The sequence below is a fragment of the Salinibacter altiplanensis genome, assembly GCF_002894645.1.
Taxonomy (GTDB): domain Bacteria; phylum Bacteroidota; class Rhodothermia; order Rhodothermales; family Salinibacteraceae; genus Salinibacter; species Salinibacter altiplanensis.
In genome coordinates this window covers 55,342-113,012 of sequence record NZ_NCQY01000004.1, presented here as the reverse complement: position 1 = coordinate 113,012, position 57,671 = coordinate 55,342, and the positions used below count along the sequence as shown (strand labels likewise).

General features: G+C 65.3%; 43 protein-coding genes, 4 tRNA genes and 1 pseudogene (2 of these 48 only partly in view). 22 read left to right on the top strand and 26 right to left on the bottom strand.

What is annotated here, in order from left to right; genetic code table 11:
* Window positions 1–774, bottom strand: partial view of a phosphoenolpyruvate carboxykinase (ATP) gene (gene pckA, locus B7R93_RS02960; RefSeq protein ID WP_103019356.1) — the beginning only. 834 nt of this gene lie to the left of the window's left edge; 774 of the gene's 1,608 nt are visible here — the first part of the coding sequence; the start codon lies at window positions 772–774; its stop codon lies beyond the left edge, outside the window.
* Between the two features lie 256 nt (window positions 775–1,030).
* Here pckA and B7R93_RS02955 point away from each other — a divergent pair, with 256 nt between their 5' ends.
* From B7R93_RS02955 to B7R93_RS02945, 3 genes are all read left to right on the top strand, one after another.
* The gene (locus tag B7R93_RS02955) at window positions 1,031–1,894 is read left to right on the top strand and encodes a UbiA prenyltransferase family protein (protein WP_103019355.1); all 864 of its coding nucleotides are present in this window, start codon (window positions 1,031–1,033) and stop codon (window positions 1,892–1,894) included.
* Between the two features lie 120 nt (window positions 1,895–2,014).
* A complete protein-coding gene (locus B7R93_RS02950) occupies window positions 2,015–3,577 on the top strand; it encodes an asparagine--tRNA ligase (RefSeq protein WP_198598562.1) in 1,563 nt (520 codons plus the stop codon).
* A 126-nt stretch (window positions 3,578–3,703) separates the two neighbouring features.
* A complete protein-coding gene (locus B7R93_RS02945; RefSeq protein ID WP_103019354.1) occupies window positions 3,704–4,435 on the top strand; it encodes an SIMPL domain-containing protein in 732 nt (243 codons plus the stop codon).
* Between the two features lie 10 nt (window positions 4,436–4,445).
* Here B7R93_RS02945 and B7R93_RS15650 read toward each other — a convergent pair.
* Window positions 4,446–4,805: pseudogene (locus B7R93_RS15650) on the bottom strand (DUF779 domain-containing protein).
* A gap of 373 nt (window positions 4,806–5,178) precedes the next feature.
* Window positions 5,179–6,012 carry an alpha/beta hydrolase gene (locus B7R93_RS02935; RefSeq protein ID WP_103019353.1) on the bottom strand — a complete coding sequence of 278 codons (834 nt, stop codon included), beginning with the start codon at window positions 6,010–6,012 and terminating at the stop codon, window positions 5,179–5,181.
* A gap of 648 nt (window positions 6,013–6,660) precedes the next feature.
* On the opposite strand from B7R93_RS02935, the gene secD reads away from it, so the two are divergent.
* From secD to B7R93_RS02915, 4 genes are all read left to right on the top strand, one after another.
* Window positions 6,661–8,625: a protein translocase subunit SecD gene (gene secD, locus B7R93_RS02930; RefSeq protein ID WP_103019352.1), complete on the top strand. Its 1,965-nt coding sequence runs from the start codon at window positions 6,661–6,663 to the stop codon at window positions 8,623–8,625.
* Window positions 8,626–8,685: 60 nt separating this feature from the next.
* The gene (secF, locus tag B7R93_RS02925) at window positions 8,686–9,597 is read left to right on the top strand and encodes a protein translocase subunit SecF (RefSeq protein WP_103019351.1); all 912 of its coding nucleotides are present in this window, start codon (window positions 8,686–8,688) and stop codon (window positions 9,595–9,597) included.
* Window positions 9,598–9,654: 57 nt separating this feature from the next.
* The gene (locus B7R93_RS02920; RefSeq protein WP_103019350.1) at window positions 9,655–10,974 is read left to right on the top strand and encodes an adenylosuccinate synthase; all 1,320 of its coding nucleotides are present in this window, start codon (window positions 9,655–9,657) and stop codon (window positions 10,972–10,974) included.
* A gap of 96 nt (window positions 10,975–11,070) precedes the next feature.
* Entirely contained in the window at window positions 11,071–12,474 is a 1,404-nt protein-coding gene (locus B7R93_RS02915; protein WP_103019349.1) for a sensor histidine kinase, read from the top strand.
* 3 nt (window positions 12,475–12,477) lie between these two features.
* Here the strand turns inward: B7R93_RS02915 and B7R93_RS02910 are convergent, their stop codons facing one another.
* The gene (locus tag B7R93_RS02910) at window positions 12,478–13,779 is read right to left on the bottom strand and encodes a hypothetical protein (protein ID WP_103019348.1); all 1,302 of its coding nucleotides are present in this window, start codon (window positions 13,777–13,779) and stop codon (window positions 12,478–12,480) included.
* A gap of 44 nt (window positions 13,780–13,823) precedes the next feature.
* On the bottom strand, window positions 13,824–14,678 hold the full coding sequence (locus B7R93_RS02905; protein ID WP_103019347.1) for an SAM hydrolase/SAM-dependent halogenase family protein: 855 nt from the start codon (window positions 14,676–14,678) through the stop codon (window positions 13,824–13,826).
* A 204-nt stretch (window positions 14,679–14,882) separates the two neighbouring features.
* Between B7R93_RS02905 and B7R93_RS02900 the strand changes: the two genes are divergently transcribed.
* Both B7R93_RS02900 and B7R93_RS02895 read left to right on the top strand, forming a co-directional pair.
* Window positions 14,883–15,521: a GbsR/MarR family transcriptional regulator gene (locus tag B7R93_RS02900; RefSeq protein ID WP_103019346.1), complete on the top strand. Its 639-nt coding sequence runs from the start codon at window positions 14,883–14,885 to the stop codon at window positions 15,519–15,521.
* A gap of 21 nt (window positions 15,522–15,542) precedes the next feature.
* Window positions 15,543–15,911 (top strand): YraN family protein, encoded by a 369-nt coding sequence (locus B7R93_RS02895; protein WP_103019345.1) that lies wholly within the window; start codon window positions 15,543–15,545, stop codon window positions 15,909–15,911.
* Window positions 15,912–15,924: 13 nt separating this feature from the next.
* Here the strand turns inward: B7R93_RS02895 and B7R93_RS15645 are convergent, their stop codons facing one another.
* The 4 genes from B7R93_RS15645 to B7R93_RS02885 all read right to left on the bottom strand — a co-directional run bounded on the left by B7R93_RS15645 (window position 15,925) and on the right by B7R93_RS02885 (window position 18,756).
* Entirely contained in the window at window positions 15,925–16,146 is a 222-nt protein-coding gene (locus B7R93_RS15645; protein WP_232797945.1) for a hypothetical protein, read from the bottom strand.
* 54 nt (window positions 16,147–16,200) lie between these two features.
* Window positions 16,201–16,509: a carboxypeptidase-like regulatory domain-containing protein gene (locus B7R93_RS15640; protein WP_232797944.1), complete on the bottom strand. Its 309-nt coding sequence runs from the start codon at window positions 16,507–16,509 to the stop codon at window positions 16,201–16,203.
* A complete protein-coding gene (locus B7R93_RS15995; RefSeq protein WP_262507545.1) occupies window positions 16,506–16,628 on the bottom strand; it encodes a hypothetical protein in 123 nt (40 codons plus the stop codon). The genes B7R93_RS15640 and B7R93_RS15995 overlap by 4 nt, the downstream gene beginning before the upstream one ends.
* 148 nt (window positions 16,629–16,776) lie before the next feature.
* Window positions 16,777–18,756, bottom strand: coding sequence for an AMP-binding protein (locus B7R93_RS02885; RefSeq protein WP_103019344.1), 1,980 nt, complete (start codon window positions 18,754–18,756; stop codon window positions 16,777–16,779).
* A gap of 292 nt (window positions 18,757–19,048) precedes the next feature.
* Here B7R93_RS02885 and ftsH point away from each other — a divergent pair, with 292 nt between their 5' ends.
* Entirely contained in the window at window positions 19,049–21,094 is a 2,046-nt protein-coding gene (gene ftsH, locus B7R93_RS02880; RefSeq protein ID WP_103019343.1) for an ATP-dependent zinc metalloprotease FtsH, read from the top strand.
* A gap of 54 nt (window positions 21,095–21,148) precedes the next feature.
* The gene (gene msrB, locus B7R93_RS02875) at window positions 21,149–21,550 is read left to right on the top strand and encodes a peptide-methionine (R)-S-oxide reductase MsrB (RefSeq protein WP_103019342.1); all 402 of its coding nucleotides are present in this window, start codon (window positions 21,149–21,151) and stop codon (window positions 21,548–21,550) included.
* Window positions 21,551–21,594: 44 nt separating this feature from the next.
* Here msrB and B7R93_RS02870 read toward each other — a convergent pair whose 3' ends face one another.
* Window positions 21,595–22,647, bottom strand: coding sequence for a sodium:calcium antiporter (locus B7R93_RS02870; RefSeq protein WP_103019341.1), 1,053 nt, complete (start codon window positions 22,645–22,647; stop codon window positions 21,595–21,597).
* Between the two features lie 244 nt (window positions 22,648–22,891).
* On the opposite strand from B7R93_RS02870, the gene B7R93_RS02865 reads away from it, so the two are divergent.
* From B7R93_RS02865 to B7R93_RS02850, 4 genes are all read left to right on the top strand, one after another.
* Window positions 22,892–22,974 (top strand) — tRNA-Tyr (locus tag B7R93_RS02865).
* Between the two features lie 80 nt (window positions 22,975–23,054).
* Window positions 23,055–23,126 (top strand) — tRNA-Gly (locus tag B7R93_RS02860).
* An 18-nt stretch (window positions 23,127–23,144) separates the two neighbouring features.
* Window positions 23,145–23,216 (top strand) — tRNA-Thr (locus tag B7R93_RS02855).
* A gap of 119 nt (window positions 23,217–23,335) precedes the next feature.
* Window positions 23,336–23,407: transfer RNA gene (locus B7R93_RS02850), tRNA-Met, on the top strand.
* Window positions 23,408–23,710: 303 nt separating this feature from the next.
* Here the strand turns inward: B7R93_RS02850 and B7R93_RS02845 are convergent.
* Window positions 23,711–27,274, bottom strand: coding sequence for a DUF4175 family protein (locus B7R93_RS02845; RefSeq protein ID WP_103019340.1), 3,564 nt, complete (start codon window positions 27,272–27,274; stop codon window positions 23,711–23,713).
* A 369-nt stretch (window positions 27,275–27,643) separates the two neighbouring features.
* Between B7R93_RS02845 and B7R93_RS02840 the strand changes: the two genes are divergently transcribed.
* Window positions 27,644–28,171 (top strand): hypothetical protein, encoded by a 528-nt coding sequence (locus B7R93_RS02840; RefSeq protein ID WP_103019339.1) that lies wholly within the window; start codon window positions 27,644–27,646, stop codon window positions 28,169–28,171.
* A 48-nt stretch (window positions 28,172–28,219) separates the two neighbouring features.
* Here B7R93_RS02840 and B7R93_RS02835 read toward each other — a convergent pair whose 3' ends face one another.
* Both B7R93_RS02835 and B7R93_RS02830 read right to left on the bottom strand, forming a co-directional pair.
* Window positions 28,220–28,561, bottom strand: a complete 342-nt coding sequence (locus B7R93_RS02835) for a putative quinol monooxygenase (RefSeq protein WP_103019338.1) — start codon at window positions 28,559–28,561, stop codon at window positions 28,220–28,222.
* 73 nt (window positions 28,562–28,634) lie between these two features.
* Window positions 28,635–30,026 carry a DUF2851 family protein gene (locus B7R93_RS02830; protein ID WP_103019337.1) on the bottom strand — a complete coding sequence of 464 codons (1,392 nt, stop codon included), beginning with the start codon at window positions 30,024–30,026 and terminating at the stop codon, window positions 28,635–28,637.
* Window positions 30,027–30,172: 146 nt separating this feature from the next.
* On the opposite strand from B7R93_RS02830, the gene B7R93_RS02825 reads away from it, so the two are divergent.
* The 4 genes from B7R93_RS02825 (at window position 30,173) to B7R93_RS02810 (ending at window position 37,720) form a co-directional block, all read left to right on the top strand.
* Window positions 30,173–30,472 (top strand): hypothetical protein, encoded by a 300-nt coding sequence (locus B7R93_RS02825; protein WP_103019336.1) that lies wholly within the window; start codon window positions 30,173–30,175, stop codon window positions 30,470–30,472.
* Between the two features lie 46 nt (window positions 30,473–30,518).
* Entirely contained in the window at window positions 30,519–31,034 is a 516-nt protein-coding gene (locus tag B7R93_RS02820; protein WP_232797943.1) for a thermonuclease family protein, read from the top strand.
* Between the two features lie 141 nt (window positions 31,035–31,175).
* The gene (locus B7R93_RS02815) at window positions 31,176–34,262 is read left to right on the top strand and encodes a PD-(D/E)XK nuclease family protein (protein WP_232797942.1); all 3,087 of its coding nucleotides are present in this window, start codon (window positions 31,176–31,178) and stop codon (window positions 34,260–34,262) included.
* 47 nt (window positions 34,263–34,309) lie between these two features.
* On the top strand, window positions 34,310–37,720 hold the full coding sequence (locus B7R93_RS02810) for a UvrD-helicase domain-containing protein (RefSeq protein ID WP_103019334.1): 3,411 nt from the start codon (window positions 34,310–34,312) through the stop codon (window positions 37,718–37,720).
* A gap of 204 nt (window positions 37,721–37,924) precedes the next feature.
* Here the strand turns inward: B7R93_RS02810 and B7R93_RS02805 are convergent, their stop codons facing one another.
* Both B7R93_RS02805 and B7R93_RS02800 read right to left on the bottom strand, forming a co-directional pair.
* A complete protein-coding gene (locus B7R93_RS02805; protein WP_103019333.1) occupies window positions 37,925–39,331 on the bottom strand; it encodes an aminopeptidase P family protein in 1,407 nt (468 codons plus the stop codon).
* A 76-nt stretch (window positions 39,332–39,407) separates the two neighbouring features.
* Window positions 39,408–39,836, bottom strand: a complete 429-nt coding sequence (locus B7R93_RS02800) for a hypothetical protein (protein WP_103019332.1) — start codon at window positions 39,834–39,836, stop codon at window positions 39,408–39,410.
* A 329-nt stretch (window positions 39,837–40,165) separates the two neighbouring features.
* Between B7R93_RS02800 and B7R93_RS02795 the strand changes: the two genes are divergently transcribed.
* Entirely contained in the window at window positions 40,166–40,969 is an 804-nt protein-coding gene (locus B7R93_RS02795; RefSeq protein WP_232797941.1) for a tellurite resistance TerB family protein, read from the top strand.
* A gap of 36 nt (window positions 40,970–41,005) precedes the next feature.
* On the opposite strand, the gene B7R93_RS02790 is transcribed toward B7R93_RS02795, so the two are convergent.
* The 6 genes from B7R93_RS02790 to B7R93_RS02765 all read right to left on the bottom strand — a co-directional run bounded on the left by B7R93_RS02790 (window position 41,006) and on the right by B7R93_RS02765 (window position 48,075).
* Entirely contained in the window at window positions 41,006–41,572 is a 567-nt protein-coding gene (locus B7R93_RS02790; RefSeq protein ID WP_103019330.1) for an FxsA family protein, read from the bottom strand.
* 128 nt (window positions 41,573–41,700) lie between these two features.
* A complete protein-coding gene (locus B7R93_RS02785) occupies window positions 41,701–42,471 on the bottom strand; it encodes a ferredoxin--NADP reductase (RefSeq protein ID WP_103019329.1) in 771 nt (256 codons plus the stop codon).
* A 181-nt stretch (window positions 42,472–42,652) separates the two neighbouring features.
* Window positions 42,653–43,651, bottom strand: a complete 999-nt coding sequence (locus B7R93_RS02780) for an AAA family ATPase (protein WP_103019328.1) — start codon at window positions 43,649–43,651, stop codon at window positions 42,653–42,655.
* 75 nt (window positions 43,652–43,726) lie between these two features.
* On the bottom strand, window positions 43,727–45,121 hold the full coding sequence (locus tag B7R93_RS02775) for a peptidylprolyl isomerase (RefSeq protein WP_103019327.1): 1,395 nt from the start codon (window positions 45,119–45,121) through the stop codon (window positions 43,727–43,729).
* Between the two features lie 55 nt (window positions 45,122–45,176).
* Complete coding sequence (locus tag B7R93_RS02770) at window positions 45,177–46,043, bottom strand: peptidylprolyl isomerase (protein WP_103019369.1); 867 nt, start codon at window positions 46,041–46,043, stop codon at window positions 45,177–45,179.
* A 31-nt stretch (window positions 46,044–46,074) separates the two neighbouring features.
* A complete protein-coding gene (locus tag B7R93_RS02765) occupies window positions 46,075–48,075 on the bottom strand; it encodes a peptidylprolyl isomerase (RefSeq protein WP_232797939.1) in 2,001 nt (666 codons plus the stop codon).
* Between the two features lie 363 nt (window positions 48,076–48,438).
* On the opposite strand from B7R93_RS02765, the gene gltX reads away from it, so the two are divergent.
* Window positions 48,439–49,905: a glutamate--tRNA ligase gene (gene gltX / locus B7R93_RS02760; protein ID WP_103019325.1), complete on the top strand. Its 1,467-nt coding sequence runs from the start codon at window positions 48,439–48,441 to the stop codon at window positions 49,903–49,905.
* A 51-nt stretch (window positions 49,906–49,956) separates the two neighbouring features.
* On the opposite strand, the gene B7R93_RS02755 is transcribed toward gltX, so the two are convergent.
* The 5 genes from B7R93_RS02755 to B7R93_RS02735 form a co-directional block, all read right to left on the bottom strand.
* Window positions 49,957–52,323, bottom strand: coding sequence for a glutamine--tRNA ligase/YqeY domain fusion protein (locus B7R93_RS02755; protein ID WP_103019324.1), 2,367 nt, complete (start codon window positions 52,321–52,323; stop codon window positions 49,957–49,959).
* A 94-nt stretch (window positions 52,324–52,417) separates the two neighbouring features.
* Window positions 52,418–52,918: a hypothetical protein gene (locus B7R93_RS02750; RefSeq protein WP_103019323.1), complete on the bottom strand. Its 501-nt coding sequence runs from the start codon at window positions 52,916–52,918 to the stop codon at window positions 52,418–52,420.
* A gap of 97 nt (window positions 52,919–53,015) precedes the next feature.
* Window positions 53,016–54,053, bottom strand: coding sequence for a methylmalonyl Co-A mutase-associated GTPase MeaB (gene meaB, locus B7R93_RS02745; protein WP_103019322.1), 1,038 nt, complete (start codon window positions 54,051–54,053; stop codon window positions 53,016–53,018).
* 44 nt (window positions 54,054–54,097) lie between these two features.
* Window positions 54,098–56,248, bottom strand: coding sequence for a methylmalonyl-CoA mutase (gene scpA, locus B7R93_RS02740; RefSeq protein ID WP_103019321.1), 2,151 nt, complete (start codon window positions 56,246–56,248; stop codon window positions 54,098–54,100).
* Between the two features lie 50 nt (window positions 56,249–56,298).
* Window positions 56,299–57,671 carry the 3' portion of a methylmalonyl-CoA mutase family protein gene (locus B7R93_RS02735; RefSeq protein ID WP_103019320.1) on the bottom strand. The gene runs 643 nt beyond the window's last position, so the window shows 1,373 of its 2,016 coding nt (coding positions 644–2,016); its start codon lies beyond the right edge, outside the window; its stop codon occupies window positions 56,299–56,301.

Below are 57,671 nucleotides of genomic sequence, written 5' to 3'. Positions count from 1 at the left end.
GCCATGCTCGTCGTCGCCGATGAGCGAGCGGCTCGCGTCGGCCGAGAGGGTGGTCTTGCCGGTGCCGCTGAGCCCAAAGAAGACCGCCGTGCCGCCGTCCTCGCCCTCATTTGCGGAGCAGTGCATGGGCAGTACGCCCTCGTCCGGGAGGAGGTAGTTGAGAACCGAGAAGATCGACTTCTTAATCTCGCCGCCGTAGTGGGTGCCGCCAATCAGGATCAGATTCTGACCCATATCGACAAAGACCGCGGCCTCAGAATTCGTCCCGTCTCGCTCCGGGTCGGCCTCAAACTCGCAGAGGTCGACCACGGTGAAGCCGGGCTCAAACGAGTCGGGCACAGGGCCGTCGGGCCGTACGAACATGTTTCGGGCAAACAGGCTGTGCCATGCCTTTTCGGTGATGATGCGGACGGGGAGGCGATACGATTCGTCCCAGCCAGCGTAGAGGTCCTGCACGAAGAGGTCGCGGCCTTCGGCGTGCTCGGCCATCCGCTCGTGAAGGTGGTTGAAGGTGGAGCGGTCCGTGGGCTGGTTCACGTCCCCCCAGTTGATCTGGTCGGCCACCGATGCGTCCCGGACGATGAAGCGGTCTTTGGGACTACGGCCGGTGTAGGGAGCCGTACGGGTCACGAGGGGTCCGTTTGCGGCAAGCTGTCCCTCGTTGCGGTCGAGGGCCTCCTCGTAGAGACGGGGCCGCCTCAGGTCGTAGTGTATCGTCGCGGGGGCGAGCTGCAGAGAGTGGAGGTGAGACGTTACGCGGCTAGGAATGGACATCGGTGGCATCGAGTTGGTCCGCAAAATCCGTGTGAGGGGCACCTCCCGCGTGGGATGCGGGAGACAAAGTGGCTTTCGGAAGCGCTTCCGGTTTCCTCAATACGTATTCTAATTGTTTCGTGGGAGAATTGCCATGAACAATTCGTTGGGGTCCCTCCGGGATGGAAGGGCACGGGGAGAGTGCGGTATGACTTTACGCTATTGTTGAAAACTACGCGCTGGGATAGGGCGGCATCCACGACGCACTTTTTCCCATATGTCATCCCCACGTCCCGTCGGGCCATCGAGGTTTGGGCTGGTGGCGGCTCTGTACTACGACCCGTCCTCGGTGGGGGGCGTGGCCGTGGCGCTGTTGATGGGAACCCATGGCCTCTTCGGCCTGCCCGTCGACCTTCCGTTGTTGGCCGTGGGCTTTTGCGGCGCCTCTCTGGTCTACGCGGCCGACCGGGGGTGGGGCACCGCTCCCGAAGATCGGATCAACCGGCCCGAACGTGTAGCGTGGAGCCAATCGCACCGCGACTGGCTCACCATCGAGACGGGGGGGCTTCTTGCGCTGGGCGGAGCACTGCTGCCGTACTTGGAGTGGGAAACCCTTTTGTGCACGGCTGGGCTGGGAAGTGTGGCGGCCCTGCACGTTTGGCCGTGGGACGGCTCCCGACCTGTGCTCATCGGGCTCGCAAAGCCGGGGGCCATTGCCGCGACCTGGGCCGCGGGCGGGGCGCTGCTTCCCTTCGTGGAGGCTGGGGCCCCGATTGGTGCAGAAACACTGTTTTTCGTCGGGTACCGTACGCTGTTCATCTTGCCGAATCTGTTGCTTGCGGACTGGGAGGACCGGGGGGGCGATAGTGAGGCCGGGCTTGCGCCGTGGGCGACGCGATGGACGTTGCCGGGGGTCCGGTGGGGCGCGACAGGGGGGCTCGTCGTGGCCGCCCTCGGGGCCATGGGCTGGGCCGCTGTCGCGGCGACGCCGGTGCTCGTCGGGATTGATGCCTTGGGTCTCCTGCTTATGGGGGCCATGGTCTGGGGGTGGAATCTGTCGCGGCCCCGCAATGCCTTCCTCGCTGACCTGATAGTGGCGTGGCCCCTGATCCCCGCGCTTGCCGCGTGGATGATCGTCTGACAAAGGCTGCCGCAGAGAGGAACCTCAGCCCGCGCCGGTGTATCACGTGGACGGTGTGTCCTCCCCCGCACGCCATTCCTCTTCGCCCATCACCTGTTCTCACCCACACCTCCACGACGCATGTCCGACGCCGACTCCTCCGCCCCGACGCTCAGTCCCGACCGCGAGGGCGGGACCATCGAGGACTTCACCCGCATCGAGGCCCTTGCCGATCACGTCGACGAGACGGTTACCCTGAAGGGCTGGCTCCACAACCAGCGCGGCTCCGGGGGCATCAAGTTCTTGATCCTGCGCGACGGCTCCGGCTTCGTCCAGTGCGTGGTGCCGCAGGACGCGGTGGACACCGACAGCTGGGCCGTGGCCGATGACGTGCGGCAGGAGGCCGCCCTCGAAATCACCGGCACCGTGAGTGCGGACGAGCGGGCGCCGGGCGGGTACGAGCTTCAGGTCGACGCCATCGAGCGGATTGGGGAGTCGGGGGATTATCCCGTTACCCCGAAGGAGCATGGGATCGACTTTCTGATGGAGCACCGTCACCTGTGGCTGCGGAGCGAGAGCCAGTGGGCGGTCATGCGCATCCGAAACTGCGTCGAGACGGCCATCCATGCGTTTTTCCAGGAGCGCGGCTTCCTTCAGACCGACGCCCCCATCCTGACGGGGAACGCGGTGGAGGGGACCTCCACGCTCTTTGAGCTCGATTACTTCGACGATGAGAGCGCCTACCTCACCCAGAGCGGGCAGCTGCACGGGGAGGCCATGGCGATGGCGTACGGCAAGATTTACACGTTCGGCCCCACCTTCCGCGCGGAGAAGTCGGCCACCCGGCGCCACCTTACCGAGTTCTGGATGATCGAGCCGGAGATGGCGTTCTACGACCTGGAGATGAATGCCCAGCTTGCCGAGGACTTCGTGGCCCACATCGTGCAGGCGGTCCTTGACGACTGTGAGCAGGAGCTGGAGGCGCTGGGCCGGGATACAACCGCCCTCGAACAAGTAGAGACGCCATTTCCCCGTATCAGCTACGACGAGGCGGTGGGGCTGCTCCGCAGCGACGAGACGGCCGAGATGATTGACGCACGCATCGAGGCGTTCAAGGAAGAGAAGGCGGAGCTCCTGGAGGAAAAAGAGGAGAACCAGACGCGCCGCGGGCAGGCGAAGAAACACGTGAAGCGCAAAATCGACGCCCGAGAGATCGAGATCAACAAGCGGGTCGACGAGATTGAAGAGGCCCTCCGCAACCTGCCGGACTGGAAGGAGTCGGCCCAGACCTTCGAGTGGGGCGAAGACTTCGGCGGCAACGACGAGACGGTGCTTACCTGGCACTTCGACCGCCCCGTCATCGTCCACCGGTTTCCCGCCAAGATCAAGGCCTTCTACATGAAACGCGACCCAGACGACGACCGCCTCGCGATGGGAATCGACGTGCTTGCGCCGGAGGGCTACGGTGAGATCATCGGCGGTGGGGAGCGGGCGACCGACCTCGACTTTCTGAAGGAGCAGATCGATGCGCACGACCTGCCGGAAGAGGTCTTCGACTGGTACCTCGACCTCCGCACGTTTGGGGCCGTGCCCCACAGCGGCTTCGGGCTGGGGCTGGAACGTACGGTCTCCTGGATCACCGGGCGCGATCACGTCCGCGAAACGATCCCCTTCCCGCGCACGATTGCGCGCCTCCATCCGTGAGAAAAAAACATCCGGCGTCCCGGTAGCCCAGGGGCCCGAATGGGTGCCGCGACGGTACGAATTCCGTCCCCCACTCCGTTTTTGCGGCCCGGATTTAATCAAATCTTGTCCCAGCCCTCTGTCGCCATGGCCCTTCGCCTCCGATTCGTCTCGCTTGTTTTCCTCGCTGTGGGCATGGCCGTAGGCCCCGCGGCGGCCCAGGATGATGACTCCGCTGCCATCACCGTCAGCGGGAAGGGCAGCGTCACCGCCCAGCCCGACCGGGCCGTCGTCCGGTTCGGGGTGGTCACGCGGGCCGAGTCCGCCGAGGAGGCCCGGACGCAGAACGCGACGGCGGCCCAGACCGCGATGAATGCGGTGCGCGACCTGGACGTCCCCGAGGAAAAGATGCGCATGGAGAGCCTGCGCCTCCAGCCGCAGTACGAGTACAACGACGAGAAGAACCGGCGTGAGCTCATGGGCTACAAGGCAACCCGCCAGGTGGTCGCTGAGCTTGACCGACTCAAGGTGTTGCCTCCCCTCGTGGCCGGTGTCGTGGAGGGGGGCGCGAACCAGCTCGACGGTATTGACTACCAGCTCCGCGACCGGTCGCAGGTGCGCAACGACGCGTTGCGGAAGGCCGCCCTCGCGGCGGAGGAGAAGGGCCGGCTGCTGGCCGAGACGCTCGATGCCCAGCTCGGGCCTGTGCAGGCCATCAACGAGCAGAACGTTGATCGCGTGCGCCCACAGCCGCGGGTGGCCCGGATGGAGATGACGAAGGCCAGCGACGCCGCCCAGGCGGAGCCGGAGGCGTACGCCGCCGGAGAGATCGAAGTCTCGGCCCGGGTGCAGGTGGTGTTTCAGCTCCGGACCGACTGAGCCGGGCCGGTCAGGAGGAGGCCTGCGCCACCGGCGTCAGACGGGCGTACTCGTCGTCGCTGAAGAGGCGAGAGCGGATTGCAAAGCGCACCCCGAGTGGGATCTCCAGGGAAAAGCTGGCCCCGCGGCCCTCTTCCACATTGATGGTCAACTGCATGTGCTCCCAGTATTCGAACTGGTCGCGAGCCATCTAGCACGGGCAGCCGTGGAGCTCGCCGAGCTGCGCATCGCTCGTCCCAACCCGAAAGCCGCCTTCTTCGTAGCAGAGGGGGGGGGCGGAGCCGTCGCAGCAACCCCCGCTCTGGTGAAACAGAAGCGGGCCGTACCGCTCGCGGAGGTGATCGATCACCGCTTTGGCGTCCTCGGGCACGCGAACGCGAGCGGGGGCGAGCGAGAGAAGGCATGGCCGAGAAGGACGAAATCGGAAAGAGAAGGGAGGAGCGAGGTCCGTTGGGGGCCGGGCGCCGGGACGAAATCAAGGACGACAAGCCCCAAGGCGGGTACGGGACGCACCCACACGGGCACTAAGTAGATCCGAAGACATACGGCTACGCAAGAGTCATTCTGAGCGATCGACGAACAGTGAGAGGAGGGCGTTGAAGAATCTTTTTGCATCAAGCGGAGGCTGCTCATAGGGGTCGTCCCGCCCTTCTTCCGAGAGATTCCCTCCAGGAGCACTCGGTCACTGCGCTCCCAGCGCTCCGCTCGGAATGACGATTTTCAACGTTGTTTGGCCGACCTACTCAGGAGGAAAGACGGGCCTTCAGCCAGCCACCAAGGTCCTGGAGCACCTCTTCTTGCTCGGGCTCGTTGAAGGCCTCGTGGTAGAGGCCGTCGTACAGGCGGAGGGTCTTGTCCGAGGCGGAGGCCCGCTCGTAAAGCCGGCGGCTCCCGCCCGGAGAGGCAAGAGAATCTGCCGTGCCGTGAAACACGAGAAACGGGGTGCTCAACGTGTGGAGACGGCGCTGGGCCTCGGCCCCGGCCCGAAGGAGCTCGGCCCCGGTACGGGCGAGGGTCCGGCCGTGGTAGTTGAGCGGGTCGTTCCGCGCGTCTTCGACGACCGCTGGGTCTCGAGAAATGGCCCCCTGAGGGGAGCGCACGGTCGGAAGGGTGGGGGCGAGGCGGCCCAGGCCCTGAGCCACACGGCGCAGGAGCGGAGCCAGGTCGGGGTTGATCTCGATGGCCGGAGCGCTGAGCACGAGGCCACGGATGTCGGGATCACGGTTCAAGACATACAGCAGCGCGACAAGTCCGCCCATGCTATGACCGAAGAGAAACACCGGCACGTCGTCCGGGGGCGCGACGTGGAGGCGAAACGCGTCGAGGTCCGCGAGGTACTGGCCGAAGTGCTCCACGTAGGCGCGCTTTCCCTCGGAGCGCCCGTGGCCCCGCTGGTCGTAGGCGTGGACGGCGGCGTCCTGGGCCACGAGGGCCTCTGCGACGTGGTCGTACCGGCCGCAGTGCTCGGCATAGCCATGCACCAGGAGCACGTGGGCTTTCGGGGGTGGGCCCGGCGTCCATCGTCGCGTCGTGAGTGAGAGGCCGTCGTACGTACGGAATGTATCGGCGGAAGGCATCGGGACGGAGGAATGAGGAGAACGGAAACGTACAGACGCGTCCTGGGGAACGTCAGATGCAGGAGGAAGACCGAGAGAAAGCACACCGCTGGGTGGGTGAAACCCCCAACAATTTGAGACGGAGAAGAAGAAACGATCTCCGTCGGGGAAACAATTGCGGTGACCCTGTTATTTCTGGTAACCGTTAAGTTCGCTGTAGACGGCAAGCCCCTTTCATGCGTCTCCTTCTTTTGCTCTGGACCTGCCCGGCGTTCCTTGCGTCGCCGCTCCGGAGGCTTGCCCGACTCGTCCAGCAGTTCTCACAATGGGCGGTGTCTAAAGGCCGGCGTGCACGACAAGAGCAGCGGCCCATTTGGGAATCCCTTCGCCCTCAGTCCCGGATCCTCAAAGATACGCCGGCAGAACGGGCCGTTTTGCTTCCCCTTCAGGCTCGGCGGCTGGCCCGTGTGCTGGTCGCATCTCGCCCGTTGGGCCCGTAGGAGTGCTCCTCCGCTTTCGTCCCGAAGGCCCGCCCCGAACAGAGCGCTGGTGAAGAGGAGGGCCGTGCAGAAAGAATTCGTACGGGATCTCCTCGTGGACCGCTGTGGCGGCATCGCGAACGGGCCCGTCTCCCACTTTGGTTCTATTTGAATTGAGCGAGTGTCTTCCATGCAGGGGAACGGTTTTCGAGTTGGACTCACAATCTTCTTCGTCGGGCTGTGCGGGTTTTATCTCTTTCCCTCGGTGCAGAACCTGTACGTCGGCTACAAGATGAACAACATGGCCGAGGAGGAACGGGTGGAGTACGAGGCCGAAAACCGTCAGTGGCTCGACCAGGTCGACGAAAGCTCCCTCAACTTGGGGCTCGACCTTCAAGGCGGCATGCACGTGACACTGGAGGTGGAGATTGGAAATCTCCTCGATCAGCTGGCGGTCAACAAAGACGAGGCATTCCAGGGAGCCCTCCGGGCGGCAGAGCAGCGGGCAGGAGAAGAGAATGTGTCGGTCGTGGAGGCCTTCGTCGAGGCCTTCGAGGCCGAAAATCCGGACGGTCGCCTTTCCCGCTACTTCCGCAACCAGGGGGAGGACATCACACGACGCTCGTCGAACGACGAGGTACAGGAGTATCTCCAGGCTCAGGCGGATGCCGCCGTTCAGAACGGAATTCAAGTGGTTCGCAACCGCGTTAACCAGTACGGGGTAACGGAGCCGTCCATTCAGCGGCAGGGCGACGAGCGGATTGTGGTGGAGCTCCCGGGGGTGAGCAACCGAGAACGGGTTCGAGACCTGTTGGAAAGCGCATCGCAGCTCACCTTCCACCTCATGTCGGAGCCCCAGCGGCTGGGAGAATCGGTGCAGCGCATCATTGAGCACTACGAGCCGACCGCGGAGGACTCCGCCCGCATCGCGGAGGCCCGGGCCGCCGACACGGCCGCAGCGGACACCTCTTCGGATACGTCCGAAGTGACGGAGGGCACCGAGCTGGCGGCGGCCTCGGGGCAAGAGGCGTCGTCCGGCAGTCAGCAGGGAACGGCCCTCACGGAACCCGGAGAGGGCGCCCAGACGGGCCCCCAGAACTCGATTCTAGCCGTGATGCAGCCCATGCCGGGCCAAGACCAGCCGATCATCGGACGGGCCTTTGCGTCCGACACGTCGCGGGTCAATGAGCTTCTCGGGGACCCGTCGGTCCAGAAGATGTTTCCCCCGGGCATCGAGCCCATGTGGACGGCCAGTCCCGTATTGACGACCGAGGACGGGCGCGAGGCGTTTCACCTCTTGGCCGTTCGGGCGGAGCCGGAGCTGACCGGGGAGGTGGTGACGGAGGCCTCTGTCCAGTTCGACCGTCAGACCAACGAACCGAAGGTCTCCATCACGATGAATTCGGATGGGGCCCGGCGGTGGGACCGGATTACCGCGGCAAACATCGGAAACCGGGTATCGATCGTCCTGGACGACATCGTGTACTCGAGTCCGAACATCCAGAGCCGAATTTCGGGGGGGCGCACAGAAATCACTGGTCTGGAGTCGCGACGGGAGGCGCAAGACATCGTGACGGTGCTACAGTCCGGGCGGCTCCAGACAGACCTGAACATCATTTCGGAACGGACAGTGGGGCCCAGCCTCGGAGAGGAGTCCACGCGCGCCGGATTCATTTCCGTCGTGGCCGGATTTCTGCTGGTCGTTCTGTTCATGATCATGTACTACCGCACGGCGGGGGTCGTGGCCGACGTTGCACTGCTCCTGAACGTGATTTTGATCCTGGGCATTCTGGCCGGCTTCGGGGCCACGCTCACGCTTCCCGGGATCGCCGGCATCGTTCTCACAATCGGGATGGCCGTGGACGCGAACGTGCTCATCTACGACCGAGTGCGGGAGGAACAGGCCACTGGGAAGACCCTCCGTGCCGCCATCAGCGCTGGCTACGAGCAGTCCCTGAGCGCCATCCTTGATGCCAACATCACGACCTTCTTCGTGGGCGTCATTCTGTACTCCTTCGGCGTCGGCCCGATCAAAGGCTTCGCTGTCACGCTCATGGCCGGGATTCTCGCCTCCCTCTTTACGGCAATCATCGTGACCCGCATCCTCTTCGACTACCTGGTGGAGGAGCGCCGGATGCAGGTGAGCTACGGATAGGCCCCTGTCTCTGCACTGGGCTGCCATCACGACGGGATTTTTCCTCAACGACGGATCATCATGCGTCTTTTTGAGAACGCCGACTACAGCCTCATCCCGAACCGCCGCATCGGTTATATTATCTCGGGAACGCTGCTGACCATTAGCATTCTCTCACTCCTCACGAAGGGGCTGGCCCTGGGCATCGACTTCCGCGGTGGGATGGAGTTTGTCGTGGGCAATACGACGGACCTGAACACTGTCGACGTCCGCTCCGCCCTGATGGAGTCGTTTGAGGAGGAGCCGGAGGTGAAACGGTTCGGAGACACCGGGCACCTGATTCGGGTTTCCGGGGACGGGGACATTACGATGATGGAGAACCAACTACTGACGGCCCTCAATGGGCAGTTCTCGGGCCGCGACATTGCGATTGAAAGCACCAACGTGGTGGGGCCGCGCTTTGCGGAGGACCTGAAACGGGGGGCCATCTACGCCGTGTTGGGGGCCCTTCTCGTGGTGTTCCTCTACATCATGGTGCGCTTTGAATGGCGCTACAGTCTTGGGGCCGTAGCGGCCCTGGTGCACGACGTGATAATCACACTTGGGATTTTCTCGGTGCTGGCCGGCATCGCGCCATTCTCCGTCCAGGTCGATCAGTCCCTCATCGCTGCGTTTCTCACGATCGTGGGGTACTCGCTGAACGATACGGTCGTGGTCTTCGACCGGGTGCGGGAGTACGTGAATCTGTTCAAGACAGAGACCTTCGATGTCATCGTGAACCGGTCGATCAATGCAACGCTGAGTCGGACCGTTGTCACGTCGGTGACCACTCTCATCGTGGTTACGATTCTCTTCGTCTTTGGGGGAGAGGTCCTACGGGGCTTCTCGTTTGCCCTCATCATTGGGGTGATTATTGGGACCTACTCGTCGATCTTCGTCGCGTCCCCCACGATTGTGGAGCTCAATCGCCGTCTCGAAAAGAGTGCGGCGTAGTGCGGATGGAGCGCGGAAAACGACACTGACCTACTTGCTCAACCGACACCGTGTACCATGCCAGTATCTATCGTAATTGGAAGCCAATGGGGGGATGAGGGAAAGGGGAAGATTGTTGATCTTCTGAGCCCGGATGTGGACATTGTTGCTCGTTATCAAGGCGGTGCCAACGCGGGGCACACCATCGTCTGGGACGAGGAGGGAGAGACCGAAGAATTTGTTCTTCACCTCGTGCCGAGCGGCATCTTTCACGAAGGGGTCACCTGCGTAATTGGGAACGGCGTGGTGCTGGACCCGAAGGCCATCCTGGAGGAGATCGAGAAGATTAAGTCTTTGGGCGTCGACGTGGAGGGGCGGCTGAAGATCTCCCACAATGCCCACCTCATCATGCCGTACCACAAGGCGATTGAGGCGGCGCAGGAAGAGGAACGGGCCTCGGCCGACGATGACGATGAGATTGGAACGACCGGCCGCGGAATTGGGCCCGCGTACACCGACAAGTTTGCCCGCACCGGCATTCGGGTCGTGGACCTGCTCGACGAGGATGTGCTGCGCCGAAAGCTCCGCCGTTCGATCGAAGAGAAGAACGCCATCCTTCGGGACGTCTACGATGCCGAGGCACTGGACGTCGACCGCATTGTGGAGGAGTACGTCGAGTTCGATCACAAAATTGACGACTACGTCACCGACACCTCGGCGTACCTGTCTCGCGCCCTCGACGACGGGGCCCGCGTGCTGGCCGAGGGGGCTCAGGGATCGCTCCTCGATGTCGATTTTGGCAGCTACCCGTACGTCACCTCCAGCCACCCCACGGCCGGCGGGTGCTGCACCGGACTCGGCGTCTCGCCCACCGAGATCGACCGTGTGCTGGGCATCGCGAAGGCGTATTGCACGCGCGTGGGCAACGGGCCCTTCCCCACAGAACTCGACGGGGAGGTTGGCGAGGATCTGCGGGAAAAGGGCGACGAATTTGGGGCGACGACAGGCCGTCCCCGACGGTGCGGCTGGCTCGATCTCGTGGCCCTTCGGTACACCTGCATGGTCAACGGCTTCAGCGAGCTGGCCCTGACCAAGCTCGACGTCCTCTCGGGGACCGATGAGCTGAAGGTGTGCACGCAGTACCGGTACGACGACAAGGTCACCCGGCGCTTTCCGAGTGAGCCACAGAACCTGACACGGGTGGAGCCCCAGTACGAGACCCTACCGGGGTGGGAGGCCGACATTTCTGGTGTGCGTCACGTCGAGGACCTGCCGCGGGAGGCCCGGGACTACCTCGCTTTCGTCGAGAACTACCTCGATGTGGAGATCGGGCTGGTCTCGAACGGGCCGCGCCGCAGCCAGATCATCACGGACGTGCAGCCGATGGCCGCGGCCTAGCGCCCGAGACAGACGGGCACAGCTGGTCGTGGGGAAGATTGGGCCCGTGCGTCCACTTCTCGGGATGGCCCCACACGCGCACAACCCGGCGGTGTCATGAATGCCTACCGATGGTCGGTCCAGCTCAAGCTTGGGCTCATTGTGTTTGCCGTCGGCATCGCGGTGGCGTCGCTCTGGTACACCCAGCGGCTCGTCGACCGGTTGCAGGAACGTGAGCAGGCGGTCATCCAGCTCTGGGCCGATGCCCTGGAGCAGGTGGTGCAGACCCAGCAGGCAGCGAATCCGTACCGGAAGGAATTTCGTCGGCTCGACTCGCTTCTGCAGTCCCTGGAAGGTCGTCCTGTCGCGGCCCCCCTCTCCACAAAGCGGCTTTCCGATCTGCGTGAGTCGGTCGATTGGGCGCGCGCCATGCCTCCCACGCGGGAGTTCAACTTCATCCTGAATGAGATCCTGCAGCCGGACCAGTTCGACGTCCCGGCCATCATCACCGACTCGACGGGCCGCCGGCCGCTCTCCTGGCAGAACGTGGGGGTGCCGGACACCGCCGCCACACCCCTTCCGGCGGCCGACTCCGTGGAGGTTCAGGCACAGCTCCGGGACGAGCTGGAGGACATGCGGTCGGCCTTCAAGCCCATCCCCGTTCGGATCGACGTGTCCGACGCCCCCGGACGAGAGGCCGGAACTTCTGCGGGGCAGCTCACGCAGTACGTGTTCTACGACGAGTCGGCCCTCATCACGGAGCTGCGCATCTTCCCGTGGGTGCAGCTGGTGTTCGTTGGGCTGTTCGTAATGGTGGGGTACCTTGGCTTCTCCTACATCCGACGCAGCGAGCAGAGCAGCCTCTGGATGGGAATGGCGCGAGAGGCGGCCCACCAGCTCGGAACGCCCCTGTCCAGCCTCATGGGATGGATCCAGATGCTGCGCACCCCCGATCTGCCGACGGACCAGCGCGAGCGGGCGCTGACGGAGATTGAGAACGATGTGGAGCGGCTTCAGCGCGTCGCGGATCGGTTCTCGGACATCGGCTCGCAGCCGAAGCTTGAGCGCTGTGACCTGGGGCCGATCATCGAGCAGACGGCCCGCTACCTCCGCCGGCGCATCCCTCAGCAGGGCCAGTCCATCGCACTGACTGTGGATCTGCCCGACCGCCTTCCGGCTGAGGCGAACGAGGAGCTCTTCGCGTGGGTGCTCGAGAATCTTCTGAAGAACGCCCTCGACGCGATTGAGGACGAGGAGGGACGCATCACGGTGACGGCCTGGGAGAAAGAGGCCCAGGTCTTCATCGAGGTGCAGGATACGGGGCAGGGCATTGAGGGGCAGCAGTGGAATAACATTTTCCGGCCCGGCTACAGCACCAAGAAGCGTGGGTGGGGCCTGGGCCTGAGCCTCGCCCGTCGCGTGATCGAGAGCTACCACGGCGGACGCCTTGAGCTCGCATCGTCGACGGTCGGACAAGGGTCGACCTTCCGCATCGAGATTCCCGCCGCGGACGCGGCGTAGGGGCTACGGCTGTACGCGTGCCCGGAGTGTGTCGGGGGCCAGAGTGGGCGAGACGACCACGAAGACGGTGGCCCGGTCGCGCCATAGAAGGCCATTGCCGGAGGGCTGCTCGTCCGCGACGAGCCGGTTGCGCTGAGTCAGTTGACCGCGGAGCTGGGCGTCCAGCCGCGCGGTGCCGTCGAGCCGGTCGAGGAGGGCATAGCTGTACACGAACGCGGCAATCTGGGCGCCCTTCCCACCGGTGTACAGCACAACGGGAATCTCGGCGTTGTCGGTCGCTCGGAGCCGCCCGACCCCTTGTACCTGTGTGTCCTCGATGGAGGGAAGGCGCACCCGACGGCCCCAGGTCGAGTCCAGATAGGCCTCCGCGGCGGCCGGCTGCGTGGTCGTGCGTTCGGGCGTCACGGCCCCGACCTGCTCCGCGGAAAAGGCCGTTAGGGACGGCGGGGGAGCGGAAGAGGGAGACGCGGAGTTCGTGAGGTACGACACCCCGAGCCCGCCGCCCAGGACGAGCATGCCCAGTAGCAGGACAACCCCTAGGGCTCGGGGCCCGGGACGTGAGGGAAGCCGGTCGACCAGACGGTCCGACGCGTCGTTTGGCGTAGACGGGGAAGCGCTTGGCCCGGCGTCCTCCTCCTCCTCCTCCTCCTCCTCCGCTTCCTGGGCCCCGGCCGACGAGGACGAGGACGACGATCGCAGGGTGGCCCGCAGACGAGCACGGAGTGAGCTGGGAATCGGGGCAAAGTGATCGTGGAGCACGTCGCGCAGTACCGCCTGCAGGTCCGGGTCGGCGAGCGTCTCGTCGATGAGGTCCGCCTCGGGGGCGGACAGTATCGCCCGCAGCCGTTCCCGCAGTAAGGCAGACGGGTCGGTCGGGAGTGGCTCCTCAAAGAGGGTGCTGGACTGGTTGGGGCCGGTCGCCTGGGACAACTGAGAGGCACTGAGAACAAGGACGAACTGCTCCGCCGCCGAACAGGTAGCCAGCGCAATGGGCAGGGTGCTGCGGGCGAGGCGCTCTGCTGTGTCGCGCCGGAGCGAGTCTGTGTTTGAGGAAGAAGTGGCCCCGGGCGTGCGCGCGGCTCCCTGCTCGCGGCTCCTCTCTGGGGCCTCCCGCAGGAGCAGAGCGAGCCAGTCCTCTGGCGTGTCGGGGCCCTCCTCTGGACGCGCGTCCGCCCCCTGTTCGTAGACCCGGACGAGGAGGGAGGGGGCGGCCTTCTTCCCCACCAGTGTGCAGGCGAGTGGGTAGAGAAGGTTCAGGGCCTCCAGTGGAGACGGCCGGTCGGGCGACGTGGACGCGAGAGCCATGGGATGCCTGAGGGAAAGCGCAGAGAACACACCCGAGACCAGGACTACTCGGATGGTTCTTCAAGAACAATTTTTACGGAATCGCCCTTTCGTATGTCCAGTAGCTCGGCGCCGTTCCCCCCATTGGCGGCGATTTCCAGGCAGCCAGTGCTTCCAAAAAGCAGAAGCGGGTCGCCCTCCGGGACCGCCCCGTACGTGGGATGGAGCGCCTGTAGGGTGGTGTTGCCCGCGTAGGTCTTGAGGGGCGGGAAGGCGTCGAGCGGCGGCTCCGGATTCCCCAGACCGGCGGCCTGGGCCAGGGTGGAGCGCCGGATGTTCGTGATGCAGTTGCCGAAGTGATCCACGTGCACCACCCAGCCCTGCACCGTCTGGGGGCCGGTGGACGGCCGGGCCCACCGGAGCGGCTCAAGCTCATCGACGGACGTTCCGAGGGCGCCCACGGACCGTCCGTCGGCGAGGTGTGCTGCGGCGGGCGCGAAGATGTCGCGGCCGTGAAACGTCGTGCTTGGCGACGTCTCCCGCCAGAAGGCAGGATCGTCAAGCTCCACGAGGGCCTCCGGCGACGCTTGATCCAGGACGAGCGGGAAGACTCCGTTGTCGGGGCCGACGAACCACTGTCCCTCGGCACGAAGGGCCACGGCGCGTCGCTCAGTGCCGACCCCCGGGTCCACCACCACTAGGTGCACGGTTCCGTCCGGAAAGTAGGGGCGGGCCGACTGCAGCACGAAGGCTGCCTCCATCACGTCCTGTGGGCTGATCTCGTGGGTCACGTCCACGAGCCGCACGTCCGAGCAGATGGAGAGCATCGTTCCCTTCATCGCTGGCACGTACGCATCCTCCGTGCCAAAATCCGTCGTGAGGGTGACAATGGGAGGGGAGGGCCGGGTGGGGGCGGACATAGACCTAGAGCGGCGTGGGAAAGTGTTCCGTCAACGAGGCAGCCGGGGCGGTACATCCGTACCGTGCAGGAGTGTACGAACCGTGGGGCGCGATGTGTAGGCCTGTCCCGCGGAAGAGAAACAATTCGGAGGGATTTAGGAGTTGGTACCTCACTCCGGTTCATTTTCTTCGAAAAGCCGGCAGTCAACAACACACCTCCGTCCATGTCGTCCCCTGAGTCCGCTGGCCCGGATCCGCTGAGCCTTGACCACAACTCTAGGGCTGGGGACGCTCTTGACCGGTTCGTCGCCCTGTGGGAGGAGATGGCATCTGCGTGGGGGATCAGCCGCACCATGGCGAAGATCCACGCGCTGCTCTACTTCGCAGGGCGGCCCCTCAGCACCGACGAGGTGATGGAGTGTCTGGGTGTGAGCCGGGGCAACGCGAACATGAACCTGCGATCGCTCGTCGACTGGAACCTCGTGGACAAAACGCACCGTTCCGGCTCGCGCAAAGACTACTACCGGGCGGAGACCGACGTGTGGCAGATTACCGCCCGTATCATCGAAGAACGTCAGCATCGAGAGGTGCATCCCGTCCGGTCGCGCCTTCAAGAGTGCGCTGATCTGCTAGTCGAGGCCGGCGAATCCATCGAGGACCATCCGGACACCGAGCGGGCGCTCCACCAACGCTTCACCAACCTCATCGGCCTCCTGAACGTGCTCGAAGGCGTCTCCGAGGCCCTCCTGCCGCTCGTCCGCAACAGGGACACCGAACAGATCGAGCAGCTGCTCACCGTGGCGCGCCGGCTGGGCGAGTCCGAGAGCACTGCCTCCTCTGTCGACTCTTCCGACCCATCCTGACGGAACTCTCCCCTGCCCGCCATGGCAACGACCAACGACATCGGGAACCGCGGGGAAGACATCGCCGCCATTCGGCTCGACGAGGCAGGCTATGAGATTTTGGAGCGCAACTACCGGCACGAACGCAACGAGGTGGACCTGGTGTGTCGACAGACCGGCGCGGAGGAGTACGTTTTTGTGGAGGTGAAGACCCGGAGCGGGACGGGATTTGGGGCGCCGGAAGCGTCGATCACCGAGAAGAAACGAGAGGCCCTCCAACACGTGGCGCGGGGATACCTTCACGAGCACGAGTCAGAAGGGGCCCCGGCCCGATTCGACGTCGTGACGGTCATGCTGACCAACGGGGCGCCGGAGGTCCACCACTACGAAAACGCCTTTTGGGGCGGATGAACGGCCGGTCGGGCTACCTCGGCGGCTCGTACTCGCGGGGCAGGCGCTCGGCCATGAGGGCGCGGAGGAAGTGGCGGAGCGAGTCCCGACAGGCTTCCAGGCGGTTTCGTTGCCACCGGGCGGCTTCCGTGGAGTCCCGCGGCGTGAGAGGATTGAAGAGCGGCTCGCCGTCCCACCGCACCACGGACCCTCGCTCCTCGAACTCTTTCAGGAAGTAGGTAACACGGTAGCCCAAGGCCCGGTTTTCGATGATGACTGGCTTTTGGGCCCACGCTTCGAACCGGCCCCATCACTTGTCGTCGAATCGCAGGACCTCGGGGTTCACGAGCGTGCACTGTTCCGCCTGATCCGAGCCCCCGATAAAGAGACGCCTGAAATGACCCAGGTGCTCGTACCACTCCTCGTCCCGTTCTGCGGAGACCGTGACCGGGGGAGAGGAAAGCACCTCGGTGCGGAGGCGCACGGTCACCACCGAGAGGGGATTGAGAGACGGATGGAGGGAGAGGGAGCGCTGCTCGTGTCCCACCCGCGATACGTACAGCCGCTTCGGGCCCGGACGGACGCCCTCTAGCCGGAAGCGTCCGGTCGAATCGGTCACGGTCCCTGCATCGACTCCACCACGAAGACGTGAGTGCGGGGCAGGGGCACGTTCGAGCCGGCCTCGAGCACGTTTCCTTCAATGATGCCGGTGGACGGCCCTGGCGCGGCACCAGGCACATACACCAAGACGAATAGAACCGCAGCGAGACGTGCCCACATGGTGTACTGGGAGTCTCGTTCCTTCACATGGCCAGTCAAATGTATGGTGGAGAAGGACGAATGTTTGTTTGTGAGAAAAATGGAGAAAAGGACAAGAGAGGGCTTTCTACCGCGCGTCCTGGATGGCGTCGATGGTGGTCGGGTCTTCCAGGCTTGACGTATCGCCGAGCTCTTCGCCCAGGTACGCCGTCTGAATTATGCGCCGCATGACCTTAGCGTTGCGCGTCTTGGGCAGGGCGTCGGCAAAGAGAATCTCACGCGGCTTCAGGGGCTTGCCCATCTCGTCCACGACGACCTGCATCAGTTCCTTGCGGAGGGCATCGGTTTCGTCGGGCCCCGTCTTCAGCACCACGAACGCGACGATCTCGGAGCCCTTCACGTCGTGCGGCACGCCGATCGCGGCGCTCTCGGCGACGGCCTCGTGGGCATTCAGAAGCGATTCAATCTCGGCCGGGCCCAGGCGCTTGCCGGCCACGTTGATCGTGTCGTCCGAGCGCCCCAGGATGTACCAGAGCCCATCTTCGTCGACGGCCGCAAAGTCGCCGTGCACCCACGTGTCGTCGAACCGGTCCCAGTAGGCGTCGTGGTAGCGGTCGTCGTCGCCCCAGAAGCCGCGCGTCATGCCGATCCAGGGTTCTTGCAGGACGAGCTCCCCAACCGCTTCCCGGACCGGTGTGCCGGCCTCGTCCACCACGTCGGCGTCCATGCCGGGGACGGGGCCGGAAAACGCGGCCGGCTTAAGGGGCTCTAAGAAGTTGCCGCAGAGGATCCCGCCGGAGATCTCGGTGCCGCCGGAGTAGTTGAGGATTGGCTTCTCGCCGTCGAGCACGGTCTCAAAGCACCACGACCAGGACTCGGGGTCCCAGGGACTGCCGGTAGAGCCGATGGCGCGCAGGCTCGACCGGTCGGCCGCCTCCACGGGCGCGTCGCCGTGGGTCTTGAGGGCGCGAATGAGGGTGGGCGAGACGCCGAGATGGGTGACCTCGTGGTCGTCCACCATTCGCCAGAGGCGTCCGGGGTCGGGGTGGTCGGGGGCCCCGTCGTAAAGCACCATGGTGGCCCCCACCGTCAGCGTGCCGAAGACGAGCCACGGCCCCATCATCCATCCCATGTCGCTCATCCAGTACATCGTCTCGCCCGGCTTCAGGTCCATCGGGTGATACATGTCTTGCGCACCCTTGATGGGAAAGCCGCAGTGGGTGTGCACCGTCCCCTTCGGCGGTCCGGTGGTGCCGCTGGTATAGATGACCATGACCGGGTCCTCGGCGTCGGTGCGGGCCGTACGGGCCTCCGGGCTGTGCCCCGCTACGAAATCGCCCCAGAAATGGTCACGTCCGGTCGTCATGGGCGGAGTGTCGCGCCCGAGGTGCCGGTGGACGATGACGTGTTCGACGGAGGGGCACTGCTGGACTGCCTCGTCCGCGGTTCCTTTCATGTCGATGGGGCGGCCCCGGCGCGCGAAGCCGTCGGCGGTGAAGAGGGCTTTCGCCTCGGCCCCTTGGAGGCGGGTCACCAGGGCGCCGACCCCGTATCCGCTAAACAGAGGAAGCAGTACCCCGCCGATTTTCGTGATTGCCAGGAACGCAACGACAATTTTGGGGGTCATGGGCATGTACAGCCCAATCCGGTCGCCCGTCCCGAGCCCCAGGGCCCGCAGCGCGTTCGCACAGCGACAAACCCGCTGGTGAAGCTCGCCGTACGTCAAATGCTCGGTCGTTCCGTCCTCGCCCTCCCAGCGGAGGGCCGTGCGGCTCTCCACAGGGGTGCCCTGCCACTTGTCGAGCAGGTTGTGAACAATGTTCATTTTCCCGTTCACGCACCAGGTGGGGCGCTCGATGCCCTCCGAGAGGTCGACAATCTGGTCGTAGGGGTCGTAGAACTCAATGCCCAGGTCGTCGAGCACGGCCTCCCAGAACCAGGCCGCGTCCGCGGCGGCCCGCGTTCGGAGGGCCGGGAGGTCCGCCAGGTCATGCCGATCCATGAACTGCCGCAGGTTGGCATCGGCGACGACGTCTGGGTCGGGGGTCCACACCACGTCCTGGCCGAACGGGAAAGAGTCGGGGGAGGGCGACATGTCGGTGGGCATGAGGAGGAAAGAGGGAGGGAGTGAAGAAAAGAGCGTTGGAGGTGAAAGGGCTTACACAATAATCCAGACCACGGAACAGAAGCAACCGACACGCTCGGATCCAACCCCGAAACGTCTGTGTAACGTACATTCTTTGTATGAAAGAACATTCGCTTCGGGCTCGTGGTGGGACACAATTCGTGTTGACGGGTGTATGAGGGCCTGCTTGATGTTTCGGGTTTCCCTCCGCGTTTCGGGCAACGTCCTCGGGCCGGAGTGCCCTCGATGACCATTCCTAATTGACTGAGTCGACGTGGCTGACCAAACTTCTCAGAATGACAACCAGAACGGATCCGGATTGCCCGGTGGGGGATCCTCGGGAACGGGCCGAGGGCGTCTCATCATTTGGGTCATTGCCGGGACGCTGCTGGCCCTATGGGCCTACAGCTACTGGGGCATGGGGCCGTCCGGGGGCGAGCGCATTAGCTACAGCGAGTTCCGCACGCAACTGAGCCAAGAGAACGTGGAGCGCGTGGAGGTGGAGGGCAACACCATCAACGGCACACTGAAGTCTCAGGCCACCCGGACCGAACAGGGGAATTCGGTGGAGTATGAGAACTTCGTGACCTACCTGCCCTCCTTCGGTGATGAGCAGCTCATGGACCTGCTCGAGACGCAGGGGGTGAACGTGATGACGAAGCCCGAGAGCACCTTTCCGTGGGGGTTGGTCATCATGGGGCTTTTGCCCGTCCTCCTCTTGTTCGGCGTGGGGTATATTTTCCTCCGCCGCATGCAGTCGCAGGGCCAGGGCCTCTTCTCGGTCCGGCAGAGCAAGGCGGAGCTGTACGACAAGGACGAGGAAGACACCACGTTCGACGACGTGGCCGGTGCCGACAGTGCAAAGGAGGAGCTCCGCGAGATCATCAAGTTCCTGAAGAATCCGAAGCGCTTTGAGGGGCTCGGGGGCAAGGTGCCGAAGGGCGTCCTTCTGGTGGGCCCGCCGGGAACCGGCAAGACGCTCCTCGCTCGTGCAGTGGCCGGGGAGGCGAATGCCCCGTTCTTTAGCGTGTCGGGGTCCGACTTCATGGAAATGTTTGTGGGCGTCGGGGCCTCCCGTGTCCGCGACATGTTCAGCGAGGCGAAAGAAACATCCCCGGCCATCATTTTCATCGACGAGCTGGACTCCATCGGGCGCAAGCGAGGGGCGGGCCTTGGCGGGGGCAACGACGAGCGGGAGCAGACCCTCAACCAGCTGTTGTCGGAGCTAGACGGCTTCGAGGAGAATGAAGGGGTGATCGTGATGGCGGCCACAAACCGGCCCGACATCCTCGACTCGGCCCTCACGCGGCCCGGCCGCTTCGACCGACAGATCACCGTCGACCTGCCCACGAAGCAGTCCCGCCACGAGATCCTGAAAATCCACGCGCGGGACAAGCCGATGAGTGACGACGTGGACCTGGACGAGATTGCCCGGAGCACGCCCGGGTTCAGTGGGGCCGACCTCGAAAATCTTCTCAACGAGGCGGCGCTTCTGGCCGGTCGCCACGGACACGACGCCATTCGGTACAGCGACATCGAGCAAGCGCGAGACAAGGTCATGATGGGCCTCAAGCGCGATGGCCTTGTGCTGGACGACGAGGAGAAGCGGCTACTGGCCTACCATGAGGCCGGGCACGCCATCGTCGGGGCGGCCCTTCCCAACGCGGACCCGGTGCACAAGGTGACCATTGTTCCTCGGGGCAAGGCCATGGGCGTCACCCAGCAGTTGCCGGAGAAGGACAAGTATCTCTACCGGCTCGACTACATCCTGGACCGCCTGGCCGTGATCATGGGGGGGCGTGCCGCGGAGGAACTGATCTTCGACACCGCGACCAGCGGGGCCGAAAATGACCTGAAGCAGGTCCGCAAGATGGCACGAAAGATGGTTCTTGACTGGGGCATGGGCGACCAGTTTAAGCACATCTCCCTGGGCGAAGACCAAGGAAACGTGTTTCTCGGGGATGAGATTGCCAAAGGGCGCGAATACAGTGAGGTGACGGCCCGTGAGGTGGATGAGGAGATCCGTCGCATCTCCGAAGATGCCTTTCAGCGTGCCGTCGACACCCTGAACGAGCACCACGAGGCCTTCGATCAGTTGGCTGAGATGCTCATCCAGCGGGAAGAGGTGCCCGGAAAAGATGTGCTTAAGCTCATGAACGGAGATGCCGACGAGATCGGTCACATGCCGACGACCAATGGAGAGGTTGCGGCCGAGGAGAACGGGTCGGCGGACGAGCACACGCCCGACGAGACCGAGGTGACCGAAGAAGACGAGTCGGCGGAGGAAAGTCGGGCCTCGGGCCCGAGCGACGCCTCTTGAAGCCGAGGCCTACAGCGGCCTCTCCAGAGCAATTGTCAAAAGAGAAGCTCCACCATGGCCGAAATCGACCCATCCCGCCCGTCGAACGACACGCTCCGCGACGAGCTGACCGAGGAGCAATACCACGTGACCCAGGAGGCGGGCACAGAGAAGCCCTTCAGCGGAAAATACTGGGACCACAAGGGCGATGGCCTGTACCGCTGCGTGGTCTGTGATACACCCCTCTTCGACTCCGACACCAAGTTTGAGTCCGGCAGCGGCTGGCCCAGCTTCTATGACGTAGTTGAGGAGGGCAATGTCGAGCTGACGACTGATCACAGCCTTGGGATGCGCCGGACCGAGGCTGTGTGTGATGAGTGCGGGGCTCACCTCGGGCACGTCTTCGAGGACGGCCCGGAGCCCACGGGACAGCGGTACTGCATCAATTCCGCGGCCCTTGACTTCAGTGGAAAGTAGCATGCATCCGCATTCGGACGCACCCCTGCGAAAAACTGTGGGGCCTATGAGGCGCCTGTGGGCGGTGGAAGGTTCGGAATGAGGTCGATAGCCCCAACCGTCTCGGCCCCCATCCACACGACGAACGCGACGTACAGGGTGATAAGTCCCCAGGCCTCCGGTGCGGTCAAAACCATTTGGGACCGCATCGTGAGAAGAACGATGAGGGTGGCGAGCGAAAGCACCCCCATCATCGGCATTCCCACAGAATAGTTGATGGCGACTGTGCCGGCGACGAGGGCCCCGGCGGGGATGCAGACGAGAAGGTCGAAGATGTTGCTGCCCAGCACATTCGCCACGCTCGTGACGGGATTGCCAGCCCGGGACGCCCGGATGCTGACGAAGGCATCCGGCACCGAGGTGCCGGCCGCGACGACCGTGATGCCCCACAGGAAGCTTGGGGTGCCACCGAGCTCGCCGAATGCCACGGCCGAGCGAATAAGTCCCTCCACGCCGAGGAGAATGATCAACAGCGACCCCACGAGCCGTGCGGCCTGTTTTGGAAGGTGAATGTCCATTGGGGGCGCCTCGGGGTCATAGTCCCTCGCGTCCTGGTATTGCAAATACACATACACGGCGTAGAGCGCAAGGGGAAGCAGGGCCAAACCTCGCGTCATGCCTCCCGTCTGGGCCCCTGGCTCTCCCGGAAGGGGATTGTAGATCACGGCGAAGGAGAACACCAGCAGGAGGACGACAATCGAAATGAGGTAAAACTGGGTCTCCTTGTAGACGAGGTCGCGGGTCGACTCCAGCCGCTCCTCCGCCCACAGGCCCGCCAGGGCCGGAATCATCAAGATGTTGAAGAGGGCAGAGCCCACGACGGCCGCAACCCCAAGCTCAAAATCGCCGTGCAGGGCCGGGGACAACACGGCCGTGGAAAGCTCGGGGAAGCTCGACCCGACCGCCAACACAACAGATCCCTGCACCAGCGGGGGAAGCTGGTAGTACCCCGACAGCTTCTCGGTGGATGACTCGAGCAGTTCGCTACCCTTCCAAACGAGAACGGTCGACACAATCGCGAGGCCCGCGTAGGCCAGGATCAGCGCGATGAGGCTCATGCGCAAGGGGGATCAATCCGGAACGGCGGTGTGGAGAGTTGGCAGCTCCAACCATTTGCCGGAGGCGGAGTTCGTCGGAGCGCGAATGGGGACGAAGGGGCCAGACGAGCCTTGAGAGGGGGATCGGGTCTCTTCATTTGAAATTCGCCCCCCTCCCGGGCAACTTTTCCGCCGCCAGAACCTAGAAGAGAAATCGCAACGCCGGGCTGACCAACTGGCTGAAACGACGCCGAACAGCGTGCCCGGGTCGGTAGCGAAGTGGCCAAACGCAGCAGACTGTAAATCTGCCGGCTTATGCCTTCGGAGGTTCGAATCCTCCCCGGCCCACCCTAGTGTTGGATGGTAAGAATATTGGATGGTAGGGCCCAGATGACAAATGCTTGGGGCCCTTCAGCCGAGAGTGTTGTGCGGGAGTAGCTCAGGGGTAGAGCATCACCCTTCCAAGGTGAACGTCGCGGGTTCAAATCCCGTCTCCCGCTCACCCACAGATTGTAGCGGCCGCCTTAGCTCAGTGGTAGAGCACATCCATGGTAAGGATGAAGTCCCCGGTTCGAGTCCGGGAGGCGGCTCCGGGCACCTGGTAGCACCCGAGTCTCAAAAAGACATCGAGTTGATTTTAGATTGCCGTGAAACTGAGAAACGGCGGAACTCGAAGGGGGCTCGGCAGATACCAGATCGTGCTTTACACCGCGGGGTGGAGCAGTGGTAGCTCATCAGGCTCATATCCTGAAGGTCGCGGGTTCAAATCCCGCCCCCGCTACTGACTCAGCACTTGTCCCAAACGGCTCCGTCAACCGACGGAGCCGTTTTTGTATTTGACGGGCCTTTCCCTCGTTGGCTGAGCAGAGGTCATCCTGAGCGGAGCGACGTCGGCGGGGCGACGTCGAAGGATCTCTTTGGCGTCAGCGGAGACAAGGCCCGGGACGACGTGCCTTTTTCTGCAGATTCCGCGCTCTTCAAGGAGATTCTTCCGTCGCAGGCTCCGTCAGAATGACCCCTCTTGCTTGGGATTGACGCAGGCAACGGGCCCTTTGAATTTTTGTCGTGTAGCAAGGAGTAGCACCTACTCCCGCGTCCCCTCAGCTTGCTCAAGCAGTTGAAAATACTTCTTGATGAGAGCCTCGTAGTCCGAGTCGTATCCCATCTCCAGGGCGCGGATGAGGTCGCGCCGAAGCGTGTCGGTGGCCTCCGAGTCGGGACGATCGCCGGGACGTTCTTGGTCGAAGTCGTCGCCTGCCTGGCGCCCCCGCCGCTGCTGTTTCTTCCCCTGGGTGCGAAGCGACTGCTGGGCGTTTAGAAGCCGACTGAGAATCTGCTGCTGGCGGTTGATAAGATCCCGGCTGTGACGACCGTCCTGCAGATCGTTGGCAGACTGCTTCATCTCTTCGGCAATCTTCTGCAGGTCCCCCATCAGCTTCTGCTTGGTCTCTTCTGCCAGGTCCATCTCGTCGAGCTGTTTCTTGATCTGTCGCTGTTGCTCGGCGAGCTGCCTCCGTCGGGCCTGCAGGTCTTGCGAGAGACGCTCGCCCTGGGCCTCGTTGAGGAAATTTTGGATCTGTTGATTGAGCTTCTGCTGTTGGCCGGAGGCCTGCTGCAGCTGCTGCATGGCTTGCTGCATCGACATCTTGCCGCTTCCGCCGCTGCTCTGCTGCTTCATCTGGTTGAGCAGATCAGAGAGGAGGCGGGCCAGCTCGTTCAGGTGCATCATGGACGTTTTTTGGTAGCCGATGGCCTCGGTCCCCTCCCGGGCGTCTAGGGCGGTGGTCGCGTCCTCCATTGCCCGCAGCGCGTTGCCGGTCTTCTCCTGCACGGCCTTCGACATTCGCGGAAGCCGGTTTGCAATGGACTGCAGGGAGTCGGCGACATGATTGAGTCCGTCCTGCAGGTCCTTCTGCTGCGCAGCGAAGCGACGAACGGGGGAATCGTCGCCTTCCAGCCCCTCTAGGGTCGTGCGCACGTCTTCCTGGTCCTTGGACAGGCGAAGCGTGTTTTCGAGAGCGCTGCGGAGGCCCGTCATGTTCACCGTGCGTTGCTGGCCCTCCATCTGCTTCTGCATCTGGGACATCCGGGACTGCATGCTCTGCAGGCGTTTCTGCAGCCATTGCTGCTGCTGGCGGGCGTTCTGGAGCTGATTTTTCCGGAGCTGTTGGCTGTTTTGCCGCATCTGTCCCGATATGTCCCGCTCCTGCGTCTGCTTCCGCATCCGCTGAAGGTCCTTCTTCGGGGCGGACGGGACATCTTTCATGTCCTGCACGGCGTTCTCCATCTCGTCCGTGAGCCTTTCCATCTCCTCTGCCAGCTCCTCCTGTGCGCGGGCCAGGTCCTCGTGGGCCGCCGAGTCGGCGCTCGGGGACGGTTGTGAGGCGCGCGAGTCGGACCGTGCGGTCGCTGTCGAGTCTGAAGCAGGTGGGGAGGCCCCGTCGGCCCGGGACGAGTCGGGGGAGGCCGTGGTGGAGTCGGACGACGGCGCGTCCGACGTGGACGACGAGTCGGCGTCGGAGGACGTGTCCATGCGCTCGGAGGTTTCCTGCGCCACCAGGTCCTCCCGCTTCCGGATGTTTTCGGCCCGCCGGCTCAGCTCCTCCATCTTTTGCCGTGCCTTGAGCTGCTTGAACAGGTTGAGTGTGCGCTCCAGCTGCTGCTCTTGCTGTTGAAGCTGGGACTGGGCCTGCTCCATCGCCGACTGCATCTGGCGGAAGCTCTGGTCCTGCATCGACTGGCGCATGCTTTCGAGTGCCTGCTGCAGATCCTCCGACTCCATCTCGTCGATGGTTCGCTTCAACTCCTGAAATTTCTGGCTGGTCTCTGGGCTCGACAGGTCGTTGCGCTGCATCTCACGGTTTAGGGAGTCGACCTGGCGCGAGAGGCTCGACTTGCTCTGAGACAGTGCCTCTTGCTTTTGCTGCAGTTGCTTGAGCTGGCGTTGCTCTTCCCAGTCTGACTCGCGAGTGCGACGGACCTCCCGGCGAAGATCCTGGAACTGCTGCTGGATGTCCTTGGACTGCCGGTCGAGCGCCTGCATCTGCTCGCTGGTCGCCTGCTGCAGGGTGTCGAGCTCCTCGTACTGCTCTGAGAGGGAGGGGAAGCGGAGCCGCTGGGTGGCAGTGCGGCCGCTCTTCGGGCCGTTCACGGTGTCGTTGTCCCAGGCCTTCACGTAGTACGCGACCTCGTCGCCACGCTCCAGGTCGAGGCCGCTCTCCTGCGCGAGGAGCCACGTGTGGGAGAGGACCTGGTCCGTCGTACCAGCATCGGGGAGAGAGAGCGCGAGGGAGGCGAACGACGAGTCCGCGCTTCCGCCGTCGAGGCGTCGGTAGAACAGCGTCGCCCGCCGAACGCCGTAGTCGTCGCTGATCCGGAGTCGAAGGGGCTGCGTCAGGTCCGGGGTCAACTCGGCCGGGTCGTCGGGACTAAGGAGCGACACCGACGGGCGGGCGTCGGTCTGCAGGTCGAGCTCGTAGCGAATGGGGGCGCGGTTGGGGATGCCCGTCTCGCTTTCCAGGCGAAGTGCGTAGGTGTCCGCGCGGCGCAGCGTGAAGCGGCCGGTCGCCGAGTCGCCGGAAACGGTCAGCGATTGGGACGCGCCATTTTCAAAATCAAGCCTCGCGCTCGTGGCCGAAGCCCCACCGAGGGCCGCCGACACCGTCACCTCCGTGCCGGGAAGGGCCGTCACGGACCCCACGTTGGCCTCTAGCTGACGACTGGGGCGATCGGTGTAGTCGGGGGGCGTCACGCGGACGCGCAGCCGGCGCACGACCGGGCGTCGGGCCACTTCTACCGTGTACCATTCCGTGCGCACCGGCGAGGCCGCCACGCGGTAGCGGAGAGCGCGTCGAACGTTGGGAACTGTGTGTTGGAAGGTGCCCATCGAGTCGGGCTCGATGGCGATGCGCCGCGCCGACTCGGTGTCGGTGGGGCGGAGGAGGAGAGCGGCCGTCTCGGGAACATCGCCGGTGGCCTGGACGGTCACGCGAAGAGAGTCGCCCCGGATGAGCTGAACGTTCCCCGGGCGCACGTCGAACTGGAACGGGGCCGGACGTTCGAATTCGGTTCGGGGGGCCAGGAGGCGTTCGGAGGCCTCGAGGAACGTGGAGGGGGCGGCGAAGAGAAAGGCTATGGCAGCGAAGGCCGGGAACAGGGCCCACCGCGCGGCCCGCCGTGCCGGCTGAAAGTCGGCCACCGCCTCGAACCGGTCTCCCTCGATCTGGTCAGCGAGGTGCTGGACGGCCCGATCCACGTACGGGGCAGGAGCGCTCGACCGTTGGCCCTCGGCCAGCTGCAGCAGGTTCACCAGGCGGTCGGCCACCGCGGGATGCTGTTCGCCGACCGTCCGGGCGACGTCTTTCTCAGACGGGCCGCTGAGGACTCCGAGGAGGCGGCCCAGGGGGCGGGCAATGAACGTCGCCGCAATCCCCCCCAGAACGGCGCCGGCAGAGACGAGCAGTCCGGTGCGCAGGCTGGGCTGAAGCCAGAGCGTGGCCTCTACCGTGGCGGCGAGAACCCAGAGCGCCGCTGCGGTGCCTCCCGCAAGGGCTCCCCCAAAGGCGAGTTGAGCCCACGACATGCGCCGGGTCGCCCGACGAAGACGGGTGCGGAGGCGCTCGACGAGTCGGGCCGTCTGTTCGCTCATGGGCGGGAAAAGCTGATCGGAAAGCCTGCGTTCAGGGGACCGGGAGACACGGCTCAGGGGCCTTGAGCGCTCAGGGAACCGACCCTACGAAGGCACATCTGCAGTGACCGAGAAAGCAGCTGCCGAGCAGCTTTCGGGCCCCTGAACCATGTCACGGTACCTTCCCCTGTCGTTGGGTGTTTCTCCGAGTGTTCATCTTGAAGGCACGCCCCGTCACACTGGACAGGTCTTGTGTACGCCCGTGGGGCACCAACGTGAAAATGGGCGCAAATTAGCGTCCACGGGGCGAGAGGAGCATTCTCGACGGACACGTTGGCATTTTCATGTAGTAAATGGCCTTGCACATCACCTCATTTCTCCACGCCCGCCATGCTACGCACGGACCGTTTCCTGCTCATCCTCGTCCTTGTGGGGCTTCTGGCGAGTGGCTGCCGGACCTACAGCGGGTACGACTCAAAGCCGAAGACCTATCAGGCGATGCAGCGGTCGGTGGAGGCCTTCGCCGACGAGCTCGATCGGGCCGAGGCTGATTTTCAGACGCTCAAGGATGCCGCGGAGGCGTCTGATTCCCTTCAGTCACTGACGGATGCCTATCAGGGCTTGCTGGACGAACACGAGTCCCTGTTGGAGACGCAACGAAGCCGGGTTGAGCGGCTCTCGGCCAGCAGCGCCCATAGATCGCTTCACCGCGGGTACGGGGCCACCGTCAAAGAGAAGCGGATGGTGATGCGGAAGTACCGACGCCTGGTCCGGTCCGTCCACGCCACCGTTCAGGGGGAGCGGGCGGGGCCTTCGTCCCCGGACACAGAACGACGGTACACCATCCGCCCCATGAACTTCCCATCGCTTCGGGACGGGGGACAGCTGAGCATGGAGCAGGCCCTCGCCGGTCGTTGAGGGCTTTGCCTGTTGACCTGCGACTGGGAGGCCCGCTGCTGAAGAGACTCAGGTGTTTCCCGAGCCCGACGCCTGTCGGGCAGCGTCATCGATCGTGCGTGCCGGTCGGGCCACCGCATAGCTTTGGGCACGAGGACGGTCGGCGAACAGAGGCTTCACCGTCGACCAAGTCCGGCGGAACAGGTCACTGTCCCTGTATTCGTCGAGTGCCTCCGGGCTTTCCCACTGGCTGTACGTCGTGCACGCCGTGGGGCTGTCTATGTCCCGCCAGAGTTCGAGGTGATGACAGCCCGGAAACGATCGAATGTGTGGGGCGGCCTTGTCAAAGTGGGCGAGAAACCGATCGACCTTGTCGGAGGCGAACGTCATCCGGACGATGCGAACGAGCACGGGTGACTGGAGGCATTGCGGAAAGACATGCGCTGCCTTCTATGGATGATGGCCTCGTGGGTTGAGAAGAGGCTCAGTCGCTGAGGAGGTACTGGCCAATCCGGCAGTCCAGGCATCCGCCCGCGGAGCAGTAGTTCTTATAGAGCTCGTGGAGACCCTGGGCATCATGCGCCGATCCAGGCTCGGTGCCGAGGTCCTCAAAGCGCCGGACCACATGGTCTTGAGAGGGGGGAAGCCTGTGGAGCATGCCCAGGGCTGCATCGGCCTGCGCGGGATCCCCGCGTTGATCGGCATCGCGTAGGAGCACCGGCACCACGGCGTTGACGAGCAGCGTGTCGCGGCGGGACGTGCCGAGGCTGGGGGCGTGCTCGGCGGCCTGCTTGGTGAGGTGATAGTGCGTTCGCCAGAATGTTGGGGGGGAGGCGGTGAGCGCTTCCCGGAACGCCGCCATGGGCGCGTCGTGGCCCAGCGCCGTACGGAGCGTGGCGATGGGCGTGTCGCGCAGCAGGCCGCCCTCGGCGTACCACGCTGCGGCCTGTGCGATGCGGAGGGGCGGGAAGTTGTTGGGGCGGAGTCGGAAGAAAGTCCAGGTCGTCGGGGCCATCGGCCGGACATCGAGACGGACGTGGAGCCGGCGGAATCGGTCCCGGAGGGCCATGGCGTAGTCGGCCGTTGCACGGTCGGCCTCCAGCAGGTCGCCGGGGTCGGGAAGAAGTCCGGCCGTTCCGAGAAGGAGGGCTTCTCGCTCCTGGGGGGCATCGAGGGAACGAAGCGTGTCCGGCGGCGAGCGTCGGGCGAGTGTCGTCATGGGGGCATCGTTCTTCGCGTAGCCGAGCCCGGCGAACAGGCGCTCGTGGAGCACTTCGTCCAGGGGGAGGTCCGGAGACGCAGACAATCGATCCCGTTTTCGGACAAGTCGGGCCTGGGCGAGTTTCCGGATCCAGGACCAGCGCCGGGCAGTCGGCACCTCGTCCCAGCGGGACGCGCAGGGCAGCGTATCGTCGTCGGCCCGGGTCCTGAACGAGTAAAGCAACTCGCGGAGAGACGTGTCGAGGCGCGGATGGAGCACGAGTTCGGGGAGTGGCGACTCGTCGGCCCGCAAGAGCCCGCCGGTCCACATGTCCGCGTGAAGGGTTACGTGGAGCACCACGCTGTTGAAGCGCGGATCGGTATGGTGGTCGTGACGGAACCACCCGCCGGAGGTCGTGTGCACCTCAACCTGTCCACGCCAGTCCATGTTGCCGATGCGAACGTGAGCGTTTTGGAAGTCCGGCCCGGCGTCGGAGTTGAGCTGCCCTGGATCGAGAATGCGAATGGTCTCTCCATCGGTCGTGGCAAGGTCGTCGGTTTCGAAGTGCTGCCGGCCCCAGAGGTCCTGGACGAGTGCTTCCGGCACTGTCGCGACGTCTGGGGCGGGTTCGTGCAGAGCAGGGGCGTCGACGGAGAAAGGGTCGAGCGTCGGCATGACGCAGGATCGGTAGACACGGGGATCGTTCGACGGCCACTGTGTGTCAGACACCTAGTAAATGCGATCATAACGTTGCTCCGGTGTGAGGGCCCGGCTTCTCAGGGCTCCGTCCCCAATGTCTTCTCGATGAGCCCCGATCTGGCATGGACGCGTCCAATCGTAGGCCCTCTCCGGACCTGGCGTCGTGGCGGGTGCTCAGTGTGATTTTCGTTCTTTTGCTGGGGGCACTCGCGCTGGAGATCGCGCTTTCGTCCCGGTGGACCGATCCGTTCCGGGAGTCTGAGACCTGGATCCTCGTGGGAGTGGGGATGGGCATGGCGCTTCGGGCCGCGGGGGGATGGCTGACACGTCGAGGGCAACCGGGCGAGGAAACGCTCCGGCGGCTGGGCCTCGCGGTGTGGGCCGTGGCGGCGCTGGGCGGGTTGGTCGGCCTTGTGTTTTGATTCCATCGGTAGACGGATGTCCGTGTGCCCCGGGGGTTCGGTTGTCATGGATCTTGAAGACGGACCGGGTTCGTCTGCGTGGGGGTGGCAAAGCGTGCTCGGAGCGCTCGTGCTGCTTCTGGGAGGCCCCTGCCTCGCCCATGGACAGTCGTATGTGGGCAGGGGGCATCGAGTGCTGGATGGAAACACGGTCCACCTCCTCCGTAGGACCGGGCAGATCGTGCGAATTGAGCTCTACGGCGTCGATGCACCCGAGCCGGGACAGCCCCTCGCCGACGCGGCCGCCCGGGCCGTACGGGACGCCGTGTTTCGGACGAAGGTGCAGGCACGCGTGGAGGCACGTGATTCCGACGGCCGCCCTCTATTCGTGGTACGGGGGGCCGGCCGCGTGCTCAACGAGCACCTGCTCCGAACGGGACTCGCATGGTGGGACCGCCAGCAGGCCGCCCACGACGATCGGTATCGCCGGCTGGAGCAGCGGGCCCGCGCGGCAGAGCGGGGCCTCTGGGCACGGCCCGATCCGGTGCCACCGTGGGCCTGGCGGGGGGAAGAGGCCCCGTAGCTCCCGACGAGAGGGGACGAGGCCACGACCAGCCCCTTCTCCGCTTTGCTTTGTGCCGTTCAACCAGCAGGTTGTAGACAGTTCGACAACCGCCAACCGCCTCTGCGATTCATCGCGCCCAATGCATTGTCTATGTCCGCCGTGTCCGCGTCTTCCGCCGTCCCGGGTCCCCAGCTCAGGGCCCTCTGCCGTGCCCATCCCCACGCGCCGAAAATCGTTCTCGTGCCTCGGGCGCAGATTGGGCGTGCCCTCGAGGATGCACTTGCACGGAACGCAGATGGATGGGCTGGGGTCGCAACCCGCATCGTGCGCCACCACGCTGAACAGGTGGCGCAGCCCCGCATTCTTGCGTCGGGACGGAGCGAGCTGCCGGTCGGGGGACGGCCGTTTTTGGCGGCACGCCTCCTGAAGCAGCTGCAGCGCCGAGGACGGCTCGACGGGCTGCCCGGGCCTCAGCAGTTGGCCGATACGGTTGCCGAAGCCATCGAGACGCTCCGCCGGAACGGGGTCCCGCTGGCCGACGTGCAGGAGCGAGCCGAGACCGAGGACGCGTCGGCAACGTTTCGGGTCGTGGCGGCCTGCTACGAGCGGTACCTGACGGTGCTCGACACAAAGGACCTGTACGACGACGCGCAGGTCTTCCGGTGGGCCGCTGAGCACGTGCGGGAAGGAGCGTCTCCGGCCCTGGAGTCCGCGGTGGTGGCGGTCTGCGACGCGGTAAAACTTCCGGAGGAGGCCCATCAGTTTCTGTGTGCAGTGCGGTCGGCGGCCGGGGCTTTTTATCGGATTGGGCACCCGCGGCCGGAGGCGCCCCCTCCGCAGACGGCGGCCGCGCGCATGGCGGACGTTGCACCGCCGTCGACCGGGCGAACCGCGAACGAGACGATTCAAGAGGTCCACGTGCGCCGGGCGGTTGGGAGTGGGAACGAGGTCAACGCGCTGGTTCGCGACCTGCTCGACGCGGAAGTGCCGTTCGGCGAGGTCGAGATTGCCGTCGCGAGGGAGCAGCCCTACGTTTCCCTGATTGCCGATCGGGCCGCGCGGGTGGGCCTGCCGGTGTCCCTCGCGACGGGGGTCCCTGCGGAGCAGACGCGCACCGGCACGGCGCTGCTTGGGTTTTTGGAGTGGGGGACCGAAGGCTTCGACCCGGTGCTCCTGATTCGGATGCTGCGGAGCGGGCACCTCCGCATCGATCGGGTCCGCGCCAAGATTGAGAGCACGATCGGGGCCGTCCCCCTCAAAGCCCACGACGTCGCCACGCTGCTCGCCGGGCGACGGTACGAGCCGGGGCGCGAAGGATACGCGAAGGCACTCGGGGCGGCGGTTGGAGAAATCGACGACCGCATCGAGAAGCTAGAAGAGCGTGGTCTTGATCCGGAGCAGGATCGGGAGCAGCGGCGGGCGCTCCAGTTTGTACACCGACTCGTGGAGGCCCTGCTGGATCTCGTTCCGCGAGAGGGCTCCGTGCAAGAGATGGCGACGAGGGCCCAGCAGTTCGTGGAGCGGTTTGGGCCCGTCGACCCGCCTCCCGAAGACACGCCGGAGACGGAGCGGACCCTCGACGAGGCGGCCCGCACTGTTCTCTGGCAGCGCCTCGACCGCCTCGCCCATGGTCCGGTGGACTACGAGGCGTCCGGCCCACAACTCGCCGCACTCCTCCGGCGCTGGCTGGAGGGACAGCACGTGCGGGCCGAGCACCCGCGCCCCGGCACTGCGCACGTCGTGCCGCTCGAAAGTGCCGGGTACGGCGACCGGTCGCACCTCTACATCGTGGGCATGGACAGCGACACGCTGTCGACGGCGGCGGTGGAAGACGCCATGCTCCGTGATCCGGACCGCCGTGCGCTCAACGCGTCCCTCGAAGGCGAATTGCCCGAGCGTCGCTCGGCTTCGGAGGAGGCACAATGGCACCGCGAACAGGCGCTCGCGCGGCACGACGGATCCCTAGCGCTTTACACCCGCATCTTCGACCTCGACAGCGGGGAGGAGCGACATCCCGCCCCGCTTTTTCTGCGACTGGAGGAGACCCGCCTGGTCGAGTCCGAACGCGTTGAAGGGATTGTGCCGTCCGGCGAACGCATGTGCCTGACCGACATGGAATCGTGGCTGACGTGTCGTCGGGGGCGAAACAGGGGAGATGCAAGATCGGGCACCGCCCGGGACGCGCTTCAGGACTGCTACCCGTGGGGGCGGCGTGGCGAGGCTGCCCGACAAGCCCGCCAGAGCGACAGCTACACGGTGCACGACGGGCTGCTGGAGGCGGGAACGTACCCGGAACTGGATTTTCTCCGGGACCGGGAGAACGGGGAGCCCATGTCGGCGGGCCGACTGGAGACCTTCGCCGAGACTCCCTACCTGTATTTTCTGAAATACGTCCTGGGGGTCGAGCCCCTCGATGAACCGGCGCTGGACGACGAGCCCTGGCTCAATGCCCTTCGCCGTGGAAGCATTCTCCACGCCACCTTCGAGGCCTTCATGACGGCCCTTGAGAAGCGTGATGAGCGGCCCGGGCCCGAGCACGAGTCGCTCCTCGAAGCCGTTCTCGAAGACGCATTCGAGCGGGAAACCGAGAAGGTCGCGCCCCCGAGCGAGGTCGTGGAGGCGGCGGCATTCCGTCGGCTGTGGGAGGACGTGCTCGTGTTCTTGCGGGCCGAAACGGAGCACTGCCGCACCCACGCCCCGCTGCACCACGAAGTCGGGTTCGGCTACGGGCCGTACCGGCGTCAGGAGGATGACTTCGGAGCCGTTACGATTCCGGTGAAGGGACGCGGAATGTCGCTCCGAGGACGGATTGACCGGGTGGACCGCGGGCCGGAGGGCGACCTGGCGGTTTGGGACTACAAGACCGGCAGGGCCTCCTCCTTCGAAGAGGGCGATCCCACCGCGGACGGGACCCAATTGCAGTGGGCCCTTTACGCCTACGCGCTCACTACACTGATGGACGAGACGGTCGGCACGTCCGGCTACTACTTCCCGACGACCCGAGAACGGGGCACGCGGCTCGCCTTTGCCCCGGATCGGTTCCGGACGGAGATTGAGCGGCTTCTGGATCGGCTGAGTACCCTGTCCGCCACGGGAAGCTTTCCCATGCACCCCCGTGCGCGGTACCTCAATGCGTGGCGGTACCGGGGCTACGGCCGTCTCTTCCGCGATCTAGCCGCCCGGAGCACCGCCCTCCAGGAGAAGACGTATCCCGAGGCGCGTCCGTCCCCGCCGTCCTTCGAGTAGTCGTTGGTTCCCCCACGCGCCGCATTTCCCTACCCCTGAACCGTGCTATGTCTGCCCCCTCTTCGGTGTCCTCAACATACGATGACGCCGCCGTTCGCCGACGGATCGGCCCGTGGCGAGACGACGACGTACCGTCCCTTTCTGCCTTCGAGCCGGACACGAACTTCTTTGTTCGGGCCGCGGCCGGCTCGGGCAAGACGACGGCCCTCGTGGCCCGCATGGTGGCGCTCGTGCGCTCGGGGGTGTCGGTGGAGGACCTGACGGCCATCACCTTCACGCGAAAGGCGGCGGGGGAGATGAGCCAACGGTTTTACGAGGAGCTGCGGCGTGCCCAGGCGGCGCTGCCGGCGGAGAGTGCTCAGCGACGACGGGTGACCGCCGCCCTCCAGGACGCACAGCAGGCATTCATCGGAACCATCCATTCGTTCTGTGCCCGCCTCCTCCGCGAACGACCGATCGCCGCAAATCTGCCCCCTGGCTTCGTCGCGGGCCTGGACGACCGCGAGGAACGGGAGCTCCGCGACCGGGCCTGGCAAGACTACCTGCAGGCCGTGCGGGCCGATCGCCCGGCCCGCAGGGAGGTGCTTACGGGGCTGGGGGTGGAGCCGGAGGACTTGGACGCCTACTTCGAACGGCTCTGTGAGCACCCGGAGCTGAAGCCGTACATCAACGCTCCGGACACCGTCCCTTCGCTGGAGCAGGCGGCTGCGACGGTGCAGGCCCGGCTCCGAGAGTGGCAGGCCCACCGCCCGGACACGTTGCCGGAGGGGCGCGACGACGCAATGCAGGCGCTGGACACGGCGGAGAAGCTGATCGCACAGACGAACCTGGAGACCCCGGCGCAGCGCGCAGAGCTGCTCGAGCTGATGGCCGACGTGTCCGACGAGGAGTCGGCGGACGTGACGCTGAAGTGCTGGCGCGGCCCCGAGACGGACGCCTACGACTGGGCGCGGACGCTGCGGGACGAGCAGCTGCCCGTGCTGGTGCGCGACGTGGTGCAGCCGGCCCTGCGCCGGTGGCGGGCCTGCGTGCACAAGGAGGTCGTAGAGTTCGTCCGTCCGGCCGTGGACCGGTTCGCCTCCCTTCGGCGCAGGGAGGGCCGTCTCACCTTTCATGACCTGCTCGCCTGTACCCGGGATCTTCTGCGCGACCATCCGCGCCTCCGGACGACCATTCAGAAGCGTCATCCTCGCCTGCTGGTCGACGAGTTTCAGGACACCGACCCGCTGCAGGCAGAGCTCCTCTTCTACCTCACCAGCCGCACCCCGACCGAGACGACCTGGACCGACTGCCGCCCGCGTCCGGGCAGCCTCTTCATCGTGGGAGACGACAAGCAGTCGATCTACCGCTTCCGGCGGGCGGACATGGAGGTGTTCGAGGCCGTTGGGGAGCGCATTGAAGAGACCGGCGGCGAGGCCGTGACGCTGACCAAAAACTTCCGTTCACTCGACGTCATCTGTGACTGGTGCGACGAGGCCTTCGAACGCATCTTCGACGATCCAGGCCTGACGGACCTCCAGGCCACGTACACGCCATTCGACCCCCAGCGGACGACGGGTCGAGACGTGGAGGGGGTGCGTCGGATCAGCCTCGAAAAGGTGCGGGGGAACTGGGGCACCGACATCGCCCGGCAGGATGCCGAACGCATCGCCCGCTTCATTCGGGGAGCCCGAGACGGGAGTGGAGCCCTTGACGCACGTTTCCTCGAGGGGGACACGGCGGACTACTCCGACTTTCTCGTCCTGACGCGGACCAAATCGCGCCTCTCCGTCTATGCCGAGGCCCTGGCCGAGCGCAGCATTCCGTACACTGTGACCGGGAGCGAAGACCTGGGCGAGGCGGCTGAGCTGAAGGCCCTTGTGGACCTTCTCACCTGCGCCCTCCGCCCGGACGACGAGGTGGCGTGCGTGGCGTACCTGAAAGGCCCGCTCGTGGGGGCGAGCGACGACGACCTGTACCGGTTTTCGCAGGCTGGCGGTCGGTTCGATTGCATGCACGAGCCGGTGCCGAGGGCTGTGGGGGAGGCGCTTCCGTCCACGACGGCACGGCGGTTTGAGGAGGCCTTCGATCGTCTGCGCGAGGCGCGTCGCCTAGTTCGTGGGCATCGTCCCGGCGTCGCCGTCGAACAAATCATCGACGACCTGGGCCTGCTCGCCGGCGCCGCGCATCCCCCGGATCCGTCTGAGGGATCGCTCCGGGCCGGGCGTGTGCTTCGTACGATCACCTACGTCCAGGATCTTGCCGCCCGAGGGCTCGGCTGGGCCGAGGTGCTGGAGGAGCTGCAGCGAGTGGTCGATGGGGACGAAGACGTGGACGGCATGACGCTGGAGACGGGCGGGGGCGACGCCGTGCGCGTGATGAACGTGCACCAGGCCAAGGGGCTGGAGGCGCCGGTGGTCTTCCTGGCCGATCCATACAGCCGGGGCAGTGGCCCGTCGGTGCGTCGTCACCTTCGTCGGGGGGCCGGGGAACTCGTGGCCCCGATTGTGCAGGGGAGTGGCTACCGCGAACGGGTGACACATCCGCCGCTGGGATGGGAGACGGCCGCAAACGGGCAAGCGGAGAGCTTTCGTGAAAGCGAGGAGCGCCACGAGGCGGCCGAGGGACGACGCCTCCTGTACGTGGCGGCCACCCGGGCGCGAAACCTCCTCGTCGTGTCGACCTATCCGGAAAAGCTGAAGGAGGGCCCCTGGGCCCCCCTCTACGAGCACCTGGACGCGGCCGAGGTCCCCGAATTAGAGATGCCGGAGGGGGAGCCCCCCAGCGATCGGTCGGACGCGCCCGCCCCTGCTCTGGAGGCCCGACGAGCCGAACGAGAGTCCCGAATCGAGGAGCAATCACGCCCCGCGTACCGGACGGAGTCCGTCACCGAAGGCGAGCACGGTCCGGCCATGCGGCCCACAGGAGAAGACGGCTACGGGGAAGCGTTCGGCGCCGCACTCCACCAGCTTCTGGAGCAGTGCGTCCGCACGGGCCGCCCAGCCCCGTGGACCGATCGGGCCGTCGTAGCGACGGTCCTCGAACGGGCGGGAGCGGCGACGACGCCCGATGTGATCCAGCGGGCCACGACGATGGTCCAGCGGTTTCTGGACGGCCGCATCTGGGCGCGACTGCAGGAGGCCAACCGGTTTTACTGCGAGTACCCGATTGCCCACGCCGTGCAGGAAGAGACGCCCGTTGTGCGACGGGGCGTGATTGACCTGGCCTGGCGCCGAGACGGCCAATGGACGCTCGTCGACTACAAGACCGATCGGGTTCAGGGCGCGCCGCCGGAGGCGCTGCCGCCCGATCATCCCTACGCGCAGCAGCTTCGAGCATACGCGGAGGCCTGGGCCGCCGTGGTTGACGAGCCGGTCGCGAGAGGAGGGCTCTGGCTTGCAGATGCGGGAGTGGGGCTGTTCGGCGATCCTCTGGAGCGGGGTTCCCCCTTCTCCCCAACGCGTCGCTCGGTGGAGTAGGGGGCCCCACTCGCTAGCGTGTGCTGTTCCCAGCCGGGGCCCTGGACATCAACATACCCGCCTCTCAGGATTCAGGAAGCGGGGGCCTGGGGGAGGAACGGTCCGCAAAATACGCGCTTCATGCTGCACACTTCCGGGGCGATCTCCCCCAAGTGGGGCCCATGCCGGGGGCAAGATCGTGCGGCTCGGGGCTGGAGAAAGACGCTAACTGAGGGGAGAAGAGCCGGCCCGGGCGGCCACCTTTTCCGGGGCCTTCGGGATATCGGCCCCCAAGGCGCGAGCGCCGTCTGCGGTGACCAAGAAGTCGTCTTCAATGCGGATGCCGCCAAACCCAAGGAAGTCCTCTACGCGCTCGTAGTTGATAAATTGTTCGTGCCGCTGCTCCGCCCGCCAGTGCTTGATGAGCGGGGGAATGAAGTAACACCCTGGCTCCACGGTGACCACAAATCCGGGGTGAAGGGGGCGTCCCAGGCGCAGGGCATGCAGTCCGAACTGCTCCGGACGCGTCTGATCGTTGGTGTACCCCACAAACTCCTCCCCGAGGCTTTCCATGTCGTGGACGTCGAGGCCCATCATATGCCCGAGGCCATGTGGAAAGAAGAGCGCATGAGCCCCCGCGGCAACGGCCTCTTCGGCCGGACCCTGCATGAGCCCCAGGTCGATCAGGTGTTCCGTAAGGGTGCGAGCGGCGTGCTTGTGAATCTCGACAAAGGGCACATCGGGGGCGAGCGCCTCGATGGCGGCGGCTTGGGCAGACAGCACGGCCCTGTAAATGGCTTCCTGCCGGGACGCAAACGTCCCTGCGACCGGCGTCACTCGGGTAACGTCGCCTGCGTAGTGGCGTGGCGACACAGCCCCGGCGTCCACCAGAAGGAGATCTCCTTCCGTGAGGGTGTTCGGGTACGAGTGGTTGTGCAGCACCTCGCCCCGGACCGAACACGTCGGCGTAAATGAGAAGGCACTCCCTTCGGCGGTCAGACGGCCGGTCATGGCCCCCACAATTTCTTGTTCGGACGCACCCGGGACCGCATGGGCTTGGGCACAGGCGTGGACCTGGGCGGTTCGTTCGAGGGCCGTTTCGATTTCCGCCACCTCCTCCGAAGACTTGACCGACCGTTGCTGTACCACAGCCTGAATCAGAGGCTCCGAGACAGCGTCGTCGAGTTGGGCATGGGGGACATTGAGCAGCTCCCCCAATCGGAGCCGATGTTCATCCCGGTACGGGGGAAGAATGTGGACCGTGCGGTCCTGCTGACGGGCCTGTGTGAGTCGAGAGCCGAGGGTCGGCGGCGGATTAACCGTGTCGACCCCGACCGCAGCGGCCTCCTCCTGGAGGGCGGGAGGCTCTCCTGCCCAAACGACATCGTCGAGGGTCGCCTCTTCGCCGTACAGGGTGGAAGTGCCCATGTCGAGGTCAATGAGCCCGTACAGGTTGGGGCGGTCGAGGCCGAAATAGTAGAGAAACGTTCCGTCCTGCTGAAAAGGGTAGGGGTTGTCGACGTAGTTACGGGGGGTGTGCTGGTTCCCGAGCAGCAACACGAGGCCGGACTCCGGGCGCTCCTGTGCAACGAGTGTGCGACGACGGGAACGGTACGTGGTGGGGGCGAACATCGGCTAAACGGAATGCGCGAGAAAGGCTTCGGATGCGTGGCCCTGAGCGGTTGTTTACGGGGGAGGGGGCTGTCGGTCAGCGCTCCGTCTGGGCGTTCGGTGGCTTGTCGATGGAAGAGGCGTCTATCAAAACCCGTATCAGGGCGCGGGTCTCCGACAAGTCACGAATCTGGCGTACGGTTTGGTGGGTCGTGTACAGTCCGTACACCGCGACCAAAAGCGTAGGGGCGATCCACAGGGCAATGCGGCCCCAGGTGGAGCTGTCAACCAGCCACAGGCCCATCAGCAGCCCAAAGTAAATGCCAGCCACGACCATCGACAGCAGCGAGTACCGGTCCTGGGTCAGGCGCCGGTCAATGGCGTTGAGCACCTCTCCGTAGCGGCCTTCCTTCAGGGCGTCCAGGTCCACGACGCCGGAGAGACCTGCCCGAACGCCGGCGCTTCCGTGCGGGTCGAGCCGCTGGGCGACCTGAGACTCAAGGGCGTCGGGGTCGATGGCGGGCATGATGAGACAGAAGGGGAAAGGGGACAGGGACTGGATGTAATGGTGCACGCAACATCGGCAGCGAATCTGGACGAATGCAACCCTGATGGGAAGGAACCACGGCTGGTTTCACAGGGAAACTGCGGGAGTGCTGAACCCTCGGCGGGAAGGGCCCCTGTAAAATGTTCTCCAAATTGTGGGGTGTGGGCAGTGAGCCCTGTTCCCAAAGACCGGGCAGTGGCCGGAGAGATGGGCTTCTCGGTCGTCATCACCGTGCCTCCCGTTGCGTTTCGGGGCCGTCGTTCTGTATACTGGCAGCGCGGTGTCTCGTAAATTCAGTGCTCGCCCCCATGAACGCCCCCGACGACTGGACGACGACCCACGACTTGGCGGTCGTGTACATTGCTCTTGCATACGGCACGGACCATGAGCTTAGTGACGAGGAACTCAGGGTTCTCAAAAACGCCCTCCAGGCGCGGGAGTCGATGGACAAGCCCGCTGTCCACGATCTAATCGTAGAGGCCGCCACGATTTTCACCGAGCGAGAGGCCCAAGCTGAGTTTCGGCGGGCGGTGGAGGCGCTCGCGTCGGCCCTCTCCGCCGCGGAGCGACGCGACACGATACGAGATCTGATCCGCATTGCGGAGGCCGACGGTGTGCTCCTGGAGCGGGAGCAAGGGCTCATTCACATGCTGGCGGAGGCGTGGTCGCTCAAGGCCCTCAGCGAAGACCTTCTCGAGAACACGTCTGCGGTCGTGCAGCGACGAGGAGAAGACTGGGGGCTCATCCACGAGCTGGCCTTCCTCTACATCCTCGTGGGACACGCTGCCGGCGAGGACCTGTCGGCACGCACGGTGGACGTGATGGTGGAGCGACTCCAGGAGTGGCAGCCGGAGCAATCGGCGAAGGAGCTGCGGGACGTCGTGCGCCGGGCCCTACAGGTGTACGCGGAGCAGCCCAAGGAAGGGCTCATCTACGATTCGGTAGAGGCGCTGAAAGAGGCTCTGTCGAGCACGCATCGCCTGACGGTTCTGGACGACCTCCACACCGTGGCTCGGGCCGACGGGCACCTCACTCGGGCCGAACGGGACCTCATCTCGTCGTTGGCCCAGGCCTGGGACGTCAACGTACGCATGAACGGACATGGCGGGTGAGGGCGCCAGTCCGGTCGGGGGCGGTACGGGGGCGAGTTAGGAGGAGGACGGGGCAGTCCCATCTCCGTCTCCCCGGGGCTCATCCGTGTGGGTGGGTCTGTTCTGAGGACGACCCTCCCACGCATCGTCTGGGGCGGACCGGTGAGGGCCCCCAGGCGAACGAGGCGGGACGTTCGGCCCTCCGGAATTGGAGGAGGACGTTCCCCCAAATACACCGAACTGCATCTGCATGCTGCCCTGGTCGACCTTGCGCTGAAACCACCGCATCAGCGCGCTGCGGAGGCGGGCACGCGTGAACGGGATCAGGCCCGAGAACCCGACCACGTCGGTCAGAATGCCGGGAGTGATGAGCAGGGCCCCCGCCATCAAGATGATCACACCGTCGGCGAGCTCGTTTCCGGGCAGGTCTCCGGCCTGTAGGCGGCGGTTGAGGCGGCGCCAGGTCGAAAGTCCCTCCCGACGGGCCAGGTGACTCCCCACGACACCCGTCACGACAATCAGCGCGATCGTGGCCCAGAACCCGATGAGCTGATCCACCTGAATGAGAAGCGCCAGCTCCGCAGCGGGCGTGAGCAAGAAGAGTAGAATCAGGCGACCAAGCATGGGACAATCCCGGACGGGGCTGGTGGCGGACAGATGGAGAGCCTTCCTCCGTCTTAGAGGGCGCAAAAGGAAATCTACCGACCGGTGTACGGTTCCCTGTGGGGGGCGTTCGGTTCCGGTCGTGGAGACTACCCGCCCCCGCTACGCTCGACAAAGTATTTCTCTTCGTGAATTGCCCCCTCCTCAAACCCAGCACGCTGGAGAATGCCCTGGGCCTTGTCGATCATTTTTGGGTGGCCACAGGTGTAGGCGGCGCTGTCGGACGGGGCGAATGAGGCGGCATCCAAGTGCTTCCGCAGCACGTCCTCCACCCGTCCGCACTCGCCGTCCCAGTCGGGGTCTTCCCAGGGACGACTCACAGTCGGCACATACTCGAACCAGTCCATCCGGGCGGCCAGCGACTGGAGTTCGTCGAGATATGTGCCCAACTCCCAGGACCGGCTTGCCCCGTGCAGAACCAGCATGGAGTCCGGTGCGTCCAGGCGCCCGGCCCGGCATTCTCGCAGCTGATCGCGGACGATGCTGACGTACGGCCCCACGCCGGTGACCGTTGCGGCCATGAGGTGATGGGAACGGTTCGGATCCAGCGTGAACCGGCCCACGATCTTGTCCCGCATCCACAGGTTGGCTCCCTCGTCCAGGTTCCAGAGCCTCGGCGTAAGGGCGCCGTCGTCAACCCGTTCGATAAAGAACTCAAGCTCCGTGCAGCCGGGGGCCGAGACCACCGAGTACGGACGAAGAAGCGGGCGGTCCTGGTCGCCGTTCCTGAGCCCAATGGTGGCGTACTGCCCCGGTGTAAAGTCGACGGGGGTGTCGGCCCGAAGGCGAAAGATCGCCAGCTCGTCGGAAACGTCCACCCGTTCCACAAAGGTCAACCGGCTATACTGCGAGGCATCCATTCTACGTTCGGCAGCTTCATGAGGAAACTAGCACAGGCCTCACCCGCGCGGCGCGGCGGCCGATCGGCGCTTCGGGAAAGAATCCTCGGGAGGCCCACTCAGGGCCGGGCCGTCCGATGTCATGCTACCGGTGGTGGGGGGGCGAGTTTTCGTCCGCCCAACGGGCGTCTCCAAAATGCCGTTACATCTCGTCAAGGAGTTGGTCGATCAGGTCGACCGACGACACGTCGTCCGCCTCCGCGTTGAAGCTCGGAACGATGCGGTGCCGCAGGACCGGGATGGCCATCCGGCGAATGTCGGCCTCCACGGGGGTCATGCGCCCGTCCAGGGCAGAGAGGGCCTTTGCGCCCAGCACCAGGTATTGGGAGGCCCGGGGGCCGGCGCCGTAGCTCAGGTAGTCCTGGATGAACTCTGGGGCATCCTCGGACTCAGGGCGGGTTCGGGTGACCAGCTGGACGGCATGCTCGATGACATTGTCGGCGACCGGGATTTGCCGAACAAACTCTTGGTACGTCTGCAGTTCGTTGGCACTCATGACGGGGGAGACCTCCGATTCGGAGCCGGTGGTCGTGCTGCGGACCACCTCAGTTTCCTCGTCGAACGAGGGGTAATCGAGCCAGAGGTTCAGCATGAAGCGGTCCAGCTGGGCCTCAGGCAGGGGGTAGGTGCCCTCCTGCTCAATGGGATTTTGCGTGGCGAGAACGAAGAAGGGATCGTCCAGTGCGTGGGTCTCGCCCGCGGCGGTGACATGCTGCTCCTGCATGGCCTCCAAGAGGGCCGCCTGCGTTTTGGGGGGGGTGCGGTTAATTTCGTCTGCGAGGATGACGTTTGCGAAAATGGGCCCGGCTGCGAACTCGAAGTGACGCCCGTCGTGGGTGTCCTGGATGATCTCCGTCCCGGTAATGTCACTGGGCATGAGATCGGGGGTGAACTGGATCCGGCTAAAGTCCAAGTTGAGCGCCCCGGCGAGGGTGCGTACCAGAAGGGTCTTGGCGAGGCCCGGGACCCCGATCAAAAGGGTATGCCCACGGGCCATGAGGCAGACCACCACCATTTCGATGATGTCCTCCTGCCCGACGATCACCTTGCCAATCTCCCGACGGAGGCGGTCGTAGGCGGTGCTGAGGTCGTCGAGCGTTTCGGGGTCCTGCGGGGGAGAGGACGACGGGGACGGAGGCATGGAGACATTGACTCAGGAGCAGAACGAGGTCCTTCGGCGGGACCCCACACGAAAATTGGCACCCGAGTGTGGGGACTAGCGGCGGCGCATGGCCGTCAGCTCCGACTCGGTAATGCGAATGTCAACGTAGATGCTTTCTCGAAGCTGGTCGGTCCACTCCTGCATCTTTCGGCTGCGCTTGTCCCGAAGGGCAAGCTGGCGGATGCGGTCGTAATCGGTCTCGAGGCTGGCGCGGTGGGCCGGCACGCGCCGCTCAAGGCGGACGATGTGGTAGGCCTCATCGCCGTTTAGCAACTCCACGCGCGAGGGTTCGCTGATGTCCCCGGGCTCTAGGCTCCGGATCGTCTGGGTCCAAGAGGGGCCGAGAGCGTCCAGGACCAGGTCCCGCGTGTCGGATTCTGGATCAGTCACGCGACCGCCATTTTGGGCCGTCCGGTCCTCCTCGGAGTGGCGCCGGGCCATGCGCTCGAAGGGAATGTCGCTGTCACTGAGAAGGGTGTCGCGCACGGCACTCAGGTACTCCTTGGCACGCTCCCCACTGGGGGCGTCGGGCTTGATGAGCACGTGGTGGAGGTCCACGGTGCTTCCATCCTTGGCATCGATTCGGAGGATGTGAAAGCCATTCTGGCTCTTGTTGTAGAAGGGCTGAGACACTGTGCCCACAGGGGTGCGGGACGCGACCGCGGCAAACTCCGGGACGAGGTCGTCGAGGTCTACGTTGGTGAGGCCCCCAGAGGAGGTGCCGGCGGCATCCGGAGCGGAGAACTGACGGGCCATGGCCTCGAGGGAGGCTCCGCCGTCCACGACGGAATCCCGCACGGAAGCAATCAGGGCCTTCGCCTGCTGACGGGACTCCTCCGTGGGCTTTGGGTACCGCACGATGTGGGAAAGGCGAACGGTCTTGGGAAGCTGAGGCAGTGAATCCTGGGGGATCTCTTCGAACCATTGCCGAACCTCGCTGGGCGTGATGTCGATGTTCTGCATGCGCCGCCGCCGCAGCTGCTGAGACAAAATCTGGCCCCGGAGGTCCTCCCGAAACTGCTCCTTGATTTCGAGGATGCTCTTGCCGTACGCCTGCTCCAGGCGCTCCTCGCTCCCTGCGCGCTGGACGTACTGTTCGATCCGGCGGTCGAGCTGATCGCTCAGTTGCTGATCGGAGACCGTGATGGTCGTGTCGCGACGCGCCTCCTCCGCCAGAAGCCGCTGGTCGACGAGTTGTCGCAGGGCCTCCATCCAGAGGCGGTTGGAATAAGAAACGCTTTGCTGTCGGGTTTGGCGGCGGACGAGCTGGTCGACCTCAGACTTAAGGACAATCTCATCCCCCACGACGGCGGCGATGCGGTCTATCACCTGCGTGTCTTGCCCGTGGGCGGCGCCGGGCGCCATGCTCGCAAGAAGCAGGACGGCCCCAAGCAGTGGGCCGCCACCGTATCGAAAGGAAGATGCGAAGGTGCGACACACGTGATGCATGCAAGTACGACTCGTATTCGAAGAGGGATGAACGACGGGGCACAGTGGAGAGAGGCTACGGCAATTCGAGCACCCCGTCGGCCTGGGCTCTGTTGCGCAGGCGTTGAACCTCGGTTGCCTGGATCTGTTTCCGGGCGCGGATTCGGAGGCGGCGACGAATTTTGGGCTCAATCCAGTTGAGCTCCGGTGGCGTGCCCTCTGGCATTCGGCGGTCGAGGCGGAGCACGTGATAGCGTCCGTTGGCCTGAACGACCGGTGTGGTTTCCCCCTCCTGCAAGTCCTCGACGCGGCTTGTGAGGGCGGGGGGAAGTTGCTGCCCGAGTTGACTTCGGGGAAGAAACTGTTGAGACAGTCGGCGGGCCTGGGTTGTGTACGTGGCGTACTCTGCGACGAGCCGGGCCCAGGCGGTGTCGGGCGGTGCGGGAGGCCTGCGCAGCTCCCGCCGGACAGTTCGGGCTGTTGTACGGTCTGAGAGGGTCAGGCACTGGACACGCACGTACGGCTCCTGGAGGCGCAGTTTCTCCTTGTGGCGCTCAAAATACGTGCGTACCTCCCCGGCGGTGGGACGCGTGTCGGTTTCCTCTTCGAACCGGGTCCGCAGGGCCGACACCAGCACGGAGCGTCGCTGGCGCCGCAGTCGCCGCTGGACCGCCTCGTTGGAGCCAAGGTTCAGGCGCTCGGCTTCCCGGTACAGGAGCGTGCGGGTAACCCACTGATCAATCGCCTGCTGCCGGGCCCCGCTGGAGTCGCGAACCGGTCCCATGCTGGTGAGCATCCGGGTCAGGTCGGCCTCGGTCAGGTAGTTCGTCCCCACGCGAGCAACGTAGGAGTCGGGGGGCGTCTCGGTCTGGCACCCGACAATCCCTGTGCCCAGAAGCACGAGGACCAAGAGGACGCGGGGGCACGTGGCGCAGATGGGCATGGAGGACATGGAAGGAACGGAGGCCGTGCGATCAGGGGGCTGTGGGGGCGTCACTGACTGGCGGGCGGAGGCGTTCCGGGAACGTCTCCACGTCGTATCGCGCCCGCAGTCGACGCAGGACCCGCTGCTCGAGGCGGTCCTGGTGATCCTGTACGACGCGGCTTCGGGCCTCCTCGAACCGCATGGGACGAGGCGGGAGACGCGTATCCCGAATCAGGAACAGCGACTCGTCGTCCTGGGCCAATGGGCCCACCGCATCCCCGTCGCCCGCCGTACGGACCGACCGGTAGACGTCCGCGGAGCGGGCGGTGACGTACACAGTGTCGGTGGAGACGAGGGAATCAGCCACGGCAGCGTCCAGAACGGCCGGGATCGAAGAACTGTGCTCGTAAAGCGTGGCGTAGGGACGCAGTACCGAATCTGCGGGAGCACGGAGGGCAAGGACGCGTGTGCGCTCGGAAACCTGATACTCGTTGCGGTTCTGCCGATATGTGTTCCGCAGGCCCGCGGTGTCCTGGGCCGCGGCGGTCCAGACTGAGTCCCGCATGTAGCGAAAGAGAAGTGTCCCGTCGCGGTACGCCGCCACCCTCCGACGAAGGGTCGGATCGCTCTGGGCCCGGCGCGTGGCGGCGTATTGGAGGGCCTTTTCATTCAGAAAAGACGCAATCAGGCCCGCCACCGTCGTCTGTGCCCCCCCGTCCATCTGCATCAGGTGGCGGGCCACCTGGACAACGGTGTAGGTTGAGTCGCCCAGGGTAGCCGCTGAAGGAGCGGCGCCGGACAGGGTGTCGGTGTACGTCAGAAGGGGACGGGCGAGGGAGTCCACCGAGGCGACCCGGGCGGCCGCACGAAGACGAGCGGTGTCCACCGTGGCCCCGACGTCCGCACGGATTGCTCGGGCGACGTCCGCCTTGCGCTGCCTGGTCCGCGGCCGGCCAGTGAGGCGGTCCTGTAGCTCGTCGTACGCTTCGTCGAAGGACTGTCGCTCCTGTCGGCCGGTGAGCTTCAAGAGGTGGGACCCGAAGCGGCTCTGGACGATCCCCGAAACCGCGCCGACCGAATCTAGCGCCGCCACGGTAGTGCGGAGGGCGGGGGGAAGTGCCCGAGGGGCGACCTCGCCGAGGGCCCCGCCCTCCGAGGCCGATTGTCGATCCTGAGAGTACGCCCGGGCCGCCTCGGCAAACGACAACGCCCCCTCCAAAATCTCCGTCCGAAGGGAGTCGAGTAGGCGGTGGGCGGCGGCGGTGTCGTCCTGCGGACGGCGCAGGAGGTGGGACAGTTCAATGGGCTGCCCCGCGGGGCGCCGGTCGTGGACCTTAAGAATGTGGTAGCCAAACTTGGTCCGGAACACGTTGCTCGTCTCGCCCGGCGCCAGGGCGTACATGCGGTCCTCGAACGGCTTTACGATCTCTCCGGCCTGGAGGTAGCCGAGCCGGCCCCGGTAGCCCCGACGGCCTTTCTCTTGGGCCGCGGGGGCGTCGGAGTTTCGGACGGCCAGGTCGCCAAACGGGATGCCCTGCCCAATCGAGTCGGCAATGGCGTGGGCCGTGCGGTAGGCCCCGAGCGTGTCGCGGGACGAGGCGGGGCGGATCAGGATGTGGCTCACGTCCACGGCCTGGGTCCGGCGCTCGTGCAGAGTGCGCGCAAGGGGCCCGTACACCTCTTCGCGCAGAAGCTGGGGGCGGGCCTGTTGTTGCCGATAGTCGTGGACGTTCCGCTGGACGCGCGGGAGGGTGTCGAGGCCGGCGTCGCGGGCGGCGCGTACTTTCAGGCGAAAATGGAGGTATTGATCGAGGAAGTTCCGGTAGGTGTGGAGGGAGCTGTCGGCCGCGGCCTCGGGGCCACCCGCCGCGTCGATGAACGCCGAATCCAGTTCGGCGAGCGTGATGACCGTGTCGGCGTAGCGGGCCACAGGTGCATCCTCGGGCGATGGAGCGCCGGAGGTCTCCTCGGTCGCTTCCGAGCCGACCCCGCAGGCAATCCCGAAGGCGGCAAGGAAAAGAAGGCCGAGTGTGCGTCTGAGGCGAGCCATGGCCATGGGGGGGCGAACCGAGTGGCGGTGGTCCCAGAAAGAAGAGGAGAGGCTCACATGCTAGCGAACTGGGCCCGCAGATTGCAACCGGAAGATACGGTTTGCATTGGGGATTGATGCGCAGTCACGGTGCGGTGGGTTCTCGGTCGTAACGGCGTTGGTTGTAGACCGCAGAATTCGGGCACCATAGTTCGCAAATCCCCCGACAATTCCGTTTCGCTCCGGAACTGGGGGACATGCGTGTTTTACAACAAAGCGCTCTTCAGGTCCAGCCCATTTGTCCCGTGCACTCTCCGCGATGGGACGGGTGATGCCTGAGTGTTTTGCCTCAGTTCTTCTCCCACACGCAACGTCCCCGCCACAATGGCTTCCGACACTCCTGTTCGTGTCCGTTTCGCGCCAAGCCCCACGGGCCGCCTGCACATCGGCGGGCTGCGAACGGCCCTGTACAACTATCTCTTCGCCCGCAAGCACGACGGTGACTTTGTGCTGCGGATCGAAGACACCGACCAGGCCCGCTACGAACCGGGGGCGGAGGAGGACATTCGGGAAGCCCTCGCCTGGACGGGGCTCGAGCACGACGAAGGACCCGAGCAGGGCGGCGACTACGCCCCGTACCGACAGTCCGAGCGCTCGGGGCACTACCACGAGTACGCTCAGAAGCTCGTCGAGGCCGGGCGGGCATACTATGCGTTTGATACAGAAGAAGAGCTCGACGACCTGCGGGAGACACACGGCGCCTACGACGGATCGACGCGCCGTCAGATGCGCAACTCGCTGACCCTGTCCGACGAGGAAGTTGAGCGCCTCATCGACGAGAGTGACGACTACGTCATCCGGCTGAAGGTCCCTCGACAAGAGTCGGTGCAGGTCGAAGACGAAATCCGGGGCACGGTGTCGTTCGACACCTCGGAGATTGACGACCAGGTGCTGATGAAGTCTGACGGGATGCCCACCTATCACCTGGCCAACATCGTTGACGACCATCTCATGGACATCTCGCACGTCATCCGGGGGGAGGAGTGGCTCTCGTCGACCCCGAAGCACGTGCTCATGTACGACGCGTTGGGGTGGGAGCCGCCCGCCTTTGCGCACCTGCCGCTGATCCTGAGTCCCAACGGCGGAAAGCTCTCGAAGCGGGACGCCAACGAGTTGGGCATTCCCGTCTACGTCACGGACTATCGAGAGGCCGGGTACGAGCCGGACGCGCTCCTCAACTTCCTGGCGCTTCTGGGCTGGAGCCCCGGCACCGAGGAGGAACTGTTCGGGCTCGACGACATGATCGACGCCTTCAGTCTCGACCGCGTGGGCGCCAGTGGTGTGCAGTTCGACCTCGACAAGCTGCGCTGGGTCAACGAGCATTCCGTCCGCGACCTGTCGGTCGACGCGCTCGCGGAGAGGGCGCGTCCTCACGTGGACGCGGTGGGCGACGAGGTGGGCGACGAGCGCCTCCGAACGATCTGTGGGCTGGTGCAGGATCGCATCCAGGTGGTGCCCGAGGTGGTGACGGACAACCGCTACTTCTTCGAGGATCCGGAGGAATACGAGGAGGAGGGTGTACAGAAGCGGTGGACAGACGAGTCCGCCGATCTTCTGCTCGCCTACGCCGACCGGCTAGAGGCGGTCGACTCCTTCGACACGGAGACGGTAGAAACCGAACTCCGCGATCTGGCCGACGAGAAGGATGTGGGCGCGGGGGCGATCATCCATCCGTCCCGGCTCGCCGTGAGCGGTCGTTCGTACGGCCCCGGCGTGTTTGGGCTGCTGGCCGCCGTTGGGAAAGAGGCCTGCCTCCGTCGCATGCGCCGGGCGGTTGAGACGCTGGGATAGTCGGATGGCACTGGAAGGGGCGCGTGCGAGGCCGCCCCGGCTGCCGACCGGTCAAGCGGCGGGCTCAAGCTCCTCCTGCAGGAGTGTGCGGGCCAACTCGGGGTTGGCGGCGCCGTCGGTGGCCTGCATCACCTGTCCCATGAAGAAGCCGATGAGGCCCTTTTTCCCGTCCCGATAGCGGGCCACCTCGTCGGGATGGTCGCCGAGAACGGCCTGAATGGTGGGGCGGAGGGCCTCGGTGTCGTCGACCTGTCGTAGGTCGCGCGCGTCTACGATCGCCTCGGGATCGCCCCCGTTCTCTACGAGCTCGTGGAAGACCTCGTCGGCCCCGCGGGTGGAGATGACCTCTGCGTCCACGAGCCGCACCAGGTCCGCAAATTCGTCCGGGCCGAGGGGAAGTGCCGCCACCGTCCGGTCGTTCAGCCGGCCGAGAAGCTCGTTGACGGTCCAGTTGGCGAGCGGCTCCGGGGCGTCGTAGTGCTCCAGCGCCTGCTCGAAGAAGTCCGCCAGCGCGTCGTCCCCGGCCATGGTGGCCGCATCCTCCCGGTCGATGCCCAACTCGTTGTGGAAGTGGGTGAACCGGTCCCGCTGGGCATCGTCCAGATGCTCGGCGGGGTCGGTCTTGCCCTCGAGCGAGCGCCGTCTCTGTTCTTCTTTGCGCTGCTCTTTTTCTCGTCGTTGTTGGGCCAACTCTTCCTGGGTAAGGCCCTCCTCGCCCCCGCTCCATGTGTCCCGGAGAGGCACGATCTGGTTGTACACCAGCGCGTCGGGACGAGACGTGTCCGGGTCCGCCCAGAAGTAGCCCTGTCGCTCGAACTGCACCCGCTGGTCGGTGTCCAGGTCGCGCACGGCAGGCTCCAGAACCCCTTGTCGGACGTTGAGCGAGTCCGGATTCAGAAATTCGGTAAAGTGGTCCTCGCGGGCATCGGGGTCGGGCACCCCGAAGAGGCGATCGTAGAGCCGCGCCTCGAACGGAATGCCGTGGGCGGCGGACACCCAGTGCAGTGTTCCGTCCGGCGAGCGCCCGTCCGGAGCGGTGCTATCCCGCGTGTCGGGGTCGATGGTGCCGCGGAGCTCGGTCACGGTGCCGTCCTCGTCCCGCACAACCTCTTCGCACGTGAAGAAGTACGCGTGGCGCAGGCGCACCTCGCGACCCGGGGCCAGTCGGATGAAGTCTTCGGGCGGGTCCTCCCGAAAGTCGCCCCGCTCGATGTAGAACTCGCGGGCAAAGGGCACGGGCCGCGTCTCGTCCTTGTCGATGTCGCGCGGCCAGTGGTTCGCGTTGATCCAGTCGACCTCGTCCTCGTCCCAGTTTGTGACTACGACCTTCAGCGGATCGAGCACGGCCATGACCCGCGGGGCCGTCGGGTTGAGGTCGTCGCGGAGCGCGTGCTCGAAGTGGCCGATCTGGACCCGGCTCTGCGACCGGGTCACCCCCACCTCGCGGCAAAAGGAGCGGATCGCACTCGGCGGCACGCCGCGGCGGCGCAGCCCCGAGATCGTGGGGAGGCGCGGGTCGTCCCAGCCGTCCACGAGGTCCTCCTCGATCAGGTGACGGAGCTTGGTTTTGCTCATCACCGTGTAGCCGAGGTTGAGCCGATTGAACTCGTACTGCCGGGGCCGGGCCGGAATCTCGTCCGCGTCCAGGCAGTGCTCCATCACCCAGTCGTAGACGCGCCGGTTGTTGTCGAACTCCAGCGTGCAGAGGGAGTGGGTGACGTCCTCGATGGCGTCCTCCAGGGGGTGGGCGTAGTCGTACATCGGATAGAGGCACCATTCGTCCCCCCGCCGGTAGTGGGGGGCGTGCAGGATGCGGAAGAGGAGGGGGTCCCGCATGATCATGTGCGGCGAGCTCATGTCGATCTTCGCCCGCAGCACGTGCTCGCCGTCCTCGAACTCGCCCGCCTTCATTTTGCAAAAGAGCTCCAGGTTCTCCTCGACGGAGCGGTCGCGGTACGGCGACGGGGTTCCAGGTTCGTCCACGGTCCCGCGGTACTCGCGGATTTTTTCCTCGCTGAGACTGTCGACGTACGCGTCGCCCTGCTTGATGAGCGTAATCGCGTACCGGTAGAACTGCTCGAAGTAGTCGGAGGCGTGGTATTCGTGGTCCTCCCAGTCGTACCCGAGCCAGTTCACCGCGTCCTTAATCGACTCGACGTACTCGGGGCTTTCGGTTTTGGGGTTCGTATCGTCGAACCGGAGGTGGCACTGCGTGTCGGCCCGGTCGGCGTAGTCGTGCTTGATGCCGAAATTGAGGACGATGGACTTGGCATGCCCGATGTGGAGATGGCCGTTTGGCTCGGGCGGAAACCGGGTGACGACCCGGTCGCCGTAGGTGCCCTGGTCAAGGTCCTCGTCGATGATGTCGTAGATGAAGTTCTCGCGCGGGCGCTCGGCCGAAGGGTCCGACGTGCTCACAAAGGGGAGTAAGGCTTGGGTTGAGGCGTTTCTTGAAAACAGGCAGACCATTGAAAGTCCGGGGCTTCCCGAAAGATCCGCCCGCCCGCACAGATCAGTCGCAGTCGCCGGCCTCTCGCAGAAGAGATCGACACTCCAGCACCCTGGGCTTGTCCACCGCGGTGGCGCTCCGGACGCGCTTGGCGAACAGGGAGGCCGAGCGAAACTGCGACCGGGGGCGGGTCTGGCGGCGGGCCGCCACGTCCCACTGAGATCGACGGAGGAACCCAGTGAACTGGCCGTCTTCGATGTATCCGGAGATGCGAAGGTCGTCGAGGTTGATTTCCAGACGGGTGTCGTTCACATCGACCCGGGCGCGGAGTCGCCCGAGCCGCCGATCGCGGACGATTCCCCGCAGGTCTCCATCCTGGACGGTGATGTGGAAACGGCCTTGAACAAGGGGGGCAAAGCCGTCCACCTCGTACGTCCAGGTGCCCACCGCGGCGGCCCGGGCGGCCGCCTCGTCCTGCATCGACCGAGGGGAGGCACACCCCCCCGCGAACCCCGCTCCAAGGACGAGCAAAAGCGTCAGCCGGACCGGGCACAGGCGCAACATGACGAGTGGAGGGGGGATGCCGGAAGAACCGGGAGCGTTGACCAATAGTTAAGACTTGATGAGGAAGGCGTTCCCGGGCGGCGGGCCTGATCGGACGTCAGTCCGTCGAGTGCCGGTGGACCGACAACAATCGCTCGGCGGCGGCCAGAGAACTCAGGCGGCCCTCCTGGACGGCCGGCTCCACGTCCTCCTGGGCTGCCTGGACGTCGGGGTCGGAAAAGAACTCCTCGCGCAGCCGCTGTTCGACGGCCTGCTCCATCCAGTGTTGGGCCTGTCGGCGACGCTGCTTTTCAAAGAAGCCAGTCTCCTGCGTGTAGGCCCGGTACTGCTCCACGGCGCTCCATACGTCGTCGATGCCCGTGCCGGTCTGTGACGAGCACGTGAGCACGGGGGGCTCCCACCCAGAATCCGGATCGGACAGGAGGCGCAACGCCTTTTGGTACTCGGCCCGGGCCGCCTTCGCGGGCTCGCGGTTGTCCCCGTCGGCCTTCGTGATGGCGATGGCGTCGGCCACCTCTACGATGCCCCGCTTGATGCCCTGCAGCTCATCCCCGGCGCCGGCCAGGGCGAGGAGCAGGAAGAAATCGACCATCGACCGCACGCTGATCTCCGACTGGCCGACCCCCACCGTCTCGACGAACACGGTGTCGTACCCGGCGGCCTCACACAGCAGAACTGCCTCGCGGGTCCGGGGGGCCACGCCGCCGAGGGTGCCGGCGGTGGGGGAGGGGCGGATAAACGCGTCCTCCTCGGAGGCCAGGGTCCCCATCCGGGTTTTGTCCCCGAGAATGCTGCCCTTCGACCGCTCACTGCTGGGGTCGACCGTCAAGACGGCGAGGCGATGGCCCTTTGCCACGAGTTGTTGCCCGAGCGCTTCGATGAACGTGCTCTTGCCGACGCCGGGCACGCCCGTGACGGCCACCCGAATCGAGTCGCCACTGTGGGGCAGGCATTCCTCCACGACCGCCCGGGCGGTGTCGCGGTGGTCTGGGCGGGTGCTCTCCAGCAGGGTGATGGCCTGGCTTAGCGTTCCCCGGTCCCCGTCGAGAATGCCGGTCACGTAGTCGGCGGCCGACGGGGCACTCGAGCGGGACGGTTGGGACTGGTTGCGGAGGTTGGGATTGAGGGGGGCCACGACTCGGGGAGATGCAAGTGCCTGCGGAGGAGAAGTTCGTTCGGTTACGCCTCAACGGACGCTTCCTCGTCGTATCGGCCGAGAAGCACGTCGAGAATCTGGGTGGCGGCCTCCGCGATGTTGGTGCCGGGGCCGAAGATGGCGGCCACACCCTGGTCGTAGAGCGTCTCGTAGTCGTCGTGCGGAATGACTCCCCCCACGACCACGAGGACGTCGTCCCGCCCGTATTGCGTGAGGGCGTCGATCACCTCCGGCACGAGCGTCTTGTGCCCCCCCGCAAGGCTGGAAATTCCAAGGATGTGGACGTCGTTCTCTACGGCCTGGCGCGCCACCTCGTCCGGCGTCTGGAAAAGCGGACCGACGTCCACGTCGAAGCCCATGTCGGCAAACGAGGTGGCAATGACCTTTGCCCCGCGGTCGTGCCCGTCCTGGCCCATCTTCGCCACCATGATGCGGGGCCGCCGCCCGGCGGCGCGGGCAAAGCGATCGGCCCGGTCGCGGGCCGCGTGGAAATGGTCGTTCGTGTCGGCTTCCGAGGCGTACACCCCCGAAATGGTCTCTGTCCGCGCCGTGTGGCGGCCGAACACGTCTTCGAGGGCCGATGAGATCTCGCCGAGGGTCGCGCGCTTGCGGGCCGCGCTCACGGCTCGGGCGAGCAGATTGCCGTCGCCCGTCTCCGCGCTTTCGGTGAGGGCGTTCAACGCATGTCGGACCGCAGTGTCGTCCCGCTCCTCCTTGATGCGGTCGAGGCGCTCGAGCTGTGCGCGCCGGACCGCCTCGTTGTCCACCTCGAGCCGTTCGATGGGTTCGTCGGTGTCTGTCTGGTAGGCATTGACGCCGACAATCGTCTCGTCGCCGGTGTCGATGCGGGCCTGCTTGCGGGCGGCGGCCTCCTCAATCTTGCGCTTTGGGAGGCCCTGCTCGATGGCGCGCGTCATGCCGCCCTCTTCCTCTACTTCCTGGATCAGGGTCCACGCCCGCCGGGCCAGCGCGCCGGTGAGGCGTTCCACGTAGTGGGAGCCCGCCCACGGGTCGACGGCCTCCGTGATGTCGGTCTCGTCCTGCAGGTAGAGCTGCGTGTTGCGGGCAATGCGGGCGGCGAACTCGCTGGGCAGCGCGATGGCCTCGTCCAGGGCATTCGTGTGGAGCGACTGCGTGCCCCCGAACGCTGCGGCCATCGCCTCAATCGTTGTGCGCGCCACGTTGTTGAACGGATCCTGCTCGGCGAGGCTGTAGCCGGAGGTCTGACAGTGGGTCCGCAGGGCCATTGACTTCGGATTGTCTGGGTCGAACGGCTCTACGAGCTTGGCCCACAGCATCCGTCCGGCCCGCATCTTAGCAATCTCCATGAAGTGGTTCATGCCGATCGCCCAGAAAAAGGAGACCCGTGGGGCAAAGTCGTCGATGCCGAGCCCGGCGTCGCGCCCGGTACGGAGGTATTCCAGGCCGTCGGCCAGCGTGTAGGCCAGCTCCAGATCCGCCGGCGCACCCGCTTCGTGCATGTGGTACCCGCTTACCGAGATGGCGTTGAACCTCGGCATCTCCGCGGCGCAGTAGGCGAAGATCTCGCCGACAATCCGCATGGAGGACTGTGGCGGATAGATGTACGTGTTGCGCACCATGAACTCCTTCAAGACATCGTTCTGGATGGTGCCCGCCAGCTCCTCGTGGGCCACGCCCTGCTCCTCGGCGGCGGCGATGTAGAAGGCCATCACGGGAAGCACCGCCCCGTTCATGGTCATCGAGACCGACACGTCGCCGAGTGGAATGCCCTCAAACAGGCGCTTCATGTCCTCGACGGTGTCGATTGCCACACCGGCCTTGCCCACGTCGCCCCGGACGCGGTCGTGGTCGGAGTCGTAGCCGCGGTGGGTGGCCAGATCGAATGCCACAGAAAGCCCCTTCTGGCCCGACGCGAGGGCTTCACGGTAGAACTTGTTGGACTCCTCCGCCGTCGAGAACCCCGCGTACTGCCGGATGGTCCACGGCCGAAACTTGTACATGGTCGTGTACGGGCCGCGGAGGTATGGGGGCAGGCCCGCGTCGAAGTCGAGGTGATCCAGGTCGTCGACCGCGTCGGGGCCGTAGATCGGCTCGATATCAATCTGCTCGGGCGTCGACCAGGCTCCGTCCCCGGGGGCCGACGCGCCTTCGTGGGGGGGATCGTACGCGATGCTGGAAAAATCGGGGCGCATGACGAAGGCGTGTCGGGGAGTAGACGCTGAGGGGCGAGCGGTGGGAGATGTCAGGACGTCTCGTCCGTCGGAATGCCAAGATCGTCCTGTAGGGCAGTGAGGGTGTTGCCCAGGGGGCTGTCCTGATGCACGAAGAAGTCGGCGTCGTCCACGTCGATGTCGCCGGGGGCGCCGGCGATCCCGAGGAGGGCATCGGGGCCGCCGTCGGAGAGCGCTGCGGCGAGGGCGGGAGCAAGGTCGACGTACTCGTTGTCCGAGCTACAGAGGACCACGGCATCGGCTCCCTGTTGGGCTGCCGCGTCGGCCACCGCGCCGACGGAGTCAAACTTCAACGGCTCTTCGATTGCAAACCCCGCCACGCCTAGGAAGTTGCGGCAGAAGTTCGCACGGGCACTCCGGATGGCGGGCGGCCCGAGTGGGGCGAGCAGAAACCGAGGCGGGCCGTCTTGAGACTCCGCGTATCGTTCGGTGCGGAGGCGGATCGCCTCGATCTCGTCGGCGAGGCGGATCCGGGGCAGTGGGGACACGCCCGAAGACGCTGACGGGAGGGCCGACGTCACCTCCTGGAGTGAGTGTCCGTCGCGGAGCGCCGTTCGGAGTGCATCGACGGACGACGCGTTGAGGGGCGCCGGCGATTCCCCGTTCGTAGGCGGGGGGTTCGGTACCACGAGGTCGTCCCGGCGTCGTTCGTTGAGGGCGGGGTAGTGGGTGGTGCCCACGAGCACCTGATCCCGCTCGTTGAGCGCCCGACGCCGTTCGTCTCGGGTCGCGGAAATTTGTTCGTGCAGTCGGCCGTCGCGGAGGCAGTCGACAATTCCTCCCTCTGCTTCGAGATCTTGAAACTGAGTCCAGGCCCGTCGGGCGAGCTGGTCGGTCAGGGTTTCGATGTAGTACGACCCGGCGGCCGGGTCGGCTACGTGATCGAAGTGGGCCTCGTGGCGCAGGATGAGTTGTGTGTTGCGGGCAATGCGGAGGCCAAACTCGTCGGGCGGCCTCACGGCCTTGTCGTACGGCCGGATGGTCAATGCATCGGTCCCCCCGAGCACGGCGGCCATTGCCTCGGTGGTGGCCCGAAGCATGTTCACGTGCGGGTCGTAGATCGTCTCCGTACGCCGGGAGGTGACGGCGTGGACGCACACGTCGGCGGGGGCCACGTCGAGGGGGGCACTTGCCGCAGGGGCAAATGCATCGATCACCTGTGGCACGAGAAGGCGGAGGGCGCGGAGCTTGGCCATCTCGACGAAATAGGAGGTCGAGACGGGAACCCGGACCTGCAGATTGTTGAGAAGAGGGGGAAGGGAGCGGGCTTGCTCCGTGCGTCGCGCCAGACGTTCGGCGAGGGCACCGAGCGCGCAGGCCAACTCCCAAACGGCCGACGCTCCCGCGTCGTGGTAGACGCTGGTATCGACGGTCACGGTTCGGA

Bases quoted from the DNA above. Each gene is read 5' to 3' on its own strand.
- gltX (WP_103019325.1), top strand. From the start codon at position 48,439: ATGGCTTCCGACACTCCTGTTCGTGTCCGTTTCGCGCCAAGCCCCACG.
- secF (WP_103019351.1), top strand. From the start codon at position 8,686: ATGCGTCTTTTTGAGAACGCCGACTACAGCCTCATCCCGAACCGCCGC.
- B7R93_RS02870 (WP_103019341.1), bottom strand. From the start codon at position 22,647: ATGAGCCTCATCGCGCTGATCCTGGCCTACGCGGGCCTCGCGATTGTG.
- B7R93_RS02935 (WP_103019353.1), bottom strand. From the start codon at position 6,012: ATGCCTTCCGCCGATACATTCCGTACGTACGACGGCCTCTCACTCACG.
- B7R93_RS02750 (WP_103019323.1), bottom strand. From the start codon at position 52,918: ATGTTGCGCCTGTGCCCGGTCCGGCTGACGCTTTTGCTCGTCCTTGGA.
- B7R93_RS02830 (WP_103019337.1), bottom strand. From the start codon at position 30,026: ATGCCGACGCTCGACCCTTTCTCCGTCGACGCCCCTGCTCTGCACGAA.
- B7R93_RS02775 (WP_103019327.1), bottom strand. From the start codon at position 45,121: ATGCATCACGTGTGTCGCACCTTCGCATCTTCCTTTCGATACGGTGGC.
- B7R93_RS02770 (WP_103019369.1), bottom strand. From the start codon at position 46,043: ATGCCCATCTGCGCCACGTGCCCCCGCGTCCTCTTGGTCCTCGTGCTT.
- B7R93_RS02885 (WP_103019344.1), bottom strand. From the start codon at position 18,756: ATGCCCACCGACATGTCGCCCTCCCCCGACTCTTTCCCGTTCGGCCAG.
- B7R93_RS02800 (WP_103019332.1), bottom strand. From the start codon at position 39,836: ATGCCCGCCATCGACCCCGACGCCCTTGAGTCTCAGGTCGCCCAGCGG.
- B7R93_RS02785 (WP_103019329.1), bottom strand. From the start codon at position 42,471: ATGGATGCCTCGCAGTATAGCCGGTTGACCTTTGTGGAACGGGTGGAC.
- msrB (WP_103019342.1), top strand. From the start codon at position 21,149: ATGGCCGAAATCGACCCATCCCGCCCGTCGAACGACACGCTCCGCGAC.
- B7R93_RS02825 (WP_103019336.1), top strand. From the start codon at position 30,173: ATGGACGCGTCCAATCGTAGGCCCTCTCCGGACCTGGCGTCGTGGCGG.
- B7R93_RS02905 (WP_103019347.1), bottom strand. From the start codon at position 14,678: ATGTCCGCCCCCACCCGGCCCTCCCCTCCCATTGTCACCCTCACGACG.
- B7R93_RS02805 (WP_103019333.1), bottom strand. From the start codon at position 39,331: ATGTTCGCCCCCACCACGTACCGTTCCCGTCGTCGCACACTCGTTGCA.
- B7R93_RS02765 (WP_232797939.1), bottom strand. From the start codon at position 48,075: ATGGCTCGCCTCAGACGCACACTCGGCCTTCTTTTCCTTGCCGCCTTC.
- B7R93_RS02845 (WP_103019340.1), bottom strand. From the start codon at position 27,274: ATGAGCGAACAGACGGCCCGACTCGTCGAGCGCCTCCGCACCCGTCTT.
- B7R93_RS02910 (WP_103019348.1), bottom strand. From the start codon at position 13,779: ATGGCTCTCGCGTCCACGTCGCCCGACCGGCCGTCTCCACTGGAGGCC.
- scpA (WP_103019321.1), bottom strand. From the start codon at position 56,248: ATGCGCCCCGATTTTTCCAGCATCGCGTACGATCCCCCCCACGAAGGC.
- B7R93_RS02840 (WP_103019339.1), top strand. From the start codon at position 27,644: ATGCTACGCACGGACCGTTTCCTGCTCATCCTCGTCCTTGTGGGGCTT.
- B7R93_RS02780 (WP_103019328.1), bottom strand. From the start codon at position 43,651: ATGCCTCCGTCCCCGTCGTCCTCTCCCCCGCAGGACCCCGAAACGCTC.
- B7R93_RS02900 (WP_103019346.1), top strand. From the start codon at position 14,883: ATGTCGTCCCCTGAGTCCGCTGGCCCGGATCCGCTGAGCCTTGACCAC.
- B7R93_RS02820 (WP_232797943.1), top strand. From the start codon at position 30,519: ATGGATCTTGAAGACGGACCGGGTTCGTCTGCGTGGGGGTGGCAAAGC.
- secD (WP_103019352.1), top strand. From the start codon at position 6,661: ATGCAGGGGAACGGTTTTCGAGTTGGACTCACAATCTTCTTCGTCGGG.
- B7R93_RS02810 (WP_103019334.1), top strand. From the start codon at position 34,310: ATGTCTGCCCCCTCTTCGGTGTCCTCAACATACGATGACGCCGCCGTT.
- B7R93_RS02950 (WP_198598562.1), top strand. From the start codon at position 2,015: ATGTCCGACGCCGACTCCTCCGCCCCGACGCTCAGTCCCGACCGCGAG.
- B7R93_RS02895 (WP_103019345.1), top strand. From the start codon at position 15,543: ATGGCAACGACCAACGACATCGGGAACCGCGGGGAAGACATCGCCGCC.
- B7R93_RS02790 (WP_103019330.1), bottom strand. From the start codon at position 41,572: ATGCTTGGTCGCCTGATTCTACTCTTCTTGCTCACGCCCGCTGCGGAG.
- B7R93_RS02920 (WP_103019350.1), top strand. From the start codon at position 9,655: ATGCCAGTATCTATCGTAATTGGAAGCCAATGGGGGGATGAGGGAAAG.
- B7R93_RS02915 (WP_103019349.1), top strand. From the start codon at position 11,071: ATGAATGCCTACCGATGGTCGGTCCAGCTCAAGCTTGGGCTCATTGTG.
- B7R93_RS02945 (WP_103019354.1), top strand. From the start codon at position 3,704: ATGGCCCTTCGCCTCCGATTCGTCTCGCTTGTTTTCCTCGCTGTGGGC.
- B7R93_RS02955 (WP_103019355.1), top strand. From the start codon at position 1,031: ATGTCATCCCCACGTCCCGTCGGGCCATCGAGGTTTGGGCTGGTGGCG.
- B7R93_RS02795 (WP_232797941.1), top strand. From the start codon at position 40,166: ATGAACGCCCCCGACGACTGGACGACGACCCACGACTTGGCGGTCGTG.